The sequence below is a fragment of the Tissierella sp. P1 genome (assembly GCF_002266425.1).
Lineage (GTDB): Bacteria > Bacillota > Clostridia > Tissierellales > Tissierellaceae > Tissierella > Tissierella carlieri.
This window is the reverse complement of record NZ_NPMN01000015.1, coordinates 57,672-108,561: the sequence shown is the minus strand read 5'-3', so window position 1 is coordinate 108,561 and position 50,890 is coordinate 57,672. Positions and strand designations below refer to the sequence as shown.

The 50,890-nt window shown below is 32.3% G+C and carries 51 protein-coding genes, 2 pseudogenes and 1 other annotated feature; of the genes and pseudogenes, 6 read left to right on the top strand and 47 right to left on the bottom strand.

Annotated elements, in window-relative coordinates; all coding sequences use genetic code 11:
* Positions 1–62 precede the first annotated feature (62 nt).
* A pseudogene (locus CIW83_RS23725) lies at positions 63–140 on the top strand (hypothetical protein); the annotation flags it as partial.
* Between the two features lie 48 nt (positions 141–188).
* Here CIW83_RS23725 and CIW83_RS22265 read toward each other — a convergent pair.
* The 35 genes and pseudogenes from CIW83_RS22265 to CIW83_RS12040 form a co-directional block, all read right to left on the bottom strand.
* Positions 189–416 carry a hypothetical protein gene (locus CIW83_RS22265; protein ID WP_158220111.1) on the bottom strand — a complete coding sequence of 76 codons (228 nt, stop codon included), beginning with the start codon at positions 414–416 and terminating at the stop codon, positions 189–191.
* Between the two features lie 250 nt (positions 417–666).
* Entirely contained in the window at positions 667–1,851 is a 1,185-nt protein-coding gene (locus tag CIW83_RS12205) for a macrolide family glycosyltransferase (protein ID WP_094901556.1), read from the bottom strand.
* Positions 1,844–2,149 carry an AbrB/MazE/SpoVT family DNA-binding domain-containing protein gene (locus CIW83_RS12200; RefSeq protein ID WP_094901562.1) on the bottom strand — a complete coding sequence of 102 codons (306 nt, stop codon included), beginning with the start codon at positions 2,147–2,149 and terminating at the stop codon, positions 1,844–1,846. Before CIW83_RS12200 ends, CIW83_RS12205 begins: the two co-directional genes overlap by 8 nt.
* A gap of 262 nt (positions 2,150–2,411) precedes the next feature.
* Complete coding sequence (locus tag CIW83_RS12195) at positions 2,412–3,113, bottom strand: response regulator (protein ID WP_094901554.1); 702 nt, start codon at positions 3,111–3,113, stop codon at positions 2,412–2,414.
* Positions 3,114–3,214: 101 nt separating this feature from the next.
* Entirely contained in the window at positions 3,215–4,729 is a 1,515-nt protein-coding gene (locus CIW83_RS12190; RefSeq protein WP_158220110.1) for an ATP-binding protein, read from the bottom strand.
* 125 nt (positions 4,730–4,854) lie between these two features.
* Positions 4,855–5,997, bottom strand: a complete 1,143-nt coding sequence (locus CIW83_RS12185; RefSeq protein ID WP_235601307.1) for a sodium ion-translocating decarboxylase subunit beta — start codon at positions 5,995–5,997, stop codon at positions 4,855–4,857.
* Positions 5,998–6,019: 22 nt separating this feature from the next.
* Complete coding sequence (locus CIW83_RS12180; RefSeq protein WP_094901548.1) at positions 6,020–6,664, bottom strand: hypothetical protein; 645 nt, start codon at positions 6,662–6,664, stop codon at positions 6,020–6,022.
* Positions 6,665–7,130: 466 nt separating this feature from the next.
* Positions 7,131–7,604 (bottom strand): ribosome small subunit-dependent GTPase A, encoded by a 474-nt coding sequence (rsgA, locus tag CIW83_RS24395; protein ID WP_094901546.1) that lies wholly within the window; start codon positions 7,602–7,604, stop codon positions 7,131–7,133.
* Positions 7,576–8,169 carry a GTPase RsgA gene (gene rsgA / locus CIW83_RS24390; RefSeq protein ID WP_094901544.1) on the bottom strand — a complete coding sequence of 198 codons (594 nt, stop codon included), beginning with the start codon at positions 8,167–8,169 and terminating at the stop codon, positions 7,576–7,578. The genes rsgA (CIW83_RS24395) and rsgA (CIW83_RS24390) overlap by 29 nt, the downstream gene beginning before the upstream one ends.
* A 466-nt stretch (positions 8,170–8,635) precedes the next feature.
* The gene (locus CIW83_RS23015; RefSeq protein WP_201259848.1) at positions 8,636–9,817 is read right to left on the bottom strand and encodes a GNAT family N-acetyltransferase; all 1,182 of its coding nucleotides are present in this window, start codon (positions 9,815–9,817) and stop codon (positions 8,636–8,638) included.
* A gap of 373 nt (positions 9,818–10,190) precedes the next feature.
* Complete coding sequence (locus CIW83_RS12150) at positions 10,191–11,201, bottom strand: GNAT family N-acetyltransferase (protein WP_094901542.1); 1,011 nt, start codon at positions 11,199–11,201, stop codon at positions 10,191–10,193.
* A gap of 320 nt (positions 11,202–11,521) precedes the next feature.
* A complete protein-coding gene (locus CIW83_RS12145) occupies positions 11,522–11,986 on the bottom strand; it encodes a GNAT family N-acetyltransferase (protein WP_094901540.1) in 465 nt (154 codons plus the stop codon).
* Positions 11,987–12,391: 405 nt separating this feature from the next.
* A complete protein-coding gene (locus CIW83_RS12140) occupies positions 12,392–13,306 on the bottom strand; it encodes a hypothetical protein (RefSeq protein ID WP_201259847.1) in 915 nt (304 codons plus the stop codon).
* Positions 13,307–13,338: 32 nt separating this feature from the next.
* Positions 13,339–13,686, bottom strand: coding sequence for a hypothetical protein (locus CIW83_RS23010; protein ID WP_201259846.1), 348 nt, complete (start codon positions 13,684–13,686; stop codon positions 13,339–13,341).
* A complete protein-coding gene (locus CIW83_RS12135) occupies positions 13,673–14,164 on the bottom strand; it encodes an RNA polymerase sigma factor (RefSeq protein ID WP_094901538.1) in 492 nt (163 codons plus the stop codon). Before CIW83_RS12135 ends, CIW83_RS23010 begins: the two co-directional genes overlap by 14 nt.
* A gap of 247 nt (positions 14,165–14,411) precedes the next feature.
* Positions 14,412–14,777 (bottom strand): hypothetical protein, encoded by a 366-nt coding sequence (locus CIW83_RS12130; RefSeq protein WP_094901536.1) that lies wholly within the window; start codon positions 14,775–14,777, stop codon positions 14,412–14,414.
* A gap of 566 nt (positions 14,778–15,343) precedes the next feature.
* On the bottom strand, positions 15,344–15,901 hold the full coding sequence (locus CIW83_RS12125) for a hypothetical protein (protein WP_094901534.1): 558 nt from the start codon (positions 15,899–15,901) through the stop codon (positions 15,344–15,346).
* Positions 15,902–16,219: 318 nt separating this feature from the next.
* Positions 16,220–16,546, bottom strand: a complete 327-nt coding sequence (locus CIW83_RS12120) for a DUF86 domain-containing protein (protein WP_094901532.1) — start codon at positions 16,544–16,546, stop codon at positions 16,220–16,222.
* Entirely contained in the window at positions 16,512–16,844 is a 333-nt protein-coding gene (locus CIW83_RS12115; protein ID WP_094901530.1) for a nucleotidyltransferase family protein, read from the bottom strand. Before CIW83_RS12115 ends, CIW83_RS12120 begins: the two co-directional genes overlap by 35 nt.
* 92 nt (positions 16,845–16,936) lie before the next feature.
* Complete coding sequence (locus CIW83_RS12110) at positions 16,937–17,464, bottom strand: NUDIX domain-containing protein (RefSeq protein ID WP_094901528.1); 528 nt, start codon at positions 17,462–17,464, stop codon at positions 16,937–16,939.
* 861 nt (positions 17,465–18,325) lie between these two features.
* Entirely contained in the window at positions 18,326–18,841 is a 516-nt protein-coding gene (locus CIW83_RS12100) for a hypothetical protein (RefSeq protein WP_094901524.1), read from the bottom strand.
* Positions 18,842–19,362: 521 nt separating this feature from the next.
* Positions 19,363–20,775 (bottom strand): cysteine--tRNA ligase, encoded by a 1,413-nt coding sequence (gene cysS, locus CIW83_RS12095; RefSeq protein WP_094901522.1) that lies wholly within the window; start codon positions 20,773–20,775, stop codon positions 19,363–19,365.
* Positions 20,776–21,160: 385 nt separating this feature from the next.
* Positions 21,161–22,495: a 23S rRNA (uracil(1939)-C(5))-methyltransferase RlmD gene (gene rlmD, locus CIW83_RS12090; RefSeq protein ID WP_094901520.1), complete on the bottom strand. Its 1,335-nt coding sequence runs from the start codon at positions 22,493–22,495 to the stop codon at positions 21,161–21,163.
* A gap of 194 nt (positions 22,496–22,689) precedes the next feature.
* A complete protein-coding gene (locus CIW83_RS12085; RefSeq protein ID WP_094901518.1) occupies positions 22,690–23,256 on the bottom strand; it encodes a GNAT family N-acetyltransferase in 567 nt (188 codons plus the stop codon).
* A 165-nt stretch (positions 23,257–23,421) separates the two neighbouring features.
* Positions 23,422–24,870 carry a TrkH family potassium uptake protein gene (locus CIW83_RS12080; protein ID WP_094901516.1) on the bottom strand — a complete coding sequence of 483 codons (1,449 nt, stop codon included), beginning with the start codon at positions 24,868–24,870 and terminating at the stop codon, positions 23,422–23,424.
* Positions 24,836–26,227, bottom strand: coding sequence for a Trk system potassium transporter TrkA (gene trkA, locus CIW83_RS12075; protein ID WP_094901514.1), 1,392 nt, complete (start codon positions 26,225–26,227; stop codon positions 24,836–24,838). The genes CIW83_RS12080 and trkA overlap by 35 nt, the downstream gene beginning before the upstream one ends.
* Before the next feature lie 131 nt (positions 26,228–26,358).
* Complete coding sequence (locus CIW83_RS12070; protein ID WP_094901512.1) at positions 26,359–27,096, bottom strand: hypothetical protein; 738 nt, start codon at positions 27,094–27,096, stop codon at positions 26,359–26,361.
* Complete coding sequence (locus tag CIW83_RS12065) at positions 27,083–27,973, bottom strand: ABC transporter ATP-binding protein (protein ID WP_094901510.1); 891 nt, start codon at positions 27,971–27,973, stop codon at positions 27,083–27,085. Before CIW83_RS12065 ends, CIW83_RS12070 begins: the two co-directional genes overlap by 14 nt.
* Before the next feature lies 1 nt (position 27,974).
* Positions 27,975–28,133, bottom strand: a complete 159-nt coding sequence (locus tag CIW83_RS23715) for a hypothetical protein (RefSeq protein WP_235601306.1) — start codon at positions 28,131–28,133, stop codon at positions 27,975–27,977.
* Between the two features lie 51 nt (positions 28,134–28,184).
* Positions 28,185–28,280 (bottom strand): annotated as a pseudogene (locus tag CIW83_RS24895) (GntR family transcriptional regulator); the annotation flags it as partial.
* 299 nt (positions 28,281–28,579) lie between these two features.
* Positions 28,580–29,443, bottom strand: a complete 864-nt coding sequence (locus CIW83_RS23005; protein WP_255374405.1) for a tryptophanase — start codon at positions 29,441–29,443, stop codon at positions 28,580–28,582.
* On the bottom strand, positions 29,443–30,027 hold the full coding sequence (locus CIW83_RS24385; RefSeq protein ID WP_201259845.1) for a beta-eliminating lyase-related protein: 585 nt from the start codon (positions 30,025–30,027) through the stop codon (positions 29,443–29,445). The genes CIW83_RS23005 and CIW83_RS24385 overlap by 1 nt, the downstream gene beginning before the upstream one ends.
* Positions 30,028–30,321: 294 nt before the next feature.
* Positions 30,322–30,582: a binding site (T-box leader), on the bottom strand.
* Positions 30,583–30,914: 332 nt separating this feature from the next.
* A complete protein-coding gene (locus CIW83_RS12050; RefSeq protein WP_158220109.1) occupies positions 30,915–32,162 on the bottom strand; it encodes a S41 family peptidase in 1,248 nt (415 codons plus the stop codon).
* Between the two features lie 266 nt (positions 32,163–32,428).
* The gene (locus CIW83_RS12045) at positions 32,429–33,748 is read right to left on the bottom strand and encodes a glutathionylspermidine synthase family protein (protein WP_094901506.1); all 1,320 of its coding nucleotides are present in this window, start codon (positions 33,746–33,748) and stop codon (positions 32,429–32,431) included.
* A complete protein-coding gene (locus CIW83_RS12040; RefSeq protein ID WP_094901504.1) occupies positions 33,745–35,049 on the bottom strand; it encodes a glutamate--cysteine ligase in 1,305 nt (434 codons plus the stop codon). The genes CIW83_RS12045 and CIW83_RS12040 overlap by 4 nt, the downstream gene beginning before the upstream one ends.
* Before the next feature lie 158 nt (positions 35,050–35,207).
* On the opposite strand from CIW83_RS12040, the gene CIW83_RS12035 reads away from it, so the two are divergent.
* Positions 35,208–36,185: a diaminopimelate dehydrogenase gene (locus CIW83_RS12035; protein WP_094901502.1), complete on the top strand. Its 978-nt coding sequence runs from the start codon at positions 35,208–35,210 to the stop codon at positions 36,183–36,185.
* 99 nt (positions 36,186–36,284) lie between these two features.
* Here the strand turns inward: CIW83_RS12035 and CIW83_RS12030 are convergent, their stop codons facing one another.
* The 4 genes from CIW83_RS12030 to CIW83_RS12015 all read right to left on the bottom strand — a co-directional run bounded on the left by CIW83_RS12030 (position 36,285) and on the right by CIW83_RS12015 (position 38,793).
* Positions 36,285–36,536: a kinase to dihydroxyacetone kinase gene (locus CIW83_RS12030; protein WP_094901500.1), complete on the bottom strand. Its 252-nt coding sequence runs from the start codon at positions 36,534–36,536 to the stop codon at positions 36,285–36,287.
* Positions 36,537–36,620: 84 nt separating this feature from the next.
* A complete protein-coding gene (locus CIW83_RS12025) occupies positions 36,621–37,412 on the bottom strand; it encodes a DnaJ domain-containing protein (RefSeq protein ID WP_094901498.1) in 792 nt (263 codons plus the stop codon).
* Positions 37,413–37,447: 35 nt separating this feature from the next.
* Positions 37,448–37,840, bottom strand: a complete 393-nt coding sequence (locus CIW83_RS12020) for a hypothetical protein (protein WP_094901496.1) — start codon at positions 37,838–37,840, stop codon at positions 37,448–37,450.
* Between the two features lie 71 nt (positions 37,841–37,911).
* Positions 37,912–38,793 carry a LysR family transcriptional regulator gene (locus tag CIW83_RS12015; RefSeq protein ID WP_094901494.1) on the bottom strand — a complete coding sequence of 294 codons (882 nt, stop codon included), beginning with the start codon at positions 38,791–38,793 and terminating at the stop codon, positions 37,912–37,914.
* 112 nt (positions 38,794–38,905) lie between these two features.
* Between CIW83_RS12015 and CIW83_RS12010 the strand changes: the two genes are divergently transcribed.
* The 3 genes from CIW83_RS12010 (at position 38,906) to CIW83_RS12000 (ending at position 42,357) form a co-directional block, all read left to right on the top strand.
* Positions 38,906–40,096, top strand: coding sequence for a coenzyme F420-0:L-glutamate ligase (locus tag CIW83_RS12010; RefSeq protein ID WP_094901492.1), 1,191 nt, complete (start codon positions 38,906–38,908; stop codon positions 40,094–40,096).
* 171 nt (positions 40,097–40,267) lie between these two features.
* Positions 40,268–40,642, top strand: a complete 375-nt coding sequence (locus CIW83_RS12005; protein WP_094901490.1) for a hypothetical protein — start codon at positions 40,268–40,270, stop codon at positions 40,640–40,642.
* Positions 40,576–42,357: a methyl-accepting chemotaxis protein gene (locus tag CIW83_RS12000; protein WP_094901488.1), complete on the top strand. Its 1,782-nt coding sequence runs from the start codon at positions 40,576–40,578 to the stop codon at positions 42,355–42,357. The genes CIW83_RS12005 and CIW83_RS12000 overlap by 67 nt, the downstream gene beginning before the upstream one ends.
* 138 nt (positions 42,358–42,495) lie before the next feature.
* Here the strand turns inward: CIW83_RS12000 and CIW83_RS11995 are convergent, their stop codons facing one another.
* The 4 genes from CIW83_RS11995 to CIW83_RS11980 form a co-directional block, all read right to left on the bottom strand.
* The gene (locus tag CIW83_RS11995; RefSeq protein WP_094901486.1) at positions 42,496–44,340 is read right to left on the bottom strand and encodes a heavy metal translocating P-type ATPase; all 1,845 of its coding nucleotides are present in this window, start codon (positions 44,338–44,340) and stop codon (positions 42,496–42,498) included.
* Between the two features lie 14 nt (positions 44,341–44,354).
* Complete coding sequence (locus CIW83_RS11990) at positions 44,355–44,576, bottom strand: cation transporter (protein ID WP_094901484.1); 222 nt, start codon at positions 44,574–44,576, stop codon at positions 44,355–44,357.
* A gap of 132 nt (positions 44,577–44,708) precedes the next feature.
* Positions 44,709–45,080, bottom strand: a complete 372-nt coding sequence (locus CIW83_RS11985; protein ID WP_094901482.1) for a metalloregulator ArsR/SmtB family transcription factor — start codon at positions 45,078–45,080, stop codon at positions 44,709–44,711.
* Positions 45,081–45,240: 160 nt separating this feature from the next.
* Positions 45,241–45,834, bottom strand: coding sequence for a manganese efflux pump MntP family protein (locus CIW83_RS11980; protein ID WP_094901480.1), 594 nt, complete (start codon positions 45,832–45,834; stop codon positions 45,241–45,243).
* Positions 45,835–46,302: 468 nt separating this feature from the next.
* Between CIW83_RS11980 and CIW83_RS22995 the strand changes: the two genes are divergently transcribed.
* Positions 46,303–46,500 carry a hypothetical protein gene (locus CIW83_RS22995; RefSeq protein ID WP_201259844.1) on the top strand — a complete coding sequence of 66 codons (198 nt, stop codon included), beginning with the start codon at positions 46,303–46,305 and terminating at the stop codon, positions 46,498–46,500.
* 249 nt (positions 46,501–46,749) lie between these two features.
* Here the strand turns inward: CIW83_RS22995 and glmS are convergent, their stop codons facing one another.
* From glmS to CIW83_RS11955, 4 genes are all read right to left on the bottom strand, one after another.
* A complete protein-coding gene (gene glmS / locus CIW83_RS11970) occupies positions 46,750–48,576 on the bottom strand; it encodes a glutamine--fructose-6-phosphate transaminase (isomerizing) (RefSeq protein WP_094901478.1) in 1,827 nt (608 codons plus the stop codon).
* A gap of 126 nt (positions 48,577–48,702) precedes the next feature.
* Positions 48,703–49,551 (bottom strand): c-type cytochrome biogenesis protein CcsB, encoded by an 849-nt coding sequence (gene ccsB / locus CIW83_RS11965; protein ID WP_094901476.1) that lies wholly within the window; start codon positions 49,549–49,551, stop codon positions 48,703–48,705.
* Position 49,552: 1 nt separating this feature from the next.
* Positions 49,553–49,984 (bottom strand): cytochrome c biogenesis protein ResB, encoded by a 432-nt coding sequence (locus CIW83_RS11960; RefSeq protein WP_094901474.1) that lies wholly within the window; start codon positions 49,982–49,984, stop codon positions 49,553–49,555.
* Between the two features lie 11 nt (positions 49,985–49,995).
* Complete coding sequence (locus CIW83_RS11955) at positions 49,996–50,850, bottom strand: cytochrome c biogenesis protein ResB (RefSeq protein WP_094901472.1); 855 nt, start codon at positions 50,848–50,850, stop codon at positions 49,996–49,998.
* Between the last annotated feature and the right edge of the window lie 40 nt (positions 50,851–50,890).

Sequence of the window (50,890 nt, the reverse complement as noted above, 5' to 3'; positions counted from 1 at the left end):
AGTTCTCAGCAGATGAGGGAGCAACTTGGAGTCCATGGACGGGTAGCTATAATATTGGCACGTTGGCAGCAGGAGCTTCAAGGATTATTATAATAAGGGGAATAGTTTCTAAGACAGCTACCGGAACTATTACCAACACGGCGGAAGTAACTTCTACAACACCAGACCCTAATCCTAATAACAATACTTCAACAGTAGATACAACCATTAGTTTCCGTTGCAAAATTTACTGCAAATGCTGTTGTCACTGTAATAAAGTTTATTACAAATCTTGTTGTCATTGCAAAATTGGCTATGAATGTTTCTATTGCAAAAGCCATAGAAATAGAAGTTATAGATAATATAATTAAACGACCTATAATTTCTAGTAGTAAATAAATTGAGATCAGTAAACTTAGTAAATGTTTATAAAGCATGTCTTTCATTCCTATAAGAGAATTAAGATTATTGAAAAAACCCTATGAAATATAGGGTTTTTTCAACAAAATTTAGTAAAATACAGTTTTTTGTTTATTAGCTCTATCCAGACCTTATTTTCTAAATTAGATTATTACTAAGTGACGCCTTTATACTCTATTTTACCAGTTTTATCCTATGATTTTAACTGCCTAAAATCCTTTATAGGTTTTTAGATTCATCTGTTTATCTCTTATCGACACTATGGGCTCAATATATATCTAAGCTTTCATTACATACCTTCTCTATCTTATTTGCAGCTGCACTTGCTCCTCCAGCTTTCTGCAAACCTTTAGAAATTACTTCTGCATTTCTTTTATATGATACATCATTCAATATTTGTAAAACAATTTCTCGGATGCTACTTGCAGTACTTGATTTTAATCTTTTCCCAGCATTCAATTCCGCTACTCGGTTTGCCACCATAACTTCCTCACTATGTAATGGAAATAAAATAGATGGCACACCAAAATATAAACTTTCACTTATACTATTCATTCCGCAATGGGTAATAAATAAATCAGTCTGTTGCAAAACTTCTAATTGTTCAACTTTGGGATAAATTTTAAAATTATCTGGCAATTTGCCAAAGCTAAAAATGTCTGTCTTCTCTCCAACAGACATGATAACTTGGCAATCTACATCAGCTAATGCCTGAATACAGTTTTGATAAAAATGTCTATTTTGATTCAATACAGTTCCCAATGAGATGTAAATCAGTGGATATTTCTTTTCAATTTGATCAATTTCTGGAACTTGGAAAGAAGGCCCCACAAAAGCATACTTATCTGAAAATGTTTCTGCCATAGGCTGAAATTCTTTGGATGTATAAACAATTGTATCAGTATTATTATCATTTTGAATAATACTTATAAAGTTTTTTACCTTATAACCTTTTTCTTGAAGTAGATTTATTTTTTTATTAATTCTTGGAATGCCCATAAGCATACGGAATATTTCTTTTAGGCTTTGTTTCATCAGCCTTGCAGTATGTTTATTCATTGCAAAAGTCGTAGTAGAACAAACATAGGGGATATCTAATTTTATTGCAAATAATTTTCCCCAAATACATATAGAGTCTGATACTATACAATGTGGTTGAAATTCTTTAAGCTCTCTACATACCTTTTCATCTAGGCTCATAGTCATATCTGCTGTCATCTCTATAAGAGATGCAAAATCCTTTCCCACTTTCTTTTCTACATCTGGTGTAAGTTCTGGTAGATAGTTATCACACGGAATAAATTTAGCACCTGCATTTTCAATTTTCTCTTGAAACTCATAAAAAGAATAATACCAAACTTCATGACCTCGTTTTACCAATTCATCTACTACTGCTATAGTAGGATTAGTGTGTCCATGAGCTGGGATACTGAAGAATACTATTTTACTCATCGCATTCTTCTCCAGACTTACTCAATTTTTTTATTTCTTTTGCAAAAATAAGTGAATCTTCTTCCGATTTCGATGGATAAATTTCCTGTGCCTTACCTTCAAAAATTGCATCGGCAATCTTAGAAAAAACATCATACCGCTCAATTGCAATACCTCTTTGGGCATCTGCAAGTAAAATTAAAGTATCTCCTGGAGAAATATCAAACATATCTCTTACTTCCTTTGGAATAACAATCTGCCCCTTTGAACCTACCTTCACAGAACCCATATATTTATCTTCTAAAATTTTTTTATTCATAGTACACTCCCTTTCAGTATTACTTTTCATACTAGTTATACTAATTATACCTTTATATTGAAATTTTGTCAATTAACTAACTTAAATATTACTAGATAAATATACATCTCCTAAGTTGTAATGATACTAATACTCAAAAATGTCCCCTAAACCTATGAGTCTAGAGGACAAAAACACATTTATATATTTAATTATAATATTTATAACCTCGATATTTAAATTTACTTCTTAAAACATTAATAAATATGATAATTGCACCCTATCATACTTCTTCTAACATCCTGTATCCAACTCCCATTTCTGTTAAAATATATTGGGGATCTGCCGTATTTTTTTCAATTTTTCTTCTAAGGTTTGCAACATTGACCCTAAGTGCTTTGCTTTTGCTCACATATGGTCCCCAAAGTTCACGGCATAGAAACTCATGGGTCAGTACAGTACCCGCATTCAGAGAAAGCAAGACAATAATTCGATATTCAATAGGAGTCAAATGTACTGCCTTTTCAGCTACTGTTACTATTCTCTTATCATAATCAATGTATAAATCACCCAAACTAAAGGATTGATTTACCTTGCTGTTCTTTATTTTCGATATATGCCCTTTCCGCAGAGCAGTTCTAATTCTTGCCATTAGAATAGCATTGTTAAAAGGCTTTGTAATATAGTCATCTGCACCACTGTCAAGAGCTGATATAATGAACTTCTCTTCATGTCTTGCCGATACAATAATCACAGGAACCAAGCTCCAACTCCTAATAGATTCAATTACTTCCATGCCATCCATATCCGGCAGTCCTAAATCCAGTAAGATTAAATCCGGACAATGAGATGAAGCAAGGGAAATTGCTTCTTGCCCATTAACAGCCTTCAGCGTCCTATAGCCTTGTAACTCTAGTTTCACAGAAATGAATTCGCTGATTGCTTCCTCATCCTCTACTATCATAATAACGTGTTTATTTTCCATAGCAATACCTTTCTAGCAACCTACGCTCTCTGAGTTGCAAACACAAACAACCTCTAAAAAGACTCGTAAGAGACCTCTTCCAGATACAATCTTTGTGTCTATTAATAATTTTTTTCATATTTCTCCCTGCAAAGCGGTATTGTAAACATAAATTGTGCCCCGCCTTCTGGCCGATTATTTGCATATATCTCTCCTCCATGGGCTCTGATTATAGTTTTACAAATAGAAAGTCCAATCCCCAAATCTCGTGTTGAATCTTTATATAGATTTTCTGACGTAACCGTAAAGTTAAATAACATAGGAAGAATCTTTGAATCTATCCCCGGACCGTTGTCCGCTATAATAAAACTCACAAAATCACCCATTTCTTTTACTTCTATTACCACATCTGACTTTTGACCTTGAGCGTGTTTTTGTGTATTTTCCAAAAGATTAATAAGGACTTGGGAGATCAACATAATATCTATTGGAAGTAAAATCACATTTTCAGGCTGATTTACAATGACTTCAGCATTAGGAAAGCGTTTGCGGAAAGTTGAGACAGCTCCTTCTATAACCTCTTCTACGATTTCTTCTGATTTATCAATTACCATATCATTCTTCTGAACCTTTGTAATGGACAATATGTTTTCAATCATATTTAAAAGCCATTGGGAATCATTCTGTATTCCCTCTATTAATTTGGTCTGTATTTCATAAGGTATTTTATTTCCTTCTTCCAATAGAGTAGAGCTGGCACCTATAATACCAGTAAGTGGAGTTCTCAAATCGTGAGATATGCTTCTTAAAAAGCTGTTCTTTACTTTTTCCGCTTCCATCATCACCTTAGCTTCTTGCTGTTCTACCATAAGACGATACATTCTAAGTGCTTGAGCCGTTTGATCGGATATTAATTCTAAAAATACCTTTTGCTTCTTGTTCAAATCCTTTTCCCCAAAGGAAAAAGCAAATACTCCATAGGTAATATTCTGTGCAACTATGGGAAAAAAATATCCATAGTCCTTATCATCCAAGGCTTCCTGTTTATCCGCAGCAAGTCTTACTAAATAAAATATTTCCTCTTTAGTAAAATACTCAATACCCACATCATCCTTTACATATCTAAAATAAGGATTTAGCTTTCCTTTTGGTTTGATATCTTCAAAAAAAGCTATAGAATGTATTAATTCATCCTTTAAAAATTCCATCGAGTATCTTACTATGGTATCCAAATCCCTTGTAGAAAGAAGCTTCCGATTAATACTATATAACAGTTCAGCATGTTTACGCTTCTTCCTAGCATGTTCTGCCTGTGCCTTAATTCTGGTAGTAATAGTACTGCTAGTAAAAACTACAGTCAGCAGTATAATAAGAGTCACTGGGAAATCCAAAGTAAAACTAAAGCCAAACCTTGGCGAGGTTATTAGAAAATCATAAGTAAATACTCCTATAACTGCCGACAACACTCCATAAATATATCCTTCTGTAACAGCTGTAATAATAAATATTGCCATAGACATTACAATATTTATATTTTGATGTCCAAGATCATAACGGTAAAGAACTTCACAGATAAATAATGTACTACAAAGAATACAGAGAGAGAAAATAATATTTTTAAACTTTTTCTTATTCAAATTAACCCACCCTATACTTTCTATATGACTATCAATCAAATACATAATATCATTTTTAATCCTCATACATTTATTATCATATATTATATCATAGTTCTAACAATAGCATTTATATTAGTAACTTGTTACCCAAACATGGAAATAAAAATCCCTGCTATAATTGCTGAACCTATGGTGCTTGCAACAATAGGTCCCATTGCATGCATTAAAAGATGGTTCGAAGGATTGTATTCTTGACCTAACTTCTGAGATATTCTGGCAGCCATAGGCATTGCAGATACTCCTGCATTTCCAATGAGAGGATTCACCTTTCCCCCTGTCAATTTGCATAAAATTTTTGCTACTATTATTCCTCCAGCTGTTCCCATTATAAATGCAAAAAGACCTAAGACAATAATAAGAAGTGTTTTAATATTTAATACCCTATCGGCCGTTGCACTTCCTCCAATAGATAAACCAATTAATAATGTAAGCAAATTCAATAAATCTCCCTGAAGCATTCTGGATAACCTTTCTGTCACACCGCTCTCTCTGATAAGATTACCAAGCATTAACATTGCAATCAATGTTGCGGCAGAAGGTACAAAAATTAAAACTAACAACGTTATTACAATAGGAAAAATAATTTTCTTTCTTCTAGATACCTTTTTAGGAATAGGCATAACTATCATTCTTTCCTTTTTGGTAGTAAGCGCTCTCATTATCGGCGGCTGAATAAGGGGAACTAAAGCCATATATGAATACGCTGCAATAGTAATCGTCGGAAGCAAATGACTTGCCAGTTGTTTTGTGATATAAATTGAGATCGGACCATCTGAACTTCCTATCACTCCGATTGCTGCCGCTTCCTTCATAGTGAAATTTTCAAAGCCAGGGATAAAATATGAAACTACATATCCTAAACCTAATGCTCCGAACATCGCTGCAAAAATGCCAAGCTGACCTCCAAGACCAATTAATGCTGTCTTAGGTGATGACATTAAGGGACTAAAATCTGTCATTGCACCAATACAGATAAAAATCATGGGAGGATAAATCCCAAGCTCAATACCCTTGTATAAATAATAAATCAACCCACCTTCATCATAGGAAGACAGACCTGCAATAGGTATATTAGCAATAATCATTCCAAATGCCAATGGAAGAAGGAGTAATGGCTCATATTTCCTCTCTACAGCCATATATGCAAGGGCAAGTCCCAAAATTATCATTATTATCTGGGACAGTGTTAAACTGTCTATTATACTAGTTATGTAATTAATATCCATCATCTCCTAATCATTTGTATATCTACACTATTGTGTAGCCATCGTGGTTAACAATAGCATCTATCTTCTGTTTCTCTTTACACATTTTACATTCAGATGGCTTTGATACTTCATAATTTGGTATATCCTCAGCACTGAAGATGGCATTGATTTCATAACCTGCTATTTCATTCTTTGCAGAAAAAATAGCAGATATCCCTTCGAGTTTCCCTCCATAATAACTAATACATTCCAATGCCTTTAAAATGGTTTTACCAGTAGAAGCAGAACTTATCAGCAAAACAATATGTTTGTTGTAAACAAATTTCTGATTACTTTGCATAAAAATCAGCTGCCCACTTACAGAAACTGTGGGACGTATCACATGAATCTCTCTGTCACTATTGACTACCATAGAACCATTTTCCATAAGTTCTTCTGCCATATATGCACCAATTACATCTGTATCTTCCATGCAAATGATGGTATCTACAAGACTCTTTGCCAAATAAGGAATAGCCATTTCTCTAGCTACATCCCTTGCCACTAGTGCATTTACTTTTATTCTACTCATGTTCAAATAATGATTTACATGTGAATTTCCTGTAGTGAAGTGACCAGGAATTACATCTAGAGTGATCAGCTTATTCTTTGGAGATTCAATAGTAAAAACACGATTTTCTAACATATTTTCCTCCTTTTTTACTCTAAAATCTTATTCATTCCTATTAATTATAAAAGAAATAGGTATAAAGAAGTTGTTAAGAAAATTGGGAGGTCGATAGAATTAATTCCACCAACCTCCCACATCACTTAAGTGAGTTTGTCCAGTAATTAAGTAAAAAGACTTCTTGTACTGCAGAATAACTGTAACCACCTGTATATATACATATTTTCTAACTAAAATCTTTTGATCATTGAATGCTGAAGGAAATTTTATTTGTCTTGTTTATAGTCTGAAAAGCTTGACTAATCTCATAGGATTTAAGAGATTAATAAGGCACTTTTACATGAAAAAAGTTGCCTACTCCTATTAGAGCAACCAACTTTTTATTTTTATATTTAGCTGATTAAATTATCTCAGAGTGTTTGAACCCATCTTTGATTGTATCAGTCTTTTTAAATGTGATTATTCAGGATTGAATTTTCATTTTTTATTTCTTTCCTCTTTTTATCTTATTCTCCAATTTCCCTTTTTTAGTATATATTGATTTATTCTTTCCCCATTCATTTTCATTTGACAGCTGACAGTATGTTTTCCATCTATCTTTTGAAAGTATCCCCTCTTCAATTGCTTGATTTACTGCACATCCTGGCTCCTTGCTATGGCTACAGTTATTGTATTTACATTTAGTAAAAAGTTCAATTACATCCGAAAACGTATCGTTTATGCCATCTTCAACATCCCACATTCCAAGTTCCCTAATTCCTGGAGTATCAATAACAATTACTCCTGAAGCAAGCTCAATCAACTGTCTATGAGTTGTCGTATGTCGCCCTTTAGAATCATTTTCACGTATCTCACTTACCATCATAATTTCTTCCCCTGCAATTGCATTCACAAGTGTCGATTTCCCTACGCCAGAAGATCCTAAAAAACTATAGTTTTCCTGCCTGTATATATACATTTAATTGTTTCATTCCATATCCAGTTTTGGCACTAATAGCGAGAACATCAGCCTTTTCTGATATACTTTTTACCTGTGTTATATAAGCCTCTGGATTATCACATTCATCTGCTTTTGTCAAAATCACTATCGGTTTTCCACCACTTTGCAAAGCCACACTAATATATCTTGTTATTCTATTTAAATTAAAGTCATGATTCAAAGATGAAAGAATAAATATATAATCAAAATTAGCTGCTATTACCTGCTCTTTCACTGTTTTAACATATCCAGCAGCATGTCCTGAAAAATCTGTTCTAGAAAAAGAACTCTTTCGTTCACATATTTCCTGAATTAAAGAATCTCCATTTTCATTATATTTTAGAAGAACGTAGTCTCCCACTACAGGATACTCTTTATTCATTTTATCTTTATAAAAAGCACCTTTTAATTTTGCATTTGTTTCTCCATATCCACATAGTACCTTGAATAATTCTCTCTGCACTTCGCTAACACGAGCTACAATTAAATTATCTTTTTCTCTTGTCAGAATCCTTTCGCTCTTATAAATTTCTTCAAATCTCACCGTATTACCTCCAATTTTTTGCACAAAAAAACTTGCCCATCGACAAGTTCTGTTTATACAGTATTTTCAAAAGGGTTGTTTTTATAGAGTACACGGAAAAATCACAGTTCCAACGTACACTCAAGTATTAAATTATTGATTTATCACCGTATTCAAATTTGCCATAATTTAATCAACTCCCTTCGAAATAAAATTGAAAGCTGTATTTTCTTATATTGTACTAAAATGAAATAGAAAATACAACCATAATTTTCAATTATATAGATATAATTCATCTTAGTCGGCAATGTGCCTATGCCCTTGCTCTAAAAAAATAGCACCAAAATTTTTACATCTTAGTGCATTTATTTTCTATATTGATAATAAGACAGCTCCTCATGCTTATATAAAGATAAACTGAAATTTATAGATTCAATGAAATTAATACTCTGTTAATAAGGGTATATAAACTGATTTTAATACTTTATTAATCCCATTGTCCTGGAAATCTTAATTTTTGTAGTTGTGGGAATTTTTTATTATATTCTTCCACTTCTTCCTTTGGAAGATTTTCAAAAACTTCCGATTCATAGAATTTTCCTTTTATGCCTTTCATACTATCTTCTACTAATTCAATTCCCATAAATGCATCAAAGTTTTTACCCTCGGCAGTTGTAATGTTAAAGTTGTCACATGTTTTAAATCCTATTCTAGGATAATAATCTGGTTCTCCAAAAATTACAATCCCTTTATACCCCTTATTTGCAGCTAATTTCATTGTTTCTCTTAATAACAGCTCACCAACTCCACATCCCTGCCATTTAGGCTCTACGCAAAGAGGTCCAAAGGTTATAATTTCATGTGTATCTGTCCCATCAACAACTCGTGCCTGTGAATACATTATACATCCTATTATCTCTCCATCCTTTACTGCTATTCTGCTTAGCTCTGGAAGATAGTCTTTATCTTGACGTAATTTATGCACAAGATAATGTTCGTTACATCCAAGATGATGCTTATTCCAAAATGCATGCTGTGTCATTAACTCTACATTGTACCAATCCGACTTTGTTTCCATTCTAATTTCTATTTCTTCTCTATTTAATCTTTTCTTTTCTTCTGGAAACCATCCAAATTCTAACCTTACTTCTTTTCTTTGTAAATCATTATTCTTGTAGCAGCAAGTATCCATACCTATCAAGCTAAATCCTTCATGCTGATAAAAATCTATTGCATTAACATTACAAGATTGTGTTTCTAGTATAATAGCACGACGACGTTCTCTTCTTGCTTGTTCCTTGGCCATTTCAACTAACGCATGACCTATTCCTTGCTTTTGATATTTTTCTGCCACCCAAAGTTCTGTAATTCTTAGACGATTAGACCATAGTTCTTGGTCAGTTTCAATTGCGGCAACTAATTCACCATCAACTAACACTCCCCAAGCATAAGCATTCTCCCAGTGATCCTCATATAGCTTATCTGGAAAATCATATTCTTCTGGTGTATGAGTTACTGGCTCTGTAAAATCTTTCTTTTCTATCCCAATAGCGAATCCTTTATCTGTTTTATTTACATAAACATCATAATACTTGTCTGTTATATACCTAATTGGAATAACAGTTCCTTTCCATTTCTCTTTTGGTAAATGTATAATTTCGTATTCCATAGCTTTTATCCTTTCTTCTTATAGCAGCTATTGTCTTAACCTTCTCTAGTTCTGCTCAATTTATAGTTATAATAATCCCTTCAAAAAATTCCTGTTCATAGTCATGTAAATTTAACCTTAACCTAAATCAATTATATCCATTGAATAGTCATCTACAATTTGTGCACTTAAAATGTTGTTCTCATACTTAATATTGCTTTTTGTGTGTTTTTAACACTTAGGGCAAGTAATACGGATTTCATTCTATTTTGTATCCATTGAGGCAAAGGTTAATCACTTATGATTCGTTCTTCCATGCTCTTTACTTTTCTATGTGTAACTGACCGCACCATTTTTTCTGTTAGTGAGGATAAAAAATACCTGACTGAATTTGCTACAACAACTTTATACTCGGATTGTTAAAGTTTGCCCATGCTATATTACTGTTAATGTATCTAACCATTCTATAAGCTACTGGCCTAAACCCGCACTTGGGCCAAAATGTTGAAGAAGCAAGATTGGTTATTCTCCAATCTGTTATCATACTGTTATATCCCTTTTCTTTCATAATCCTACAGCCTTCATTCATTAACTTTTTACCAACACCTCTTCCCATTTGAGAATAGTAAGTACCTGCAATACCCAACTCTACTCCATTGTCGGGTGTCATCAAATCTGAAGTAATCGGACAATATTCTTGAAATCCTAATTCCTTCATGTCCTTTATCGCAATGAGAAACGTTTCGTCATTTTCCTCTACTATACTTTTATATGCAGCTTTCATATCCAATACAACCTCAGGTAACGCAGGCTCAAACGTAGGTGCAGAATTATGATATGATTGGATTATGCTAGACATTTTACCCATCATTTCACTATCCATTTTATTAGCAACTCTAATCTCTGCATCAGATACATTTTCAAAGGGCTTGTAATCCTCCATGTTCATTACCCCGTGTACTTGCTGGATAAAAAAGCTTAATCGTTGGTAGGCATCATAGTACACCTGATTTCCAAGAGGTATTATAGTGTAGTGCATAAAGCAACCTTGCTCTAGCCACGCCACTGAAACCTTTGCATATAGATTCCTTATAAGTTCAGAGGATTGATCCATTCTGATTGCTATTCCCTCATAGGGCACCCATACGTGTCTACCCCTAAGAGTATCAATCTTTATCTCTCCGATTATATAACCTACTAGTTCATTATTAGTAAATGCTCCTATCCCAATGACCTTATTATTAACAAACAATTTTCCAAGTATATCCGTTGCATATTTAACATTAAGACAACTGTTTTTTAGAAACGGAAACACTTCACCTTCAAAACTTTGCCTATGTATTAGCAAATCAGCCATTGCGGGTATATCATCTATGCTAATTGGCTTGAACTCACATATTTTCATTTCTATTCCTCCCCCTTAATAAGTTTACATTATATTACATATTCTATCATAATAGATTATTACTAGATATGTAAAAATGAATTATTAATTTTTTGTCTTATATTTTCGAATCTTAACGCCTATTCAGAAATAAAAAAACGCCTACAAGTATTGATACATCTTACTTTTAGGCCATTTTTGTATTTACTTGTGATACAGTTCGCCATAACAGTTATAACAGAGGTTTTTCCTGTACATATATACTTTTACCGTATAATATAGCAGAACAGTTTTGTTACATTTTCCAACAAACTTCCTGATAAATACCGCCAAGCTATCAATTATTCGTCCATCTGCTTTTCATAAATATAGAGGCAAAATTCTACGTCTTTTTGGGGCTGTATCTCATCAACCTTCCTATAACCATGTTTTTCATAGAATCTATGGTTGCCAGTATTGAGATATGGAGTATCTAAGGTCCATCTCTTAACCTGGTCATATTTCTTTTCTATGAATTCAATTGCCTTTGAACCAATCCCCCGGCTTTGATATTCTGGAGAAATAAAAATAGCCCCTAAGCAGAAATGCCCATCCCCCAAGTCGTATAAATTTATTCCTCCTGCTATCATATCATCCACTAGGATTTTGTAGTACATACCCCTTTCTATTTTAGAAGTATGCCATTCTATAGAATCAATTCCAGGTGGCAATGCACCATATTTTTTCAGATCATCATGAAATGCTTTCAGAGAAATCTCCCTTAATGTTTTTAAGTCCTTCATTTCTGCAACAGCAAAATTTATCATACTATACACATCCTTGCCATAAAATTTGTGCTGACTTCCAGCTAGCGGTAATAGCCTATATAATATTGAAAATTACATTCTTTTCACAGGTTCCAATGAGGTTAAATAGAAATCATTATGAATAGGTATATGTTGACTCATTCTGTTAAGCACCTCCTTCCTTTGATGTCTTACATGTCTATAACATAATAATATCACTTGACGTCGGGTCAATTGCAATAAGTTTTTAATAAGCATTAAATATTTTTTAAATTGAAACCCCACTGTTGAGTTTTATGTTTAGATTAAAGAGCCACGATATCAATATCGTGGCTCTGCTAAAAGCTTATTTTAATCCCCTATAAAATAACCGCTATTACTTATGGTACGGTCTTACACATACTACTCCACATCAGCCAACTGGGATTATTTCTTAATCTGCTGTAAGATATCAAACATCGCTTCCGACGAAGCACCTTTTACCCTGATTTCCACAAGGATATCTCCATACAACACGCCGAAGCACATTCGGGAACCTGATTCATCACCTGTATCCGTAATCTCATATGTCCGTGCCTGTACAGCTTCGAGCGTTATCTCCTCACTGAGGAAAATTGGATTATCAACAATCTCCCGTAAATCGTCAGGCACTGAATCGGCGCGGGGAATAGGATAGAGTGAGAGGTCGTAATTCTTCTTGTCTGCAATAGATGTGATACGGGTTTTGTCGTTATCATTGAGTATTGAAACGCGCCAGTCGATATATCCCATACCTTTTCTCCAGTTAACAAACAGTGCATCCTGCTCTTGATTGATAAAGCGTAAGGCATCCTCAAACACAAATCCAGCAGGGACTTCTGCCGGTAAATATGCACCGAAATCAACGTCCGCGCAGGCTTCATCAAGATTGAGCCGATCTTGACGCAGTTCGGGCACAACCGGATGAAATACATTAAGATCGCCAGCACCTCCTTTAATCAGAAGACCGATCAACTCAGATATTTCATTCTTGAGAGCTTCCTTTTCCGTTTCTGTACCACCAAGTTCCACATAATAAGCTACATCTGAAAGCTTGAAGGTGGCAAAATAGATGACATTCCTAAGCCCCTTGCTGTTCGAGTTAGTCTCAAAATACCCAGCTGTGACTAGTGTTCCCAGGACATCTGAGGCTTTTGTTTCAACGTCAAACCCATAGTCGAGTACGACTGCACCGGGCCCAATCTGGATATAGGTCTTGAGTCCAGCAGCGGATACGGCATGGGCATCAATATTGAATAGGGTTGCTCCATTTTTATCACTTTGAAAATTCGCCGTTGCTGTAATGGTACGTGTATTTACCAACGCGGGGAAAACAGCGTTAAGCTCGTCGACGGTTAGCTCTTGCTCAAAATGCCCCGAAATAGCAATGTTGGCCGCGACTTGAAAATCGGCTTTATTGAAATATAAAGTGTATTTGCTTGACGTGTCGGGCGCAGCGCATTTTCACTGGGCTGGGAAACGGATGGAGTTTCGCCCGGCATCGGTATTACATTATTTTGCATTAATTGAGGGATTGTTAGAACACCAAGCAAGATAACGGTAAGACAAGCAAAGGCTGCGACATAGCGCTTGATCATAATAGGACGGCTCTTAAGTCTGACATTGTCGGGAGAGGATACTAATCTTTGATGTAACGTTTCCGAAACCAATATTTTATTCATGTATTCGTTATATGCTTTCATAATCGTCCTCCTTTAAAACAAATTTAAGCTTTTGACGAGCTCGAGTCAGATGACTTCTTACGGTGGCTTCCTTTTGCCCGGTCAGCTCAGAAATATCCTTAATGGAATAACCCTCATAATAAAACAAATGGATAACTGTGCGGTATTTAGACGGTAAGTTCATGATTTGCTCAAGTAATTCATACTGCTCTGGCTCTGAAGCTGGATAAGAATCAAGAAGCAGAGTTCTTCGCTTGTGCCAAGGGGATCTCAGTCGACTATTGCAGAGGTTTACTGTTACCCTTATGAGCCACGCCTTTTCATGCTCTTCTGATTCAAATTCGGGAGCCTTCTCATAAGCACGCAGAAATACCTCTTGCACTATGTCCTCGGCATCAGATATGTTTCCTGTAATAGCGAGTGCAGTGCGATAAATCCTATTTTCATGTTTTGTTACAAATTCTTCAAAGTCCTCCGGCCGATAGGACTTAAATGCCATTTGCTCCACCTCCTTTAACCTATATACGCTTTAGATGACAAAAAGGCTGCAAGTATCTTGAAAAAGTTTATACTCCATCGGATGAGACAGAAGAAAGTGCTTGACCATGTTTAAGAAGTATCGACCAACAATCGTCAGCATGTAGAAAAATAGCAGCCCGAATCCATCTATACGGGATCAGACTGCCCAGCAAATTGGATTTTGGATCGCTTCGTATTATACTCATGATTTTATCGAAAAACTGGATTTAACCTCTTTTACTAATTTCATCTGTTAATAATGATTTTGAAATATACATTGCTTTTATTATATTCTTAAGGCGAGTGTGATGGGATGTACCCTCCGCGAATTTCAGCTGTGCTTTTTCACATTTGCTGATAACTGAAGATACGGGCCGTAGTGCTCCTATCAATTCTTCTTTTGTGTACTTGTCCATAACATTCTCATCTGTTATTAATAATTTTGAAATATACATTGCTTTTATTCTGTTCTTAAGGAGTGTGTGCTGAGATGTACCTTCCCCAAATTTCAGCTGCATTTTTTCACATTTACTGATAGTTGAAGATACAACCTGTAGCGCTTCTGCCAATTCTTCTCTTGTATATTTATCCATAGCATTTCACCTCAAATTCTTATTTTTACTTTAGGTAATCCTACAAAATCATTTTCCCACATTTCTAATTACTTAGGTATCATCAGAAAAACCAGACTCATTTCCTTGCCTAAATCCACCCAAAACGCTTTTTCATCTTTAAAATCCACTATGTTATCTATATTTTTGCCTATTTAAAGTAGGTAAAAAGTGGTTTTTCCAGTTTCCTTTGTGCTAAGAGCTTGCCTGACTTCATATCCATTAGCTATTAAATAGTCACAAAAATATCCAATAACTTGATCTTCCGTAAGCATATATCTTCTCCCCTTTTAAGTATTTTTTCTTCAAAGTTGCAATATTCTATGACCAAACCTTACTTCTTGCTTTACAAACCACAATGCTGTAACAGCATAACACTCTCTACATGGCTCGATAGGATAGGATAGAATGAATGTCTTTCGAATTGTCAGTAGGCGAAAATATATCCACGGTATTTTTTGCACTATCGGTAGACCGGAACATATCGACTAATTTTCTATTTTTGGAGTTTATTAGAATAAGCCGACTCATAATACCTGTAAATATGCTTATTTTGCAGGGTTAATATGGATTAACTTTTCCATGATTTCTGATACAATACCATCTAATGATTTGCTGCCATCAACTACATAATCAGCCTTTTCTTTTATTTCATCTAAACCATACAGATAAGCTTTTCTACCTTGTATTAAGTATTGTTTCATATCATCAAAGACATTCTGGATTGAAGTTGTACTATAATCCCTAATAATTCTTCTCGCTAGTGCAATATCTAAAGGAGTATCGATGAATATAGAAAAATCTAAATATTTCGAAATCGCCTTGTGTCTATAACCAAAAGGATAATCCATAATAATATAATTAAGATTTTCCTTTATCAGTTTTTCAATATCCTCTGCTAACAAATCGAGATTGAATCTATTTACATCTGCCCCCTCTTCAATCCATTTGCAGATATCTTCTATACCACTATCAGAATCATAATTTCTGTCATCAAAAAATAACGCTTTTGACTTTGGTAATTTCCTTTGTAATTCCTTTACGATGGTTGTTTTTCCACCTCCTGATATTGCGTTTACAGCTAAAATAAATGGCTTATTGCTCATGTTTAACACCTCTTTATTCATTACATAAATCTTTATACCTATTATAACTCCTTAACCCTGTTAATATTATCTATACTATCCACCTAACCATTCCTACTTCTTCTTCCTCGATATGCTTCCTCAAACGCAAAAACACACTTTTAGTTGAGTGGTTGATTTAGATGTAATTCATCAAACCCCTGTAAAGTCAAGGTTTACGCCTTTGTTATCAATACTACTGTCTCAACGTGCCTTGAGAGTACAATAATGATGACATAAATAGATAGTATCCCCTTGGTGGAAGGGTATATTTCCTAACTTCAAGAATATAAAAAGAAGCTAATTGATTAGCTTCAACAACTGTTCCTTTAATATTTTTATATCCATATCAATAATTTCCCATATTAGATTTAAATTTACACCTTCATAATCATGGACTATACGATTTCTTAATCCACGTATTTTAAACCAAGGAACCTCATTATATTTTGAAAAATATTCTTTATCAAGTTTATTAACTAATTCACCTATTTGACTTAAATTAAACACACAAGCTTCAACCATCATACTATTATTTCTAAATTCATCACAATCTACATCATTGGTATATTTTAATATAGAGTCGATATAGTTAATTATCTTTTGAATAATCTTTTGATTTTTCATATATAACCATACCTCCATTTTCTATTTCTTGCATTATTAAAGAATCTTGCTCAATATGCGATTTATCAATCAAATCTATATCCATTTCTAAAGTATTAACAAGTATTTCTAGCAATCCAACAAAATCAAGTCCTCTTAACTTTCCATTTGTATCAATGTATAAGTCTACATCACTATTTATTGTGGCGTCGCCTTTTGCATAAGAACCAAATAATATTGCCTTATTTATAGGATACTTCTCAAATATGGGAGTTATTTTTTCCATTATAGTTTCAACGGAAATGAAATTGGAAGTCATAGCCTCAATCCTCCTTCTTATTAACTATACACTATATATTAATTATATCATATTCTATTTATAAATTGATATATAGCCCCATTAAGCTATTCTTATTTTATTTTTTGGCTTAATGAAACCCCTAAAAGTTCATCTGAATCTGATATATCAATTGGATAGGTTGGGCTTATTAAAGCTAAATCAATATGGGTTTTTAACGATAAAGGAAATATGACATCCTCGGTTTGCTTAAGCTCATTTATTGACCACCATTTGTATTCACAAATGACCTTAATTTCATTTTTTGTTAAGTTGTTGATGCTTATTTCAACATCATCAGTCTCAACAATATAATATCTTTCATAATATAAGCTTTGCTTAATATTCCTCAATTCAGCGTGCATTATTCGACTAAAAACACAGTTTTTTACATTAATATTTATTATACCCGTTTCTTCATAAATCTCCCTTTTTATTGCTTCTTCAAAAGTTTCATTTCTTTTAACACCACCACCTGGTAGAACCCAAAAACCATCAATAAACTCCTTCGTAGATTTTGAATATTTGTCAAAATATTTAATAAGCAAAATTTTACCCGTGTTTCTATTAATAACTATTCCCCTCGCTGTAAGTCTCAGCATTGTCCTCCCCCTCCAGATAAAATCATCCTTTTTGATTCCTAATCCCTTACTGACTTTAGTCTTAATATTTTTTATTATGGTTATTATATCATATTGGTTTTATCAAATGAACTTATATTTCTATTTTCATATCCCTAGAAGAATAAACTTTACTTTAGCATATACTACATATTTTAATGGAAATGTTCCCTAGAACAGAAAGGACATTGAATGTTATCTATACATTCAATGCCTTTAACCTCTATAACCATTGACACATCTGGGTTTTATGCCTTTACAAGCTTAACCACAACTTCACAATGCCTTGAGGTGACAATAAAGATGTCATTGTAAGATAGTACCCCCTTGGCGGTAGTAAAAGTTTGACTTAATTTGCAAACAGATGAACATTAGATTTGTATTTGATTATCCTTAGTTAATACTAAGTACGGACAATCAAAACGTTTTTCATATGCATTATTTTCTTTAAGTTGCCGATCCCCAAAAAAGTTGGTTAATCCGATTTTATAAAATATGTTAAAGAAGATTAGCGTCCATTTGCTAAAATGAATCGGCTTAGCCAATTGTTGAATATTTACTGGGTTAAATGCACCTCCATTCACCAAGTTAACAATGATATCTACCATTGGATTAATCATTTTCTCTTGTGCAGTAGTTGGTCTCTGGAAGAGCCAATTGTTCAAAATATGCCTCAAGATAGTGAGATTGGCTACTTTCTGGAAATCCTGATTGCACAAAATAACTGATACTCCCTTGGGAAGGCTTTAGTTTTTCAATAAATCTCATGATATGGGATGGAATTGCATGAACATAAAGGGGCATAAAAAACATAACATGTTTATCACTTTCAAAAGTATCTGTTCACATCTCCCATTTATCTCTCTCCTTCAAATCACGAATCTCAACCCTATTACCAAGTACTTCGGTAACTTTTTTTAGTATAATTGCCGAATTGCTACCGCTCTTTCTAGGGGAACCATTGTAAATCACAAGTTTATCCATAGGTCCAACTGATACAGGATCCACGCCTAGCCTTTTCGTTTTCCTAGATTGCAGTTTGACTAGTTGCAGACTTTCATCAATACGGTAAGCCTTCGATTTAAATTGGTATGCTGCACGATACAAATAATCCTCAATAACTTGTTCTTCCTGATTTTTTAATCCTGCCCTATCGAAGTAAAATACCAAGTCTGGATACTTCTTATATCTAGCAACGTGGTGGCATTCCCCATCAACAATTTCTATATATGGATTGTAGTGCGGAATTGTCCTATCAAAAAATGCTTTCGCTTGATGACTAATAAATCCTTGCGCTGTATCCATTAGCAAAATTATAGTATCACTATTTATGTAATCAGCGTTCATATTTTTTGCCATCTGTTTTCTCCCTCAAATCAAATAATGTTTTCATTTTTTCCCCTTTCTACTAAAATAATTTTTAATTATTGAATCCCACTTCCGACCATATGCTATCTTATTCCAAACATTCTACTGGTAGTATACAAGGAAAAAATATTTATTTCAATCCTCGTAAATAATTATTGATTTACAATGAAAATTGACCATCTGGAGATGCGGACAAAACTTGGGACTTTTTTTATGCAACAAGACCAATATATATTAACTTTCTTAATTATCCATTATATAAAAAAGACATGAAAGTTTTCACTCTCACATCCTTATTTTTATCCGTTCCAATATAAGCAATTCACCTTTTTTTTACTATTGCTAAGGAGGATACCTCACCTATTTTTTCTAAGTTTATTAGGATTAATTATAACACTCGCTAAGGTAGTGTAAAATTAATAATCTTGGTATTTAAGATTCAATTTAAATAAAAAGAAAATAGAGAAGACTTTAATCGCATCTCCTCTATATCCACTAAAAGTAAACCCGTTTTATATGATTCTCCATATAGTTCCATCTCTGGAGTCTACTAATTCTATATTACTCTTTAACAGAATATTCCTTATTTCATCCGCCCTAACCCAGTTCTTTTCACTTCTTGCCTTATTTCTCTCCAAAATAAGCGTCTGAATATATTCTTCATCAATATTGTCACTATTAATAATCTCTTCACCTAAAGTGAGATTTAATGAAAATACCTTATCGAAATCCTCTATCAAGTAAACCTTTTCAGTGTTATTTAAAATATTATCCTTTATAACTTCGACTAACACTGTAAAGGCATTTGCTATGTTCAAGTCATTACCTATTTCAGTTGCAAATTTATCTTGATATTCTATTATTTTACTCTTATTTATTATTTCCTCATTTGTATTACCATCAACTATATTTTTAATTCTGCTCTTTAGCTTCTTAAAAGCTACTTGAGAGTCTGTCAAACTTTCAAAGCTAAACATTAGTGGTTTTCTATACCTTGACTGCAGACAGAAATGCCTATAATCTAAAGGACCGTAGCCTTCTTCAATGAGCCTTGAGAGAGTTAAAAAATCTCCACTTGATTTTGACATTTTCCCATTATCAAGTACTAGAAACTCCCCATGCACCCAATAGTTTACCCACTTATGTCCTACAGCACTTTCTGATTGAGCAATCTCATTAGTATGATGTACAGGAATATGATCTACTCCCCCACAGTGTATATCTACTCTATCACCTAGATACTTCATTGACATTGCTGAACACTCAATATGCCATCCTGGAAAACCTGTCCCCCAAGGTGATTCCCACTGCATTATTTGGTTGGAGAACTTTGAGTTTGTAAACCACAGTACAAAATCAAGGGGGTTTTTCTTGAATGGGTCTATATCAACTCTACTCCCTGCTTCAAGCTCCTCTAGACTTAGATTGGCTAGCTTAGCATAGTTTGGATATTTGTCTATTGAAAAGTATACATTACCATTGGCTACATAAGTAAAACCCTTATCCTCCAGTATTTTAATAAAGTTGATCATATCTTCAATATGCTCTGTTGCTCTACATACAATTATAGGCTCTGTTATATTAAGAAGTTTACAGTCCTTAAAAAATGCATCTTCATAAAACCTTGCAATTTCCCATACAGTTTTCTTTTCTCTGCTAGCTCCTAAGGACATCTTATCTTCTCCTGTATCTGAATCAGATTCCAAATGTCCTACGTCAGTTATATTCATAACATGCTTTACCTTTAAGCCTATGTACTCCATTGATTTTTTAAGTACATCTTCAAAAATATAAGTTCTCAGGTTTCCTATATGGGCATACTCGTATACAGTAGGTCCACATGTGTACAATTTTATCTTTCCTTCCTCCATAGGTATTACCTCTTCCTTGACCCCTGTTAAAGTATTAAAAACTAAAAACTTCATATCCTCTCCCCCTAATAAAGTATTGGAAGCAATTGTATCACACTTTTTGTAATAGATGTACATTATATTATATAATTCATCTACCAATCTATCAACTAATAACTTAAACTCTTTTTACCAATTTCCTTCTGTTATCACCCAAATTATCCAATGTCATCTATATTTTATTCTATTATAAGGGTTAAAAACCAGTTATTTTACTGATCCCTATCGCCAAATTGGGCTACGCCTACTACATGTTGTGTCTCAACCTACTTTTTTGCCTCAGAGGTACAAGATGTCATCAGAATTATACTCAGCTGTAGCTTGCTGCCAATCACACTTCGATTCTCTCGTGTTCTTGGGCAAGCCTGACATGAGACGTACATCGACTTCTTCAGTCGTTTTACTCCTTCACAAGTCGTGTTACGGCTTCCACATGTGCCGTCTGAGGAAACATATCCACTGGCTGTATCTCCATTACCTTATATCCGTTCTTCACTAGATACCTTAAATCCCTTTCTTGGGTCACTGGATTACATGATATATATACTACCTTTGCTGGTGATAATTTAACTAAGGATGATAGGAATTTCTCATCGCTACCCAATCTAGGCGGATCCATTATTACTAGGTCTATGCTTTTATTTTCATTTGCCAGTTTCACCATGAAATCTCCTGCATCATCATTATAAAAATATGCATTCTTAATATTATTCTGCTTTGCATTTTTGATAGCATCCTTTACCGCATCCTTATTTACTTCTACTCCTATTACATTTTTAACTTTTCTACTAACTATTAATGCTATGGTTCCAATTCCACAATATGCATCTATAACTGTTTCATTACCTTTCAACTTTGCCATCTCTATTGCCTTATTATACAATACTTCTGTTTGAATGGGATTTACTTGATAAAATGACTTTGCTGAAATCTGAAACTTTACCCCACATAGGATATCTTCTATATAACCTTTTCCATATAAAACTATTTCTTCATTACCAAGAACTACAGATGTTTTTCGATTATTTATATTCATTATTATAGTAGATATCTCTGGATGTTTTTTTATTAAAGCTTTTATGTAATTATTTTTCCCTGGAAATATCTTTGATGCTACTACTAGCACTACCATAACTTGACCTGTAGAAAAACCGCGTTTAATAAGCACATGTCTTAGAAAACCTTCCTTTGTATCCTCATCATAAGGTTTCATCTTGAAAGATTTCATAAAGCCTTTGATGGTTTCTATGATTTCATCTGCTTTGCTATCTTGGATTATACATCTATCTATATCTATTACATCGTGAGTATTTTCTTGATAAAATCCAGATATAATCTGTCCTTTTTTATCATGGGAAAATGTTGAATGAATCTTATTTCTATAATAATAGGGTTCTTCCATAGTTAATATCTCATTTACTTTACAGAAAGATCCTAATAAATCCTCAACTTTACTTTGCTTAAACTTACTTTGTCCCTCATATGACATCTGTTGAATTTGACAGCCTCCACATTTATTAAAATAAGGACATGAAGGCTTTACTCTATATTTAGATTCTTCTTCTATCTCTATTAACTTAACAGTTTCCACGTTTTTATTTTTGACTATTTCAATTATTGCTGTTTCATCTTCTAGTAAATTTACTATATGAAATTCTTTCCCTTTTAATTTTACTATTCCTTTACCCTCTTCATCTATACCTATACATTTTACTTTTAATCGTTCTTTATTCATTCCTTCACCTTTTATCCTTATTTAGAGTGCCAATATAAAAAACTATATTATATTCATTATATATAATCCTAAACTTTTATCGTAACACCATATTTTAAACTATAACACAAATTATGATTTCTAATATTATTCTGTCCCCTCTAAGGGGAGGAATGCATTATAACCATCATAAAATAGAAAGCCTTAATATTCTATCATAATTCCAACCACATTATACTTAAACTGTCATGTCTCTCTATTTCCTCAAAACCTTGTTCCTTATACATGGCAAATGTCCCTCTATAGGCCTTTTCTGGCGCTTCCTTAATCTCTATTGGAAGTGCTATAACTGCATCAAAGCCTTGTGCTTTGAAATCCTCAATTGCCTTCTTAAGTACAAGTCTAGCAATACCTCTTCCTCTATATCCAGGATGAATTACAAAACAAATTATGCACCCAACTTTTTTCTCCTTTATTATATGATCAATATCATCTTCTAGTCTCTTAAACTCACGTACATCATTTGCATTACACCAGCCGATACATTTGTTTCCATCAAAAACTAGGTAACCTTTCATATTTCCAAGCTTTATTTGCTCTATTGCTTCTGCACGATTCTTTTCTCCCGTTCTATTCTGCCATTGTTCAAATGAGCAGTTTGTATGATAGTATCTGCAAAAACAAGTAGACCAATGGGGAGCATGGGCAAAATCCAAATTTCCAAGATATTCAACAAAGGTTTCTGCTAACTCTGGACTGAGTGATTTTACTTCGTAATTCATATTTCTCCTCCTTTTTTAAATATCAAATTATTTATTCTCAATTCCTATAATATCTTATCTATGATTGAATAGGGAAAAACATCTACTAATTATATTTTATTTGTTTAATACTCGTTGTTTATTTATACTAACTTAAAGTCATAGAATATTGCATTGGTCAAACCTTTATATTTCTCTTCTCCAATTCTTTGGGGCAAATAATGCTATTAAGGTAAATAGTTCAAGTCTACCTAGGAGCATTAGCAGTGAGAAAAATGCTTTGCTTATTTGACTATATCCGTTAAATGTGCTAGTAGGTCCTACAACTCCCAATCCTGGACCAATATTGCCTAAAGTTGCAGCTACTGAACTAGCGGCAGATTCTAAGTCTACACCTTCTAATGACACTAATATAGTAGACAGCACAAATATTATCATATACAATCCAGTGAAACTATTGATGCCTGCTATGGTTTCATTGGGTAAAATTTTATCATTAAGTTTAACTGGCTTAACCGCTCTAGGATGAAAGATTTTCAATATTTCCCTTTTAATTAATTTGAGTATAACTAATATTCTAATAACCTTCATACCTCCAGCTGTAGATCCTGCACTTGCACCTATAAACATGAGAAGCAATAAAATCGCCTTACTAAAGGTTGGCCATATATCAAAGTTAGCAGTAGAATATCCGGTTGTTGTCATTATAGAGCCTACCTGAAAAAATGAATCTCTAAATGCTAATCCCATGCTAGAATACGTAGTTTTAAACAAATTAATTGCTATTACTGTTACTGATATAAAAACAATTGCAAAATAAAGTCTTAGTTCTTCATCTCTAAATACATCTTTTACTTTACCCTTAAACAGAGAATAATATAGAGAAAAATTTACACCTGATAATACCATAAAACTTCCTATTACAAGGTGAATATAAGTGCTATTATAGGCACCTACACTAGCATTTTTAGTGGCAAATCCACCTGTACCAACTGTCCCGAAGGTATAAACTAGAGAATCAAATAAAGACATTCCTCCAAATTTCAATAATATAACTTGAATTATAGTAATAGTAAAATATGTTATATATAATATTTTAGCCGTATCCTTTATCCTAGGTGCTATTTTCCCTGCAATAGGTCCTGGACTTTCTGCCTTGAATATTTGAAATGCTCCTATTCCAAGGGCTGGTAGTAATGATAAGGTGAAAACTAATATTCCCATACCACCTATCCAATGTGTAAAGGAACGCCAAAATAATATTCCCATTGGCAGCACCTCAACATTGGCTATTACTGTTGCACCAGTAGTTGTAAATCCAGATACTATCTCAAAAAATGCATCAATATAGGTGGGAGTACTACCTGATATATATAATGGTAAGGCTCCTAGTAAAGATATTGACACCCACCCTAATGATACAATTGCTAAACCTTCCTTCGCATTTATATGTCTATCACGGCTTCTATTTCTAGTTAGACCAAAGCCAATTGCTCCAGTTATTAGAATAGTTATTAAAAAAGCTAGCTTATCCGCTTGATTTGTATATAGAGATATAAGTAAAGATGGTGTCATGAGTATAGACTCCAGAATTAATATACTACCTAATACCTTTAGCACGATTCCATAATTCACTTAGTACCCCTCCCTTATTTGATTTGAAGAACATCTTTAGGGTAGGCAAATCCTCCGTTAGACAAAATACAACTATTCTATCATTGGCATGTATTATAGATTTACCATTAGGTATTATAACTTTTCCATTATGAACTATGGCACCAATTATTATTCCTTTAGGTAATTTTAATGCCTCTAAGGTCTTTCCAACTATAGGTAAATCCTTCCCCACAATTATTTCTGTAACTTCTCCGTCTCCACCTATCAATAGAGAAACTGATACTATCTTTCCACCACGGATATACTTTAGTATATTACTTGCTGCAATAACAGTAGGATTTAGAGCAGCATCTATACCTAATCTATCAATTATCTTCGTATAGTTCTGTCTACTAATCTTTGAGATTGTCTTTGGAACTCCAGATTGTTTAGCCATAAGAGCCATGAGTAAATTTTCTTCATCATATCCTGTTACTCCTACAAAAGCACCCATTGAATTCAATCGTTCTTCCTCTAATAGATGTATATCTGTACCATCTCCATGTATAATGAGTACATCATTAAGTATCTCCGATAATTCTTGACATCTTTCCTTGTCCTTTTCTACCAATGTAACTGATATATTTACCTTTGATAGCTTTTGAGCAAGATATAATCCGATATTACTACCTCCAAGAATCATTACTCTCTCTATTTCCTTTTTAGTTATGTCCTGAGTAAACTTGTTGTTTAGATTATTTATGTCATCATTTCTACCTATGACATGAATTGTATCATTTGCTAATAATTCTGTAGATCCATCTGGGATTATTATATCTCCATCTCTAGATATAGCTGTAATCAATAATCTATCGAAATCTTCTAATTCCATTATTTTCTTACCTACAAATTCTTTCATATGCTCAATATTAAAATCAATCATTTGGACCTTTCCACTAGCAAAATCCCCTGAATAAAAGTTATAGTTCTTTAATAAATATTTTTCAATTGCTTGAGCTGTTGATAAATCAGGATTTACTATATGATCGATTCCCATTTCAGCTTTTATAAAATCTAGCTGCTGCATATACTCAGGATTTCTAATACGAGCTATAGTCTTTTCACACCCTAGTTTTTTTGCTAAGGAGCATATAAGAGTATTTGTTTCATCACTATCAGTCGATGCAACTAATAAGTTATATTGACTTATACTTAATTCTCTAAGTATATTTATATCTATTCCATTTCCTAAAACAGTTAAGACATCTAAGTGTTCGTTTACAAAGTCTATTACTTTTGGGTTATTGTCTACTACCGTTACATCTATATCTTCTAATACCATAGATTCTGCCAGCTTGTATCCTAACTTACCAGCACCTACTATCATTACTTTCATTTTCGTCACCTCATATTTAATATACCAAATAGCTTTATAGAATAATAGGGGGATTTTATAAAAACAAATAACAAAACAAAGCTAAAGGACTATTTCCTTAGCTTTGTTTTGCAAATTGCACATCTTCTTACCTATTTTCTAATATTAGATTTTCTTATTAGAAAATATCCTAAAGTATAGCAGACTATAGCTATGAAAAATGTTAAAAAAATTGTAGTGGAGCTATTAAATCTCGACCATAGCCATTGGTACATATCCGAAAACCCTAATATTTTTTTTGCAGAGAAATTACCCAATATTTGAAGAATAATGACTGTTATACCAAATCCTATCCAAAATTTATATCCAAATCTATATTGCAAGACCCCTATCAAATTAGTCACTGAGACAAATGTTAAAAAGAGCAAAGATAAAGTTAAAACTATAAATAATATATTATCAGTTGATGTGTTAAATATACCAAATTCCACCATTGGCTTATATCCTAAAGATGCAACAAAATATTTATCAATAATTTGTAGGATAACCTGAATAGCTGCAAAACTCAATGTTACTATAATATTATTGACTATAACGGATTTATAAAAATCTTTTCTTGTGACTCCAAAGCTAAGGGCCAAGGCAAACTCTTCATGATACATAACGATACCATAAACAATGAAGAATATGAATATAGGCATTATATTTCCTCCAACAATGGAAAATATATCATCCTTGCTGCTAAATAACCCTATTTTTATCTTCGAATTAAAATTTACCATTAATATATAGGTTAATATATTAATTACTAATATGACACTCCAAAATCCTAGTATTGATTTTTTTAATCCATGATTTTGAAATTTAAAAATCCTTTTAGTTGCGCCCATTAGAATACTCTCCCTTCATAATATTTTCAGTAAGATATATAAATAGCTTTTGAAGTGGTATATTACTTATTTCAATATTATTATCTTTTATATATTTGGTTTCTTTTTCTGTTAAATTACCATATATACCTACTATTTTAGTAGAGCCAAACTCTTCTCTATGAATTACTTTCTTATCCTTTATAATTGAATTAATTAAATCTTCACGACCAGATAAGAAATATGACCTTTCTTTAAGTGCATTTACTTCATCCTTTAGCGTAATTCTCTCATCATTAATGATGATTACCTCTTCAAATAGATTAGCTACTTCATCTATTAGATGAGTGGATACTATTATTGTTCTAGGATTTTTTTCATAGTCTTCAAGAAGTAAATTATAAAATTTATATCTCATTGCTGCATCAAGTCCTAAAGTAGGTTCATCAAACATAGTAAGTCTTGATCTCGAAGCAAGACCTATGACTAATCCTACAATGGTTTGATTCCCAGTTGATAACTTTAATAATTTTTTCTTAGTATTCAGATTAAATTCCTTTACTAAATAGTCCTTATATTCTTCATCCCAGTTTTTGTATATAATTTTTGCTAGAGTCAATATATCTTTTACTTTTCTTTCTTTAACAGAGTTTGGGAAATCCTTTACCAAACAAATATCTTCCATTGCTTTTGAATTTTCAAAAACATCCTCATTATCTAATTTGATTTCTCCAGCACTTCTTAATATTTGACTAGATATTAAATTTAGTAATGTAGTTTTTCCTGCTCCATTTCTTCCCAGCAATCCATAGATTTTATTTTCTTCAATATTCAAGTTAATATCTGTTAACACTTTATTTTTTCCATATGATTTGTTTAAGTTTTTTATTTCAAGCATTCTATTCCCCTCCCCTAAATTCTTCAATAAACTTTATAATTTCTTCTGTGGTTATTTCCAGCCTATTAGCTTCTATCATTATCTCAGGTAATATTTCTTTGAAAAACGAAGATTGCCTTTTTTTAATTATCTTTTTTCTTGCTCCTTCTGCTACAAACATGCCAATACCTCTTTTCTTATAAAGAATACCCTCTTCTACCAGAATATTTAGTCCTTTACCAGCTGTGGCTGGATTTATCTGATATATCTTTGCAAATTGATTTGTAGAAGGTGCTTGTTCTTCCTCTTTTAAATTTCCTAGTAAAATATCATTTTCAATTATCTCGCTATCTGCACATAAATTGATTTATCCGTACTTAAGTCTAACAAATTACCACCTCCTTGGGTTTGTTAGTTGGTTAGTTAGTTATGTAACTAAGTATATAGGTTCTTTTATTCTTTGTCAATAGATTCTCATAAATAATTTCAAAAAATTAAAGGAACGAAGATACTAAATATCTTCGTTCACTTTTTATATATTAGTTTATTTTTGACTCAATTATAAAATCATATCTAGTTTTATGATAGTCTTAATCACAAAATAATAATAGGAGAATATATAATCTTCTATAAACTATCTGGGAAGTCCTGTCTAAATTTTTCTACTAATTTTTCTTGCCAATCTGATGTGGCTTCTAATCTACCAAAGAAGAACCTAAGATTCTTTGGTTCCTCAACAAACTTTAGCCCCCCTATTAAATGGCGATTCTTATGAAGCCAAGTAATCCTATCTATGGCATATTTAACTTGGGATAATGTAAATACTCTACGAGGCATTGCAAGTCTTAGTAATTCCATATTAGAGAAGACCTCATTACCATCTTCATCTCTTTGTTCGGACATAGTTCCACGTTCCATACCACGTATACCACCAGATATATATAATGCAGCACCTAATGCTCCTGCTGGGTACTCCTCTTGAGGTATATGAGATACAAATTGCATTGCATCTATATGACAGCCTAGTCCCCCTGATGGTGTAACAACTGGAACACCATTCTTAATTAGTTCGTCAGTCATAAATGAAATGAATTCAGGTCCTTGATTAATAATGTTTTCATCCATAGTTTCATCAAGACCTACTGTTAATGCCTCCATCTCCCTGACAGACATCCCCCCATATGTTAGAAATCCTTCATATAGAGTTATTAGCTCTCTCATTTTCATGTATAACTCTTTATTGTTGGTACATATCCCTCCGCCTCTTGCAAATCCTAGTTTACGAGCTGAGAAATAAATTATATCACATAAAGATGATAATGCTAAAGTAATCTCTCTAATGCCCATTAATTTACATCTTTCTTCTCTTTCCTTAATAAAATGCAAATTATCTGCTAATAGACTAGCATCTAATACTAATAATATTCCATGTTTATTACATACTTCCTTTACTTCTTCTAAATTTCCAAGGGAAAATGGCTGACCACCTATTAAATTTGTTCCAGCTCCATGCGAACAAATGCAATTTTTTCTGAACCATTCTCCTCTATTATAGACTTTAATTTATCTATATCCATATTACCTTTGAAGGGATGATCATTGTTTACTTCTATGCCTTTATCTATAATAATCTCTTCAACGCTTCCTCCATTAAGAATGATATGAGCCTTAGTAGTTGTAAAATGATAGTTCATTGGAACAATAGAGCCAGATGTAACAAAAGATTGTGCAAGGATATTTTCACATGCCCTTCCTTGGTGAGTTGGCAAGAAGAATTCTGTCCCAAATATTTCTCGTATTTTTTCTTCAAGTCTTACAAAGGTTTCACTACCAGCGTAACTATCATCTGCAACCAGCATAGCTGCCTGTTGTCTATCACTCATAGCATTTACTCCACTATCTGTCAACATATCCATAAATACATCCCTATTATTTAAAAGGAATGTATTATTTCCAGCTGCCTTCATACATTCTAATCTTTTTTCAACTGGTAGTAACTCTAATTTTTGAACTATACGCACTTTATGCATCTCAAGGGGAATTTGTTCTCCACTAAAAAATCTAATTTTTGACATAATTATTAAACCTCCATTTTGATTAAATTTTGTATTTGAGTTTTGTATTTTTTAATTAAATAATAATAGTCAGAATCCAATTTAATCATCCCCTTTATGGTAAAAAGCTTCTAAGAAAACATTAGTAGCAGCTTTTCTTGGCCACTGCATAAGCTACTTGCATGAAATCAAAGATTCCAATAATCTGTTTAAAACTCATTGATGTCAAGCTCTTAATCTAAAAAAGATAAAAGCAGAACTTCCCTATTAGTTATAAACTTAGAAATAAAAAACCCGTCCTCTGTATAAAAATACACAAAGGACGGGTAATTTCCCGTGTTACCACCTTAGTTCACCAATATCTCACGATATCAATCTTATCAAGTACCGACATAAATGTGAGTACCCTAGCACTATAACGGGTGCAGATTGCCGACTGAACCTAATAGGTGTAGTACCTTTCAGCAAGTAGCTCTTAAGATGTATTCGGAATAACATCCCTTGCACCTCTCACCAACCGGTAACTCTCTCTAAGGGATTTTTTTACTCTTACTAGTTCTTAGTCAAAGCTTTTTAATATTTTTATTATTATACTATTACTTTAAAGCGATGTCAAATGTTTTCTAAATTTATTTTATTAAAATATTGGTAAGTTAATTCTATACCTTAGTTCCTCTCAAACTCCCCTGTGAATCTTTTGGTCGGATAAAGAATTTTCTTCCTATTAAATGTTTATAAGTCTACTTTATTGGCTCATTTAGAAACCTAACCAGAATCCATGTGCTATTATATGCTTACCATTCAATTATAATTTTCTACTAACCTGTATTTTAAAAGATTATATGCTGTTTTTATTCTTTTTTATTGCAAAATTCATAATATAAATCAATATCATTTCTAACAATTATTTAGTTTTTATCTTCTATAACTGCTTGTATACATTTATCTTGCTTAAAGTCTTCATTAGGAGTGGGATCAACCTGAATATCCGGTACTGTTCTTGTTTCCATATTTATAGTACCATCAGAATTGATTCCTAGTTCTGCACTAAATCGAATCACCAGTCCGCTATTTGGTAAATATGCAAATGGAATCTCTGGGAAAACCCTATCACCTCCTGTGGTTTCTCCAACTAAAGTGGCAAAACCTGTGTCCTTAGCAAAAGAAGCAAACTTTTCAGAGGATGAAAAAACATTCCTATCTACCAGCAAATATACTTTACCTTTGAAATCCAACACATTCGATGGATATAACATAATATAATTTATGGTATATTCGTCAAAATCTGTTTTTACTTCTGGAGGAAATTTTGCTAAGATTTCTTCATCTAAATTATCAACTGGCTTCACTGATGATACTTTATACATCCTGTATTTATCTCTATAATCTCCCCTAAAAAAAGAATAATATTTAGTTGTTTTTGCTTCATCTATTAAAAATTCAACTAGGTTCTGCCAATACTTATCAAAACCTCCAAGATTTCCTCTTATATCTATAATAAGCTTTTCATAGTCTTCTACCTCTTTAAGAAAATCCTGTATTCTAGAATAATCCTCTTCTATATGATAAGCAGACATAGATTCTATTTTTAAATATGCTAATTTATTTTCAATTAAAATATCTGTCTTTAAAACAGGTTCATTACTAATTAAAAAATTATACTCAGGATTAATCTGTATAGTCTCCACATTTCCATCAAAACCATATCTTGCCATTGCTCTCTCATAATTGAGAACATCATGCTGGAAAGGATAAAAATGTTTATAATAACGATTGTACACCTCACCATTAAAAACATGAGTGTGAGGATTATTTAAATCATTTAATATATCGTTTATAGATACCAAAAATTCGGCATCATTTTGGGTACTTTTTATTTTTCTTGTATATTGTTTCTTATTCCCTAACCAATCTACATTATGTAATCTTTTGTTGACTTTAAAAAAAGGATAATTATCCTTTAAAAGCTCATACATATACTCAAAATCCTCAAGTTTTTCTTCCATAGACATATTGGTTTCCACTATACCATAATGTGATGCTTCCATTGCAGTTGTCATAGTCCTATCTTTAGACACACACCCTGTTAACATGCTTAACCCCAACACAACAGTCAAAATTAATACATTGAATCTTATCATGCCTTTATTCCTCATTAAAATCCCCCTCATCTGTTTTTAATCTCTATTTATTCATTATACTAATTTAAGTATAGGATATATTCTAAGATAGCTCAACGCATCATCATAGTTTTACAGTTACTTCTTTTAATAAATACAGCAGGACATTTCAAGTCTTGATATCTAAAAAATTAACAGCCTAAAATCCAATAATTCAAAGATTTCTAGGCTGTTTTTCTATCTAATTAACTGCAAAGTTAGGTTATACTACTACCCTAAAGTGATATCAAACGTTTTCTAATTTATCTTACTAAAATATTCGGTAAAGTATAATAATCTGTTACACCTGATATTATATTATTTTTCCCTATTCTAGTATAAATTCCTGCAAATTTCTCTTTATACATAAAGAGACCGACTATAGATCTAAATTCTTCTATTTTTAATTCATCATCTTCAAATATAACATGTTCCCTTGTAAAGGGTTCAAAGAATTCTTGATAAAGATAATCTTTATCAAAGGATTCATCTAATCTTTTCTCCCACTCATCTTGAGATAAATCTCTTCCTGCATATACTCCTCTTGAAGCATTTAAATCTAAGGGTTTCATAATATATTTATCCTTATCACTTAATACTTTATTATATACCTCTTTTTCTCCTTTAAATAATCCCGTAACTGGTATATGTCTTTTTACAAAATTTCTTTCATCTTCTGATAAAAATTCTAAAGTATCCTCATCATGCAATATCTTAAATATTATCTTGTTATGAATTATTTGGGATTTAATAGAGCCTATACAGCAAAATGCTTTGTTTTTATATGCTTCTATAAAGTCCGGTACCTCATGAGCCTTTTCTATTAATTCAAAGGTAACTATTCTCCTATATACTAAATCTATCTTAAAATCTTCAAAGTATAAATGTCCATTTCTATATTTTAACTCCCTAGGGTCTGCTATTATAGTATTATATCCTTTCTTAATAAAGGCATTTTTAAATACTTCAAATTCTTTAGATGTTCCAGACTCAGTGAAATCTACGATTGCAACATTTGGCTTTTCAATTTCACTATTCCATTTTCTAAATATGCTAATGCTGTCATCAACCCATCTGTTTATTAATTCAAATAAGGCCAAGCTATGTTTCTGTGAAAAATCCTGCAATCCTTTTGTTTGAAGCAATATATTTCCTATAGTATTGTCTTCATTCATAGCTGAAGAACCATCTGTATTTAATTCACAAAACTTAAAATTATCCTTATTATTATAAAAAAGATCAAACCTTCCTATAGGAACATTAATATCATAGCCGCTATCTACAAGAATTAATTCTTCTAAAAGTGGACTATATTCAAATTTTTTTCTAAACTCTTTTGAATCTAAATATCTTTGTGTTACTTTATTTGTTATAGATATTAAAGTGTCACCAATTTTTCTAAAGTTTTCTATGTCTTCCTCTGTATAAAACATTGGATGATAAAGAAAAGGTACTGGTTTCCCCTTATATATTGCAGTAGAATTCGCAACCTTTTCCTTAGCTACTTTGTAATCAGCAATATATCCTTCTGGATCAGATTTAATTAAATTTATATATTCTTTATTTATTTCCTTCCAGCTCATCTTTTCACCTCAACTAAATTATTTAACAAACACCAACTTAAAGACTCCTTTTTTCCAATTTCAACCTTTTCTCTAGTGATTTCATAAGGGTTTTTGCCTTCATTTACAATTTTCTCAAGAGGCAGGATATATTTAACTTCATCTGAATTTAGTCCTTCCTTTGCTAATTGCACTATCCATTTACCTATTTCGAGAACTGTTCTATCCTTTAGCTTACCATTCAATCCATTCTCTATAATATCTTCCTTGGCTTTCTTTATATCTTCTAAGCTTATATCTTTAATATAATCATATATTTTGTCTAAATTCTCTTCATTATAGAATATTCCCTTTAGTAAAGCTACTGCGCCAAAATTCAAGGGGTATGGAACTGAATCCATCATTCTTATTTCAATATATTTCTTAGTTCTTACATCTGGGAAAAACATTGTTAATAAATGTTCTAGTTCTTCTCTATCATAATCTTCAGGATTAAATATATCTTTAACTTTCTTTTCTCCTGTTGGAATTACATCCTTACCTTTAAATATAAAGATCGGCGGTCTATTGAGTATATATTCAGCATACCTTTTATAGCTAAAATCATCTTCTAATGCATTATCAACTATACCTGATCTATCATCATCGCAATTGTTCCATATATGAGTCCTTAAATTATATTTATTCCATCGTTCTCCTTCAAAGTAAAATCCATTATCAAATAATCCATATAATACTGGTGATAGAGCATTTGCTATTCTAAACTTTCTTTTATAATCCTCTTCAGATTTATAATCTAATGATACTTGTAGTGCCGCAGTTCCCTTCATCATATTATGAGCATGCTTACCCTTGGTTTTAAAGTAATTAAACATAAGATCATATCTTTTCTTAGGTAAAAGTTTTATCTCTTCTATTTTAGTATTTGGATGATATGCTGTAGTAATTAATCCTTGGTTCTTTTTATCAAGCACTGGGATTATCTCTTCTAAGAATTCCAAATATTCCTTTTCAATATCCTCTATGTTCTTTTTAGCATTTATACTTAACTCTAACTGACTACCTGGTTCAAGAGTTATTGTCTTATTGTCTTTGCTTAATTCAAGAATATATTCCCCTTCGTATTTTCCTTCCCATCCATTTTTCTCTAATTCACTTAGGGTTTCTCCTACTCCATTCTCACCATAATAGGAGACGGTTTTTAAGCTATCCTTATATACTACAAAATGTTCAAATTCAATTCCTATCTTAAAGTCTTCAATTTCTTTTTCACTATTTCTGAAATAGTTAGATATTTCCTCTATCTGTCTATTATAATTCATATATTTCTCTCCCTTTAGGTTTATGTATTTCATAATCTAAATATTGATACCCAATTATTACAATTTTAATAATATTAAGTTAGTTATAGAATAATATTATATTATGCATTTGTAAATGATATAATCTTAATACTATATTTTATTTATGGAGGCGTGTTATGAATAACAAGATAAAAATTGGAATAGTAGGGTACGGAAATCTAGGTCAGGGAGCTGAACTAGCTATAAATCAAAATCCAGACATGGAACTCATTGCCATATTTACTAGAAGGGAGCCTAATTCATTAGACACAGAATCTAAGGTAGAAAACATCTCTAATATATTAGATTATAAAGATAAAATCGATGTAATGATACTATGCGGAGGTTCAGCAAAGGATTTAGATGAACAAGGGCCTATGGTAGCAGAATACTTCAACACAGTAGATAGTTTTGACAACCACGGAAGAATTCCTGAATACTTTGATAAAATTAATGGTGTATCATCTAAATCAAAGAACTTAAGTCTTATATCTATTGGCTGGGACCCAGGACTCTTTTCACTTAATAGGCTGTTAGGTCAGTGTGTATTACCTAATGGCAGAGATTATACCTTTTGGGGCAATGGAGTGAGTCAAGGTCATTCAGATGCCATAAGAAGAATTAAAGGTGTAAAAAATGGAGTACAATATACTGTACCCGTTAAAGAAGTTCTAGATAAGGTCAGAAATTGCGAAGATATAAATGTTCCTCCCTGTGAAAGGCACAAAAGAATTTGTTACGTAGTATGCGAGGATAATGAGGATTTAAATAGAATAGAAAACGAAATAAAAATTATGCCTAATTATTTTGCAGGATATGATACCTCTATATCTTTCATATCTGAAGAAGAGCTAAAGATAAATCATAGTAAAATGCCTCATGGAGGATTTGTCATTCGAACTGGTAATACTGGACTTGATACTAAGCAAAAAATGGAATTTAATTTAACTCTTGAAAGCAATCCAGAATTTACCTCATCAGTTTTAGTCGCCTATGCTAGAGCAGTCCATAGAATGGCATGTGAAGGCAAAACCGGTGCTATAACTATATTTGATGTTCCTCTAGGATACTTATCACCTAAGACAGGTGAAGAATTGAGAAAGGAATTACTATAGAAAGCTCATAGTATGCTTATATAAAATATTTTAAGGGCATCATCTTTTTGAAAGGATGATGCCCTTGGTTTTCATTATATTTCTAATCCAACTATAAATTTAACCCTGCAATCCATTTTCTTGACGTTCCATATTCTCTACAACTACGTCAAATATCTCTCCTAGGGAAGCACAATATTCTAGCACCTTCCATGGAGTGGCTGTATGGAAATGAATCTTTATTAAATCCTTATCGCCTACAGCAAGGAGACAATCACCTTCAATATTTTTTGTAATATATTCATTTATTGCATCTTCTGAAAGATCATGACCTGCAATTAACAGCTGGGTATCAAATTTGTATTCAAGCATAATTTATTCTCCTTTTTTCTTTTTTGCAAATCTTTATTTTAAAAATATATTTATTAACTTTCACTTTGATGAACAGAGAATTTACTATCTGATACTCTTATATCTTTCTATATTATCATCATTCAAAAACTCATATGCATTGTTTATTTGTTGAAACATTGTTGTTGCATCTGGGGATTTGTTTAAATCCGGATGATACTCCTTTGCTTTTTTTCTATATGCTAATTTTATTTGATACTTATCTGATTCATATCCAACACCTAGCAAATCACAACTCTTTTCGTATTTATTTTTGAATTCAATATTTGGATTTACATAGGTATTTCCATAACCCATATTTTGATAGTTTCCACCGTAGCTCCCATATCCACCGTAATTATTTCCTCTTTGAGAATTTTGGTACTCACTCCATTGTCTGAATCTTTCTTCCCATTGTCTCTGTTCTTCCGCCTGTCGTCGTTGCTGCTCTTTTCTTCTTTTTTCTTCTTCCATCCTCTTGTACTTATTTCCATACTCATTAAATGATCCAAATTCAGCTTTTCGTCCATTTATTAAGTTGTCAGCATGATCAAATAGAAACTCAGTTATCATATACCTTATGTATTTTAAATAGGATACAAACTTTGTTCCTAATATTGGAAATATAACTAGAAAAAGTATAGTAAAAAATGTTATGGGATTAAATAATAGCGCTGGCCCTAATACCATAATCAATAAACAGCCACCCATTGATATAAGAGCAAGAAATCCTCTCCCAATATTTATTACAAGCCCTACTATAAATTCTACAATACCAATGAAAACATCAAATATTACAGAAGTAACACTAGCAATGCCATATAAAGTTTTACCCCATATCTTGTTAAATATATTCATTTAGCGCCCTGCTCCTCTTTATTAATTTAATCCTGTTATGTTCTTTTTTCAAATTTTTCCTTACATTTTGGACAAGTAACAACTAACTTTCCTTTTCCCTTTGGAAGTCTTAACCTTGAATTACAACTCGGACATTTAAGGTATTTATGAGTTTTCCTGTCTTTGAAACGACTTTCAATATTTTTAAACCGGGAATAAACAGGACTCATAAAAATTGCAAACTTATAATTTTCCATTCTACGCTTAGAAATATCCTTTGAAAACATTCTAAAAATACTTATGCCCAAAGGCACATAACCAATAAATGAAATTAAAGGAATATTAGCTAATCTACCAGATAAAGTCAATAACAAAGACAGTAGTATTAATACGATTGAAAGCTGATCTCCACCATATCTTCCATTCATAAGCTTATTTAACCAATTCATATGCATTTCTCCTAGTTTATATTTTGTTAATATTTTACTATTAATACATTAACTTTGCAACATATCTAAACTTATTTCACTAAATACTCTACAAACTTTTCTGATGAAGGGGATAGAGAAACTCCTTTTAACGAACAAATTCCAATACCCCTTTTAGGAATATCTTCTAAAAGATTAACCTCATAGAGACACCCTCCATATAGATAATCCTCTGAAAATTCTCTAACTACACAAGCCAGTCCTAATCCTATTTTAGCAAATTCTAGAAGTAAATCATGAGAACCTAGTTCAATTTCTGGAATTACTTTTATTCCCTTGGAAAATAGATAGCCTTCTACATACTGTCTTGACCTTGATCTATTATCTAAAAATATTAGAGGATAGTTTAATAACTCTTCATAAGTAATGGTCTTTGGAATCATATCTTTATATTTCTCACCAAATACAAAAATATCTTGTATATCCTTACACTTTCTTATATCTAACGAGTTATCCTTTACTGGTAGATTACATATTCCAATATCTATTTCACCTGATTTTATCAAATTACAAAGTTCTTCTGTAGTACGGTTAATTATTTTCAACTTAATATTAGGATATGATTTATGAAACTTTTCTAGATATGGCAATAAATAATATCTAGAAATTGTATCACTAACTCCAATTTTTAACTCTCCCTCTTTTAAATCTCTAGACTCCTTTATCTTTTTTTCACCTGTGTCTAATAAACTAATTGCAGAATTAGTATATTCAAACAGCATTTTTCCCTCATTTGTAAGTATTACTCCTCTCGGTGTACGGGTAAAAAGTCTAATTTTCAGTTCATCTTCTAGTTGCATTATAGCTTGGCTTACGGCAGGCTGCGTCATGTATAATTCCTTAGCAGCCTTGGAAAAACTTTGACATCTTGCTACCTTATCAAATATTTTATAAAGTTCTAACCTAATAGACATATAACCACCCCTTATATCTATTATACTATATATCTATTTTACTTATACCATAATATATTATATATTAAAAGTGTAAGATATCCAATAAGATGATATTAAAGGAGCGATGTAAATGGAAAGAGTAGTAGGAACCGTTGTTAGAGGTTTGAGAGCCCCTATTATTAAAGAAGGTGACAGCATTGCAGATATGGTAGTTGATTGTGTTATAAAGGCTTCTGAAGTTGAAGGCTTTACAGTCCATGATAGAGATATAATTACCATAACAGAATCTATAGTTGCCCGCGCTCAAGGTAATTATGCTAATGTGGATACTATTGCTAAGGATGTTAAAGAAAAATTTGGTGATGAAACCATTGGTCTAGTGTTTCCAATCTTAAGTCGTAACCGTTTTGCCATTATATTAAGAGGTATTGCTAAAGGAGCAAAAAAGATAATTTTAATGTTAAGTTATCCTTCTGATGAAGTAGGTAACCATCTAGTAGATATGGATGTACTTGATATAAAGGGAGTAAATCCTTGGACAGATGTATTAAGTGAAAAAGAATTTAGAGAGTACTTTGGATATACTTTACACCCCTTTACTGGTGTAGATTATATAGAATATTATAAGTCAATAATAGCCGAATATGATGTTGACTGCGAAATAATATTTTCAAATAATCCAAAAACTATTTTAGATTATACAAAAAATGTAATTGCATGTGATATCCATACTAGATTTAGAACAAAGAGATTATTAAAAGAAAATGGCGGAGAAAAAATCTATGGTCTTGATGATATTCTTAACTATTCCATAGATGGTAGTGGATATAATGAAAAATATGGTTTACTTGGCTCAAATAAATCAACAGAGGATAAAATAAAATTATTTCCTAGAGATTGTCAACCAATTGTAGATAATATTCAAGAGTTGATTAAAGAAAAAACAGGTAAAACCGTTGAAGTTATGGTCTATGGAGATGGTGCTTTTAAAGATCCTGTAGGCAAGATTTGGGAATTAGCTGATCCAGTAGTTTCTCCCGGATATACATCAGGTCTAGAAGGGACTCCTTCAGAAGTAAAACTAAAATACTTAGCTGATAATGATTTTGCTGACTTAAGAGGAGAAGAGTTAAAGAAGGCTATCTCTAAATATATTGAAAACAAAGAATCTTCTCTTGTCGGAAATATGGCATCTCAAGGAACTACTCCTAGAAGACTTACTGATTTAATAGGTTCTCTTTCAGACTTAACTTCTGGTAGCGGAGATAAGGGGACACCTATAATTTATATTCAAGGATATTTTGATAATTATATAAAATAGCTTAAAAAACTGCTAATCTATTTAGATTAGTAGTTTTTTGTATCTCTATCTCCTAAAATTTACATAGACTTAATATTATCTTGGTAAAAATTAACATGGCTTTAACATCCGAGTGTTAAAATCAATCTATAAAATAATTGTTAATATAGTCATACTAAGGAGATGGTATAGTTGAAAGCCCTTAATCTAATAAAATCTATATTTAAAAACATAAATAGTTGGCTTAATAAACTATTTAGATTTAGGAGTATAGGTACCGCGTTATTACTTACAGTTGTATTAATCATTGTATTATTATCTGGAACAGTTAGTTTGACTGCATACATAATTGCAAAGGATTCACTTATAAATACATCGAAGGAATTACTTCTTAATAAGGCCCATGATTCAGGTCTTATAGTAGATGAGAGAATCAAAAATTACTTAATTTCAATCAGCTCCTTAGGTTCCTTAGAACTTCTAAGTAATGTAGATAATTCATGGGAAGAAAAACTAGACCATCTTCAGATGGAAAAAAGAGACTTAATTTATCAAATATTGGTATAGCCACTACTGATGGTTATCTTAGGCTGGACAATAATAAAGTAGTAGATATTAGTGATCTTTGGTTTTTTAAACAGGCTAATCTAGGTCTACCATCTTTCTCTGCACCTTTCTATAGAGAAGAGTCTAGACAAGTAGATATAGCTATGGCCGCCCCCTTAAAGCATGATAGAAAGGTAATAGGAGTAATCGTAGCATATAAAGATGCAGAGGAATTCTATGAAATCGCTCAGGATATTCATATTGGTGAAACAGGTTATGCTTATATAATAGATGAAAATATAGATGTGATATCTCACCCAACTTTAACTATAAATAGAGAAAATGAATCTGCTAAGATAAATTTCAGAGACTTAATTGGCAAAGTTGATAGAGGCTCAGAAAAACAAATAAATAATATACTACAAGAAATTAAGGAGAAAAATGTTGGAATAGATTGGTATAAACAAAATGGTGAGAAAGTATATATAGGTTATGCTCCAGTTCCATCGAAAGGCTGGACTGTCTTAGTTCATATTACTGAAAAGGAAATTCTCTCTGGACTAAATAGATTAAATACTTCTCTGCCTGCCATAGTTATATTAGCACTTATATTTGGTATAGTATTGTCATATTTTATATCTAAAAATCTATCTAAGAGAATAGTCAATATCAGCAGTCAAACTACAAGTTTGGCTGAATTAGACCTAAGTTTTTCCATAGATAAAAAGATTATAAACAGGGAAGATGAGATTGGTATAATGGCCAAATCAATCCAGTCGGTAATAAATAGCATTAAATCCTTTGCCCATGAGATTCAGACTTCATCCCATTCATTATCTTCTTCATCTATGAGATTGGCTGCTATCACACAGGAATCATATGCCTCATCAAATTCAGTTGCTGAGGCGGCAAATAGTATAACTTCTAAGGCTAATATTCAATTACATGAAATAATTGATGTATCTAATGAAATGAAGAATGTAAACCATAGTTTTAATTTTGTATTGAAGCAAATAAAAGATGTGGAAAGTCTTAGTAAGAAGTCTCATTCTAATGCAAATAAAGGTAAAGCATCAATTGAGGAAGTCATTGTCCAAATGGCAAATATTAAGGATAGCTCACAAAAAGTAAGACACTCCCTTGAAAATATTAATATTAGTTCCAGAGAAATGGATGAGATACTTTTAGTTATAGAAGAAGTAGCAGAGAAAACTAATTTACTAGCCTTAAATGCAGCAATAGAGGCAGCTCGAGCTGGTGAATATGGAAGAGGCTTCGCTGTTGTAGCTGAAGAAATTCGACTTCTAGCAGATCAAACAAAGTCCTCTACTAATCAAATCAATAAATTAATTAAAAACAACCAAGATATAATTGATTTTGCAAACCAGAACATGGAGTATAGTGATTGCGAAATTAATAAAGGTGTTATTAAAGTAAATGAAACTAAAATAGTTTTTGATGAAATAGCAACTACAATTGATAGTGTAGTTGAAGAAATTAATGAAAGTACTGTGGCCATAGCCAGTGTTGAAGATAATCTTCATAATGCTATGAATTCCATGATTAGGGCAGAAACAATTACCAATGAAGTTACTAAGGAGATTAACGGTGTTTCAACGGTTACAGAAGAACAGATGTCTTCAATGGGAGAAATAACTAGTTCAACGGATTCCTTAGCAGAGCTAGCAGAAAGTCTAAAAAATCTAGCTAATAAGATAAAATTAGCAGATAATTAAAAATAGAGATACTTCAAAGAAGGTGACAGCACCGTTTTCATCTGACCTCTCCTGACATTTTACATCATATATAACAAAACTCTTTACGTTTAATATTAAACATAAAGAGTTTTTCTTATACAACATCTCAGCAATTATTTATAGATTTTTTACATTCAGCGCTCTAAATGCATTTAATATGGCGATAATAGTTACTCCTACATCTGCAAATATAGCTGCCCACATAGTAGTTATACCAAGGGCACTGAGAATAAGAACTATTACCTTTATTCCAATTGCAAATGCTATATTTTGATATGCAATTTTTAATGTCTTTTTAGAAATTTTCATTGCAGTAGAAATCTTTGATGGTTCATCAGTCATAATTACAACATCAGCAGCCTCAATAGCCGCATCAGAGCCTAATCCTCCCATTGCTATTCCAATATCTGCACGAGCTAATACTGGTGCATCGTTTATTCCATCACCAACAAAAGCAAGCTTACCTTTGTTGGACTTCTGAGAAAATAACTCTTCTAGTTTTTCAACTTTATCAGCTGGCAATAATTCTGCATAAACTTTATCAATACCTAACTCTTTAGCAACCTTTGAAGCAATATGTTTATTATCACCAGTCAGCATAACAGTCTTCTTAATATCAGCTTCCTTCAATACTTTGATTGCTTGGGCTGAATCTTTCTTTAATTCATCTGCAATTACAATATACCCTGCATATTTGTCATTAATTGCAACATGAACTACTGTACCAATGACTTCTCCCTCAAAATAAGAAATTTTCATCTTTTTCATGAGTTTGATGTTTCCTGCTATAACCTTATTTCCATCAACTGTTGCAATAATTCCATGACCTGATATTTCTTCCACATCTGTAATACGTCCATTATCTATTTCTTTTCCATAAGCATTTTTTAATGAGAGAGAAATTGGATGGTTGGAATAACTTTCTGCATATGCAGTTAATTCCAATAATTCTTCTTTTGACACTCCTTCAGAATGAATCTCCTGTACATTAAATACACCCTTTGTTAAAGTTCCAGTTTTATCAAAAACAACAATTTCAGTTTTTGCTAATGCTTCTAAATAATTACTACCTTTAACTAAAACTCCCTTTCTTGAAGCCCCTCCTATTCCTCCAAAGAAGCTCAAAGGAATTGAAATAACTAAAGCACAAGGGCAAGATACTACAAGGAATGATAATGCTCTATATATCCAATCACTAAAGGTTGCTTCTGCTATAATAAGAGGCGGTACAATAGCTAGAATAGCAGCGATGATTACAACAACTGGTGTATAATATCTAGCAAACTTAGTAATAAATTGTTCTGAATTGGATTTCTTACTACTTGCATTTTCAACTAAATCAAGAATCTTACTTACAGTAGATTCTTCAAATTCCTTAGCAACCTCTACTGTAATAACTCCGTTTATGTTAATGCACCCACTTAGGATGTCACTTCCTACCCCTGCTTCCCGAGGAACAGATTCTCCTGTTAAGGCTATAGTATCTAACATTGAACTTCCTTCAATGATCTTACCATCCAATGGAACTTTTTCTCCAGCCTTAATTACAATAATATCCCCGACTTTAACTTCATCAGGATCAACTTTGACAATATCGTCACCCTTCTTTAGATTTGCATAATCTGGTCGAATGTCCATAAGATTTGAAATTGACCTTCTCGACTTATCAACGGCATAGCTTTGAAACAGCTCACCCACTTGATAGAATAACATAACTGCAACGCCTTCTGGATATTCACCAATTAGAAATGCACCAATCGTAGCGATACTCATTAAAAAGTTTTCGTCAAAAACTTTACCTCTGGAAATATTCCTAATAGCTTTTTTAACTATATCTCCACCTACAATGATATAACTAATTATAAACAAAGCAATCTGCAACCATTCAACCTTTAAATCAATAGCCACTGCTGCAACAAAAACTACTGCACCAATGATTATCCGCCAAAGACGCTTTTTCATGACTACTCAGCTCCTTATGCCTTTTTCATAACAACATCTGGTTCTAAATCGTTAATGATTTTTTCTGCTTCTTGTACAATTGAAGATATCTTTTCATCTTCTCCATCAATAATAAGTTTTTTAGTCATGAAATTGACACTAGTTTCCTTAACACCATCAAGTTTACCAATTGCCGTTTCCATCTTTGAGGCACAATGTGCACAATCTAAACCTTCAAGTATAAATTTCTTTTTCATTATTACTTCCCCCTTAAATATTATTATTTTATTTACTCTATGACTTTGATATTTTGTTAAATCATTAAGTATTTATATGAATATATGAATACTTATTCATATTAAGTACAAAAAAATATTTCTTTATGCTGCTTATTTCTTCTCATTTATGTGAATCAAGCCTTGATCAAATATATGTTTTACGTGTTCATCATCTAAAGAATAATACACTACTTTTCCTTCTTTTCTATTTTTCACTAAGGTAGCTTGCCTTAAGACTCTTAGCTGATGAGAAATTGCCGATTGGGTCATATTCAACAAGGCAGCAATATCACAAACACACATCTCAGCTTCATTTAAAGCCCATAGGATCTTAATTCGTGTTGAATCTCCAAATACCTTAAATAATTCTGCTAGATCATAAAGATTTTCTTCTTCTGGCATTTTATCTTTAACTTGATTTACAACATCCTCATGAATTACATTGCAATCACATTTTTCAACTGAATTAAAATTTTTAGTCATATTATCACCTCTTTTTAAGATATTTCACTTGAACAATTGTGCAATCATTCATGTATTATATATTTATTATATTATCATACTTCTTAAATGTCAATAGTCATATGAGTATTTGTTCAAATATTCATATTCATTTTTTTATATATAAATATGTAATTCTAACTTAAAAATTAATTATTCCTATATGACTAAGCAAAATTTTAAAGCCCATAAATATTAAAATCAATCCACCCATAAGCTCTGCTTTTGATTTACATTTATTTCCGAATGCATTCCCTATCTTAACGCCAATCATTGATAATATAAAAGTAACGATTCCAATAAATGAAACTGCTGGAGTAATATTTACCTTAAGAAATGCGAAGGTAACTCCTATTGCTAAAGCATCAATACTTGTTGCAATTGCTAAAACAGACATGTTTTTGAAGCTAAGTGAATCATTCATACTCTTATTATGTATAGAGTCATCTTCATTCTCACATTCACAATTTCTTGATTCTCGAATCATGTTTAAACCAATAAATGCAAGCAATATAAATGCTATCCAATGGTCCATAGATGTAATTTTATCATGAAACCTTACTCCTAAAAAATATCCTATCAAAGGCATTCCCCCTTGGAAGGTTCCAAAATATAATCCTACTATTCCAGCTTTTTTAATACTAATCTTACCCATAGACAACCCTTTACAAATTGCCACTGCAAATGCATCCATTGATAACCCAACTGCAATAATAAACAATTCAAATAAACTCATATTCTGTTCTCCTTTATCCTTTAATTTTTCTAATAAAAAAAGACCTATCTGCAGTTTTCTCCGCAGACAAGTCTCATTATTTAAAATAAAGCCAGATAAATTTTATCAGTGTGTTGACTTTATTACACAATTCTTATTGTGCTAACTACTCCCTTATCTCATTAATAAGTATATAGAACAATGTTCGTAGTGTCAACATTATATTCAAATCATAAAAAAGGATTCTATTGAAACATTATAAGAAAGCCTTTTTTGCACCTTATTTAGATCAAGTTCTTGATGTGTAATATTAAAGCGGAACTTTACTATTGCCCTATTCATATAAAGTAAACATATAATGGCAAAGCAACACTTCTATTGACCTTATAGACTTAATGTCAATAGCACAATAGGGCTTACTAATGGAAACCTAGCCTCTTTAAATTCTACTGTAGTCTCAATCTAACTGTTGCAGTAGGCGTCAGCTCAATGGTACTTTATTGGCGACCTAATCCTACGGCAAATTGGATTGAATTACAGCAAATAAATCTTTCACTAATAGGAACTCTTGATTATTTAACAAATCCTATTGAACATGATATAACAGAGAGTATCAAATCCTTGGGAAGTAATCAATACCCTACAGACATCCTTTGTTGGAGTTCATACAGGACTAAGCTTAGGTAATGTAATACAATTAGATGCTGTAGAAATTAAAATCTGCATGACAGGCAAAAACCAAATTACACTTTTTGGCTATGAAGCCTAATTCCAGAAATACTGCTAAAAACATATTAAATCATTGTTATTTTAGAATAAAAATTAGACTAGAAATATATCCCTTAACAAAAATAGAGCACCAGAAACAGTTTAAGATTATAAATTTCCTGTTCCTAATGCTCATTTCAAATTCTACAATATTATTGTCACTTTACCTTACTCCACTGTAACTGACTTGGCTAAATTTCTAGGCTTATCTACATCATTACCTTTTATAACCGATGTATAATAAGCAAGAAGTTGAGTAGGTACAACTGTTAACACTGGTGCTAATATATTATCTACTTCTGGAATATAAATTGTCTCGTCAGCATGGTTTAAGCTCTCATCTAATCCTTCTTTTACTATGGCAATAGTATATGCTCCTCTAGCCTTTACCTCTTGTATATTTGAAACCATTTTTTCATATAAATAGTCTTGACTAGCTACGGCAATTACAGGAGTTTCCTTCTCAATTAAGGCTATGGTTCCATGCTTTAACTCTCCTGCTGCAAAAGCCTCTGTATGGATATATGAAATTTCCTTCAGCTTCAAGGCTCCCTCCATAGAAGTTTGATAATCAAGACCTCTGCCTATATAAAATGCACTGTTTTTATCCTTAATAATTCCTGCTATTTTCTTAATTTCATCTGACTTTTGAAAAATTTCTTCTACCTTATCTGGCAATGCCTTCATTTTTTCAATGATTTCAAAATAATAATCTTCTGAAATGCTCTTCTTGATATTTGCCATATGAAGTGCAACCATGTATAAAGCCACTAACTGTGTAGTATATGCCTTTGTTGAAGCTACTGCAATCTCTGGTCCTGCCCATGTATAAAATACATCGTCTGATTCCCTAGCCACAGATGATCCCACTACATTGGTGATTGAAAGGATTCTTGCCCCTTTACTCTTGGCTTCTCTTATAGCTGCAAGGGTATCTGCCGTTTCTCCAGATTGACTGACTGCAATAAGCAATGTATTCTCATCAATAAATGGTTCTCTATATCTAAACTCTGATGCAACATCAGGTTCTACAGGAATTTTGGCAAATCTTTCTATAGCATATCTTCCTACTAATCCTGCATGATAAGCTGTACCACAGGCTACAATATAAATCTTGGAGATTTTATCTAGATCCTCTTTTGTTACATTAATATCATCTAAAACTATTCTGCCATTATCATCAAGTCTTCTTAATAAGGTTTCTCTAATAGCCTTTGGTTGCTCATAGATTTCTTTAAGCATGAAATGATCATATCCACCCTTTGAAGCGGCTTCAATATCCCAATCCACTGTAAATATTTCTCTTTCAACTTCATTTTTATCTTTATCATAGATTTTTACCTTGTCTTTAGTTAAATGAACAATCTCTCCATTCTCTAGGAAATATACATCTTTAGTATATTTAAGCAGTGCTGGAATATCTGATGCTATGAAACTTTCATCATTTCCCACTCCTACTACTAAAGGACTTTCTTTTCTAACTGCAACAAGTTCATCTGGGTTATCTGAAGAAATAACTCCTAGAGCATAAGCCCCTCTAAGTCTTTCTGTAGCTTTAAATACTGTGCTAAGTAAATCTCCATCATAAAGACTGTCTAATAGATGTACAACTACTTCCGTATCTGTCTGTGATTTAAATTTATATCCTTTTTTTATTAGTTCTTCTTTAAGTACACTATAATTTTCTATTATTCCATTGTGCACCACTGCTATGGTTTCTTGTTCATTTAAATGAGGATGGGAGTTTACATCAGACGGTGCTCCATGAGTCGCCCATCTTGTATGACCTATTCCAACATTACCTACTAATGGTTTCTCTTTTAAATAATTTTCTAATACAGAAAGTCTTCCTTTTAGCTTTTTATACTCTATATGTTCATTTCCATTTACTGCAATACCTGATGAATCGTATCCTCTATATTCTAGTTTTTCCAATCCTTGTAATATGACTTCTTGAGCATTCTTATTTCCAACATATCCTACTATTCCACACATATTCTTAGCCTCCTAATTTAGTGTGCAAATATTATATCACTTTTTGTTTTATTTGTATAATTTTTTATTCTCACATCTGTACTTATTTATAATCTAATTTCTTTTTATTATATCAAAAACTCCACATTAGATACATAATGTGGAGTCTCCTACTAATGCATAGGAATGGATGCTTGGTATCAGTGTATTTACACCAATATAAGTAAATAATACACATATAAATCCTATTACGCTAAAAATAGCAGCTTTTTTTCCTTTCCAACCCTTAGATATTCTCATATGCAAATAAATAGCATATATTATCCATGTAATCAAAGACCACGTTTCCTTTGGATCCCAAGCCCAATATCTTCCCCAAGCACTTTCTGCCCATATGGCACCAGTGATTATAACTAAAGTCAATAAAAGAAATCCTAGGGATATGGCTCTATAACTAAGAGCATCTAATTTATCCAAAGAAGGAACATGTTTGGAAATAAAATCATCCTTTGAAAACTTATTTCTCAATAAATACATACAAGACACCCCTGCTGCAACTCCAAAGGAACCATAGCTTAATATTGCAAGGGATACATGAATAGCTAGCCACTTACTTTGTAAAGCTGGCATAAGGGGTCTTACATCTTTGTTTTGCATTGCAGCATAACCAATAATTAAAAATATTATTGGCACTACAAAGGTTCCCATTGCTCTAAAGCTATATTTATTTTCAAATATTATAAAACATAGAGCTATTCCCCAAGCAAAGCTAGTGGCAAATTCATATTGATTTGTCAATGGAACTCTACCTGCTCCAATACCTCTAGATATCAAAGCTAAAGTATGCAGACCAAATCCAATTTTAATAATAAAACTTCCAATATTTCCTGCTTTTTCGGTTTTACTTACGAAAAAAATAAAATACATAATCATAGAGGCTAAATATAGGCCTATCGCTCCATAAAACAATGTGCTCTCAATCCTTAAAAAATCCATATTAATTCCTCCTTATAGTATCTATCACTTTATTTAATTCTTCTAGATACTCACCGTTATGTTTGTAACTTTTTCCGTATATCATTACTTGACCACTGTTATCTACATATATCCTAAGTTTTTTTGGATTTACATAAAAGGCTAAGAATATTCCTGTTAATAAGAAAGCTCCACCGACAAAGGCTCCAGCCACACCAGGATCATATACTATTTGAAGTAATGTAAACATCTGAGGATTATCTACAATAAAACTATACTCTTGAAAACCAACTTCTTCATTCATATGAAGTAAATTCATATCCACCCTATGACCATTGTAAAACAATGCATAAAGCATAACAGGATGATTTGGTAGGGGAGACTTATTCCTTAATGTAGTGGTAGTGGTTTCATCTAAATCAGGATAAAAGTTTACAAACTGTAAAGCAATCATCTGATCATCTTCTATAAAAAATCTCCTTGATATATAGTTTTATGTCTATACTCTTCTCCATTCTTATAAAGAGTAGCATCTACGGCCCATCCAGTAGAATTCTGATAAACGTTTAAGTCATTAGTTCTAAAGGGATGATTCACCAATACTTGTCCCACATCTATTACATGTCCATTCTTTAAAACCTCAATATCCGAAACATACTGCTCTACAGTAAAATCATCTCTAAAAGATACATTAAAATCCTTTATATTTATAAAATGCTGCGTACCTGGTACTTCTACTGTAGTTCCTGGAACTCCGTGAACATAAGCCTCAAATCCATAAAGCTTACCATAGGTAAAGAACACTATAATTACCAAAATCCCAAAATGTGTCAACCAAGATCCTAAATACCCTATACTGTTCTTATCTCCATAATAGAGCTTCCCATTTTCAAAATCCTTTTCTTTAATAGACTTATACTTCATTTCATTAAAAATCTTGCCTATTTCATCTTTCTCTAAGGAAATCTTCTGGATATCTTTTAACTTATTTAATTCCAAGTCAAAATCTATTTTGTTTGTAACTAAATTAAATACCTGCTTAAACCTTTTGATACTGCATAAAATTAAATTTAAGGCTAAAACAGATATTAAAGCGATAAACCACCAAGAATCATAGACTTTATATAAGCTAAAGGCCTTTATAATCTCATATACAATCTGGCTATAATTAGTTTCATAGTACTTCAAGGGATTTTCTTGAGGTATTACAGTTCCAATTATAGAAAGAAGACCTATTATCATAAGAAGGATTATACCTAATTTCATAGAATGAAGATTTCTCCACAATTTAACTAAAAATCTATCCTTATTTTCCTTCATGTCTACCTCCTATGATTTTAAAACAGGGCCTTTTCAGCCC

Excerpts from the sequence above, each read along its gene's own strand:
- CIW83_RS22265 (WP_158220111.1), bottom strand. The coding sequence starts at position 416 with ATGCTTTATAAACATTTACTAAGTTTACTGATCTCAATTTATTTACTA.
- CIW83_RS12205 (WP_094901556.1), bottom strand. The coding sequence starts at position 1,851 with ATGAGTAAAATAGTATTCTTCAGTATCCCAGCTCATGGACACACTAAT.
- CIW83_RS12200 (WP_094901562.1), bottom strand. The coding sequence starts at position 2,149 with ATGAATAAAAAAATTTTAGAAGATAAATATATGGGTTCTGTGAAGGTA.
- CIW83_RS12195 (WP_094901554.1), bottom strand. The coding sequence starts at position 3,113 with ATGGAAAATAAACACGTTATTATGATAGTAGAGGATGAGGAAGCAATC.
- CIW83_RS12185 (WP_235601307.1), bottom strand. The coding sequence starts at position 5,997 with ATGGATATTAATTACATAACTAGTATAATAGACAGTTTAACACTGTCC.
- CIW83_RS12180 (WP_094901548.1), bottom strand. The coding sequence starts at position 6,664 with ATGTTAGAAAATCGTGTTTTTACTATTGAATCTCCAAAGAATAAGCTG.
- rsgA (WP_094901546.1), bottom strand. The coding sequence starts at position 7,604 with ATGTATATATACAGGCAGGAAAACTATAGTTTTTTAGGATCTTCTGGC.
- CIW83_RS23015 (WP_201259848.1), bottom strand. The coding sequence starts at position 9,817 with ATGGAATACGAAATTATACATTTACCAAAAGAGAAATGGAAAGGAACT.
- CIW83_RS12150 (WP_094901542.1), bottom strand. The coding sequence starts at position 11,201 with ATGAAAATATGTGAGTTCAAGCCAATTAGCATAGATGATATACCCGCA.
- CIW83_RS12145 (WP_094901540.1), bottom strand. The coding sequence starts at position 11,986 with ATGATAAATTTTGCTGTTGCAGAAATGAAGGACTTAAAAACATTAAGG.
- CIW83_RS23010 (WP_201259846.1), bottom strand. The coding sequence starts at position 13,686 with ATGAAAGCATATAACGAATACATGAATAAAATATTGGTTTCGGAAACG.
- CIW83_RS12135 (WP_094901538.1), bottom strand. The coding sequence starts at position 14,164 with ATGGCATTTAAGTCCTATCGGCCGGAGGACTTTGAAGAATTTGTAACA.
- CIW83_RS12130 (WP_094901536.1), bottom strand. The coding sequence starts at position 14,777 with ATGGATAAATATACAAGAGAAGAATTGGCAGAAGCGCTACAGGTTGTA.
- CIW83_RS12125 (WP_094901534.1), bottom strand. The coding sequence starts at position 15,901 with ATGAGCAATAAGCCATTTATTTTAGCTGTAAACGCAATATCAGGAGGT.
- CIW83_RS12120 (WP_094901532.1), bottom strand. The coding sequence starts at position 16,546 with ATGAAAAATCAAAAGATTATTCAAAAGATAATTAACTATATCGACTCT.
- CIW83_RS12115 (WP_094901530.1), bottom strand. The coding sequence starts at position 16,844 with ATGACTTCCAATTTCATTTCCGTTGAAACTATAATGGAAAAAATAACT.
- CIW83_RS12110 (WP_094901528.1), bottom strand. The coding sequence starts at position 17,464 with ATGCTGAGACTTACAGCGAGGGGAATAGTTATTAATAGAAACACGGGT.
- CIW83_RS12100 (WP_094901524.1), bottom strand. The coding sequence starts at position 18,841 with ATGGCAAAAAATATGAACGCTGATTACATAAATAGTGATACTATAATT.
- cysS (WP_094901522.1), bottom strand. The coding sequence starts at position 20,775 with ATGAAGTTTTTAGTTTTTAATACTTTAACAGGGGTCAAGGAAGAGGTA.
- rlmD (WP_094901520.1), bottom strand. The coding sequence starts at position 22,495 with ATGAATAAAGAACGATTAAAAGTAAAATGTATAGGTATAGATGAAGAG.
- CIW83_RS12085 (WP_094901518.1), bottom strand. The coding sequence starts at position 23,256 with ATGAATTACGAAGTAAAATCACTCAGTCCAGAGTTAGCAGAAACCTTT.
- trkA (WP_094901514.1), bottom strand. The coding sequence starts at position 26,227 with ATGAAAGTAATGATAGTAGGTGCTGGTAAGTTAGGATACAAGCTGGCA.
- CIW83_RS12070 (WP_094901512.1), bottom strand. The coding sequence starts at position 27,096 with ATGGGCGCAACTAAAAGGATTTTTAAATTTCAAAATCATGGATTAAAA.
- CIW83_RS12065 (WP_094901510.1), bottom strand. The coding sequence starts at position 27,973 with ATGCTTGAAATAAAAAACTTAAACAAATCATATGGAAAAAATAAAGTG.
- CIW83_RS23715 (WP_235601306.1), bottom strand. The coding sequence starts at position 28,133 with ATGTTTGTAGCAGAAGGAGCAAGAAAAAAGATAATTAAAAAAAGGCAA.
- CIW83_RS24385 (WP_201259845.1), bottom strand. The coding sequence starts at position 30,027 with ATGTCAAAAATTAGATTTTTTAGTGGAGAACAAATTCCCCTTGAGATG.
- CIW83_RS12050 (WP_158220109.1), bottom strand. The coding sequence starts at position 32,162 with ATGAGGAATAAAGGCATGATAAGATTCAATGTATTAATTTTGACTGTT.
- CIW83_RS12045 (WP_094901506.1), bottom strand. The coding sequence starts at position 33,748 with ATGAGCTGGAAGGAAATAAATAAAGAATATATAAATTTAATTAAATCT.
- CIW83_RS12040 (WP_094901504.1), bottom strand. The coding sequence starts at position 35,049 with ATGAATTATAATAGACAGATAGAGGAAATATCTAACTATTTCAGAAAT.
- CIW83_RS12035 (WP_094901502.1), top strand. The coding sequence starts at position 35,208 with ATGAATAACAAGATAAAAATTGGAATAGTAGGGTACGGAAATCTAGGT.
- CIW83_RS12030 (WP_094901500.1), bottom strand. The coding sequence starts at position 36,536 with ATGCTTGAATACAAATTTGATACCCAGCTGTTAATTGCAGGTCATGAT.
- CIW83_RS12025 (WP_094901498.1), bottom strand. The coding sequence starts at position 37,412 with ATGAATATATTTAACAAGATATGGGGTAAAACTTTATATGGCATTGCT.
- CIW83_RS12020 (WP_094901496.1), bottom strand. The coding sequence starts at position 37,840 with ATGAATTGGTTAAATAAGCTTATGAATGGAAGATATGGTGGAGATCAG.
- CIW83_RS12015 (WP_094901494.1), bottom strand. The coding sequence starts at position 38,793 with ATGTCTATTAGGTTAGAACTTTATAAAATATTTGATAAGGTAGCAAGA.
- CIW83_RS12010 (WP_094901492.1), top strand. The coding sequence starts at position 38,906 with ATGGAAAGAGTAGTAGGAACCGTTGTTAGAGGTTTGAGAGCCCCTATT.
- CIW83_RS12000 (WP_094901488.1), top strand. The coding sequence starts at position 40,576 with ATGGGAAGAAAAACTAGACCATCTTCAGATGGAAAAAAGAGACTTAAT.
- CIW83_RS11995 (WP_094901486.1), bottom strand. The coding sequence starts at position 44,340 with ATGAAAAAGCGTCTTTGGCGGATAATCATTGGTGCAGTAGTTTTTGTT.
- CIW83_RS11990 (WP_094901484.1), bottom strand. The coding sequence starts at position 44,576 with ATGAAAAAGAAATTTATACTTGAAGGTTTAGATTGTGCACATTGTGCC.
- CIW83_RS11985 (WP_094901482.1), bottom strand. The coding sequence starts at position 45,080 with ATGACTAAAAATTTTAATTCAGTTGAAAAATGTGATTGCAATGTAATT.
- CIW83_RS11980 (WP_094901480.1), bottom strand. The coding sequence starts at position 45,834 with ATGAGTTTATTTGAATTGTTTATTATTGCAGTTGGGTTATCAATGGAT.
- CIW83_RS22995 (WP_201259844.1), top strand. The coding sequence starts at position 46,303 with ATGGTACTTTATTGGCGACCTAATCCTACGGCAAATTGGATTGAATTA.
- glmS (WP_094901478.1), bottom strand. The coding sequence starts at position 48,576 with ATGTGTGGAATAGTAGGATATGTTGGAAATAAGAATGCTCAAGAAGTC.
- ccsB (WP_094901476.1), bottom strand. The coding sequence starts at position 49,551 with ATGGATTTTTTAAGGATTGAGAGCACATTGTTTTATGGAGCGATAGGC.
- CIW83_RS11960 (WP_094901474.1), bottom strand. The coding sequence starts at position 49,984 with ATGATTGCTTTACAGTTTGTAAACTTTTATCCTGATTTAGATGAAACC.
- CIW83_RS11955 (WP_094901472.1), bottom strand. The coding sequence starts at position 50,850 with ATGAAGGAAAATAAGGATAGATTTTTAGTTAAATTGTGGAGAAATCTT.